Genomic DNA, 57,671 nt, shown 5'->3' on the forward strand with positions numbered 1-57,671 from the left:
TGAATACTGATTACACTCCCCATTTGTTTTAGCAAAAAGCTTACGAATGGTGACTGTGAATTGACTGTGCTCTTATTGGTTTTCACTTTAAAAAGTAAAATCAAACAGCTCAAGGCTGTACCAATTCGAATTGGTCACTCAGTTCATTGAAATCAATGTGATTCCTAAGAATCAATTTGATACTCATCAACGAGTGCCCACACATATTGATAGGTTTAAATTGTTAAAGAGCTTTGCTTATCGAAACTTTCTTTTTACAAAGAAACCCTTGAAAGCGGACGTGAATTCTAGCGATTTAATCTTAAGTGTCAAACACTTTTTAAAAATTAATTTCTTCGAACTTTCCGTCTTACTGACTACTGCTGAAGCCTTGTGGCGTCTGCCGTGTCAGTGAGCCGGCATTATAGAGATCATCGAAAACATGGCAACCCCTTTTTTGATAAAAATTTAAAAAACTTGTTTAAGTGTTTACTTTTACGTCAAAAGGCTCTTTCATCGCTCAAATCTCATACAATAATAGGTATATTCCTCAAAACTTTGTGATTAAATCTCTCGAAAAGGATTCTATATCTAACTCTATACCCCATTTTTTACTCAACTCTACGATGTTATCTAGAGAGTGTTTCACCGTCGTTATGGTCAATGTGTTGTTATCTAGGTCGTATACTTGTTTTTGTGTGGTGTAATAGAAGTACAGAATGACCAACGCATCTTGGTCACCTTGCTCAGCCTTCGGTTGAATTCGTTTTAGCTTTCTATAGATTTGATTGTGGATTTGTTTAAGGTTCCACACGTACACCGCTTCCTTGAAGTATTCATGTCCCTTTACCCGACTCGCAATAAAAGTATTTAGCGCTACAGACAAGATCACTCCAAGCGCGTTTAAATGGAAATTGCCCGTTGATTCACCAGCAATTGAATTTGTTGTGCCAAATAAGTCAATCAGTATGGTGCCGAATACGATAGCAAACACTGCAAGTGATCCAACTAAACCAACCAACAACAGGTTCATCTTCTTTCTATATTCTTCTTTATCTATTTTCTGTAACTTCATCGACTACTTCCTTCTGCAAGCCAACTAATAATTTGCGCATACTATTTATGTAAACAATCGGTCGCTTCAACCTTTACCATCTTGTAATGTGGTCATTCTCTATTTAATACGTTGAGTTCTTGAAGTTAGCGCTATAAGCAACTCTATTTGACTTCATTAATAGAAAAGAGTTACATACCGCCACAATTTTGGTTATTCATCAATTCATGTTGCTAAAGCTCGTTTCGCTTTATCACATACTGACAAGGTACATTCTATGCGTTCATTTGTATTACGCGCTCGCGCAGCCCCTACGGAGAGTAAACTTATCTTAGAAGGCGTTGGACAAGATGCTCATACTGAGATTCTGGCTCATACTTTGATGAACACGATCTTCGTTGCCCAGTCTCACCGCGAGAATGTCACCGTACACCTTGTATTAGAAAGTACTAAAGACTTTTCACGTACAATTACATTCGATTCTAATGAGATCACTAATATTGGTGGTTTCCATGAGTCGGCGTTGTTGTCAGCGGTAGTAAGAGCGGTTGACGCTTCTCAAGGTATGACTAAAGAACAGACGCGTCAGGTTGAACCGGGCATCACTGTTCGCACTATGAGTTTTGAAAAGCTGGTTAAAGAACTGGCTGAAGACCACCAGCTGTACATGATGGATAAAAAAGGTGACTTTATCCGTGATGCAGAGGTTGCTGAAAACCCATGTTTCCTTTTGACTGATCACATCCCTATGCCAAAGAAAAGCTACAACAGCTTAAAGCGCCTAGGAACAGAGAAAATCAGCTTAGGCCCAAACATGCTATTCGCTTCTCAGTGTGTTGTGTTAATCAACAACGAATTGGATATCCGCGGTTTCTAAACTCAATAAGACGAAATCCAATTAACAAAGCCCGGTTGTTTGCCGGGCTTTTAGTTTTTCCGATGTATATAACACCTTCATTTAATGTGTCGCAAGCTCGCCCCTCACATGAGATCTCGCATCAACGTCTCGTATTGCTCCGATGCTAAGACGACTAGATGATTGAGTTCTTTCGCATCGTCTTCAGCTAACACAATTGTAATAAAATGCACGGCATAACCTACACCGCAAAGAATCGACTGTTTTGACAAGCAAAGACCGAATCGGACAGCAAAGAGAGCATCGCTTGGGTATTCTAATGTATCGTTTTCAATTCCCCGGTATTACTAACAATTACGGGGATGCAATTAATCGACACCACTGCAATGTGTTAACAACTAATGCTTTCGCGACATAAGGCACCTCATCTGCACTGCCTAACTCTGTTTGATATTGCGCTGTTGCTTTCCTTTAAAAACCCAAAAGAGCTCAACAATGTGAGCTCTTTTTATTGGCTATATTTTTGTATCAATGGTGTTATCTAAGATTAACCAAAGGTGAAAGTGTATAGGTAACCTGCACCAATCGCCATACTGAGAATTACGAATAGGAAGGCCGCAATCATCTGATTTTTGAAGATAGACTTAAGCAGAATAACTTCTGTCAAGCTTGCGCCGGCACTACCAATGATTAATGCCATTACTGAACCTAAAACCATACCTTTTTGTACTAATGCAGCACTTAGTGGAATCACAGCTTCAGCACGAATGTACAGTGGAATACCAATTACAGCTGCGATTGGAATCGCGTACCACTTACCTTCACCTGCATATTCAGCAATTAAGTCAGTTGGAATGAAGCCATAGATGAATGAACCAATTGCGATACCCATCATCAAGTAAGGGAATACTTGTTTTAAGTCTTTCCAAGTTGAGAACCAGATTCTTACCCAGCGGCTAGGTTCTTTCTTCTCAACCACTGTCGCTGTACCCTCAGCCGAGCAGCATGATACTTCTACTTTCGGTTCTTCTTTCTTCGTTCCACAGCATGCGCTCTCTTTTACCATTACTGGTGCAGGTTCACCACATGCACTTGTACCACATGAAGATTTCGCTTTTGCTGGTTCTGCTTTCTTAGGAACAGAGTCACCACAACTACTACCGCAGCTTGAAGATGAACCTGTTGATTCATACGCTTCTGCTTTTACGTAACGCTCAAAGCCTAGTTTTTCCAGTGTGTAACCTGCTACTACGGATACCGTCATTGCGACTAAGAAGTAGAACGTTGCCACTTGCCAGCCAAAGGTAATCACGAACAAACCAATGATCACTGGGTTCAATAGTGGACTACCAAATAGGAACACCATCATTGGACCAAAACCCGCTCGTGCACGCAGCAAACCTTTTAGGAAAGGAATCGTCGAACATGAACAGAAAGGCGTAATCGCACCGAGTAGTGCAGCAATCACATAGCCCTTACCGTTACGTGAGCTCAAGATAGATTGAATCTTCTAGGGCGCAAGGAACTCTTAAAGAATCCCAACGATGTAACTGATCGCCAAGAAAAGGATGATGAGTTCTGCTGCTAAGAAAACGAACATATCCAGTGCGTCTTTTAGCATTGTTAACATTTCATTGCTCATGATTAACTCCAAATAGGATTGAAGGTCGAACTCTATGAGGAAAGTGCCGGACCTTTAATTTCGAACATTCTCGAATTATAGAAATAAAAAGTTGTAGATCAAGTATTATTTCGATAGAAATCGAATTAAAATCACAATCGAGCATACTTTCAATAACTTACGTATTCACTGTTTTTAGATTTGAATTTGACCTTTATTTCGATTATTATCGAAATTAAATATTGAGGAGTTAATATGAACTTAGAAGTCGTAGCAAAAGCACTTAAAGAGCTAGGCCACCCAATTCGCCTTAGTATCTATAAGAGTGTTGTAAAAGCTGGCTACCAAGGCATTGCGGTTGGCGGCCTACAAGAAGAACTCGGTATCCCCGGTTCTACTTTGTCTCACCACATATCAAGCCTTGCATCAGCAGGCCTCATCAGCCAAAGACGTGAAGGCAGGACTCTCTTTTGTGTTGCAGAGTATGAATGTCTAGAAGGGGTTATTGGTTTCTTACAAGACGAGTGTTGCGTAAATGAAAAATGCAAATAGCACATCTTTAAACCTTGAGCTGGTGTGGGCTGAGTATCAGTAGACATTAAAAGCATTCCTCCACTCTAAAGTCAGTAATACCGTCGATGTTGAAGATTTGCTGCAAGAGATCTTAATTAAGACTTTTCAGAACCTGCACAAAGTTCAAGATTCAAGATTCAAGATTCAAGATTCAAGATTCAAGCAGTGTTAAGTCGTGGCTATTTCAATTAGCCAATAACACAATTATCGACTTCTACCGGAAACATGCTCGCCAACAACGTGATAGCAAAATTGATGCGGACGATTTGTGATTTGCAGATTTAGACCGCAACGAAGAGTTCAAACAGAAGTTGTCTTTATGCATTGACCCCTTCATCCAAGCGTTGCCTGAGCAGAGTGCCTCGCTATTGCTTGCCGTTGATATCAAGGGTCAGAGCCAGAAAGCGCCAGCAGAAGAACAAAACGTCAGTTATTCGATCATTAAATCTCGCGTTCAGAAAAGCCGTGGCGATCTTAAGAATCTATTTGAACAGTGCTACAACTTGCCGCTAGACAAACAAGGTAATGCGATTGATTGCGAGCTCCAACCGGTATCCGGTTGTGGCAACTGCTAAGCGTTAAATGACTATTTTCATAGAACAAAGCCAGCTATTGATGCTGGCTTTGTTGTTTTCTATTGCTTGTAATATAGGCTTAGACGCAAGTTCGCTAAGCCGCTTCCGCTTTGACAACCGGTTGGTAGCGCCCAGGTTTATGATTCATCGCGAGAATCAGGTTGGTGACTACTGCACCCAATACAGACAAGAGTATTAGTGGTGCATCAACGATAAACAGTGAAAGCACCACAATGGTACAGTCCAATGCCATCTGAACCTTGCCTGCTCGAATCCCAAAACGTTCTTGTAAGAACAACGCCAGAATATTAAAACCACCCAAGCTCATCTTGTGACGGAAAATCACCAACATACCAGTGCCAATTAATCCGCCGCCAAGTAATGCTGCATACAGTGCATGAATCTCGGCGATCTGAATCACGTGATATAAGTGATCCACTGCGAACGAAACTATCGAAACTGCAATAAAAGTATTGATTGTGAAACGCCACCCCATACGAGCGACGGATAAAATATAGAAAGGTAAGTTTAATGCGAAGAACACTTGGCCAAAGCTTAAGTCTGTTACTTTGGTGATGAAGATTGCTAGACCAGCGGTGCCTCCGGTTAGCAAGCCGACTTGATTGAAAAAAATAACGCCAAGTGAAACCAGTGCGCTACCTAAGATCAGTGCCAGCAAGTTTTCGCGAAAGTTATGATCTTTATCCATGTGAATGACTCTCCCTGAATCTTTTAACATCGCGTTTCAGTCATGTTGAAACGATTTACGCCCAAATTTACGATGTTTAACAGATAAGTCGAGCGAGCGGACAATCTTATACGGTAATTAGTTTGTATATTAGTTTTTACATTTTTGTGAAATATCTCGTTAAAGCATATAGTTATAGACACGATACTAAGTATCCATATTGAATTTCTGGCTTCTCCCTTGGAATCGGTGAGTACCGAGTTTTCCCATTTTCTAGTCACATTTCGTTCTCAGAGCAACAATGTATAAATATATGCATGAAACGCATAGAGTAAATCACAAATAGTCACTTGATACATACCCTACCCATCATTATGATGCGCGACTTCTTACAACATCGAGCGCACGTAAACACCTTATGTTTTCACAATCTCTTTTTGCTCAACTTGCCAGAATGACGTTATTCCTCGTCATTAGTTTGGTTATTGTGCATCACAGTCAGCCACTGATTGATCTTTTGGCTCAGCACGCCGTGAGTAGTGGATGCCACCAGCAATCAGGACACGAGCATCACCATCATATGACTGAACATAACATATCTGCGCAAGAACACTCACATCACCACCATTAATTTAAGAGTATTAGAATGAGCATTTTCCGTTTTCCTTTACTGGTATGGCTTGGGATCGGCACACTTATTATCAGTCTAGGGATCAGACAATCGTTCGGCATTTTCATGATGCCAATTTCAGAGCATTTCGGCACCGGTCGTGAGTTTTTCAGCTTCGCTATTGCTCTACAAAACCTATTGTTCGGTGTGTTCCAACCTTTTGTTGGCATGGCTGCAGACAAATGGGGAGCAAGGCGCATCATTTTTGCTGGCGCATGTGCTTACGGTTTGGGTTTACTTCTTACCTCAATTTCTACCGAATCGAGCATGCTTTACGTTTCGCTAGGCGCACTGGTTGGCCTTGGACTAAGTGCAACAAGCTATGTGATCGTATTAGGTGCAGTAGCGAAAGTAGTACCGGCAGAACATGCCGCTAAAGCATTTGGTTTAACTACGGCTGCAGGTTCATTTGGTATGTTTGCTGTGATTCCAGGCGCGCAATACATGTTGAACGAATTTGATTGGCAGAGTGCGATGCAAGTGTTTGCTGTGCTGTGCTGCGTGATGATCTCATTTGCTCTTTTCATGCGAGCGCCAAAAGCCGCAACGAGTAAACAAACGCGAGTGGAAGACAATCAAACATTGAAAGAAGCGCTGTCAGAAGCCTTTTCTCACAAAGGTTACTGGTTAATTCATGCAGGCTTCTTCGTGTGTGGCTTCCACGTGATGTTTATTGCAACGCATTTACCAAGTTATCTAGCTGACAAAAACTTACCAGCGAGCAGCGCAGCAATGGCACTGGCTTACGTCGGTATCTTCAACATCTTCGGTTCTTATTTCTGGGGGGTGATGGGCGACAAGTGCAGCAAGCGTCATGTGATGTCCGCACTTTACTTAGTTCGAACTGTGGTTATCGGTGCGTTTGTGACTCTGCCAGTAACAGAATCGACCGCAGCGATCTTCGGTGCTGCAATTGGCTTCTGTTGGCTTGGTACGGTTCCACTGACTTCAGGTTTAGTTCGTCAGATCTTTGGAGCTCGTTACCTATCGACTCTGTACGGTTTGGTGTTCTTCACTCACCAAGTAGGTAGCTTCTTAGGTGCTTGGGTTGGCGGTCGTATTTACGATTATTACGGATCTTACGAACCAATCTGGTGGTCGACGGTGGTATTGGCATTTGCCGCAGCGCTTATCCATTTACCAATCAATGACAAACCAATTGAGCGTCTGAAATTGGCAATGGCTTAACTTTTAATACTGACTCCACCAATCAGTAACAGCGATAAGCAATCCAATGAGAGAGTGGTTATTGAATGGACTAGTTCCTGAGATATCCGCTCTCTTTTTTATTGGACGCAAAAACTGCATATGTAACTAACGAAACTTGCATAAACCTCACTGAACATTAAGACTATTTCTACCGTTTTAATTTATAGTATCCATTCGCTCCTTTAAAACTTACTCGTAGGCCTATGGAATACCTAAATCAAACTGCCCTTATCGCAATGGCACTCATTTTTGTTGGTTCGTTTGTACAGACCGCTATCGGCTTTGGCTTGGCTGTTGTCGCCGCCCCATTGCTATTTTTGGTCCGCCAGACTATGTCCCTGCGCCTATCTGCCTCATTGCCCTATTTATCTCAATATTTAATGCGTTAAAACACCGCGCAAACATCTCTATTGGCGGACTCAAAGTCGCACTGCTAGGCCGAATCCCTGGCTCATTGGCAGGAGGAGCTTTGTTGGTAATGGTGTCAACGAGCGTATTGTCACTGTGGCTAGGTTTACTGGTAGTGTTTGCTGTGATTGTAAGCCTACTACCATTTAGGTTGGAGCCAACCCCCGCTAAGATGGGGGTTGCAGGATTTTTCTCAGGGTTCTTTGGGACAAGTTCGGGTATTGGGGGACCGCCGATGGCGTTACTGCTTCAACACCAAGATGCTAACCAGCTTCGTGGCAACCTTTCTGCTTTCTTTGTGTTTAGCTCAATCATCTCATTAGTCGTGCAGATCCCGATAGGCTTCTTTACGCTCCACCATTTGATCATCACAATACCTTTGTTGCCCGCTGCTTGGTTAGGCTACAAAGTGGCTATGATGACCACTCAAACGATTTCGAAAGAGAAGATACGCATCGCTTCTTTACTGCTATGTTCTATCAGTGGCTTGACGGCTATTTGGCAAGGCTTAGCTGGCTAACTTCAAGCGGCATCCTAAATAAACACCACCAGCACCGAACTATTGAGAAGGCGCTCTATGACATACGATGAATTCAATGCATTTTGCGAGTCACAAGCTGCTACTAGCTATGTCATGCAATGGAACAATTCCCACGTTTGGAAAGTGGGTGGTAAAGTTTTTGCGATTGGAGGTTGGGGACCGAACGACGAGCCTACATTTATCTTTAAGGCATCTGATCAGAATTTCGATTTTCTCAAAGAAGAGCCTGGGTATAAACCCGCCCCCTACTTTGCTTCGCGTGGAATGAGGTGGATTCAGCTGTTTGAGAGCACACCAGAAAGGGATGACGAGTTAAGATACTACCTCACGGAGTCTCACCGAATCGTCTCTTTGGGACTAACCAAAAAGAAACAAGCAGAACTCGGGCTCAATCAATAGCCAGAGATTCCGCTTGTTAAGCGAAAGCCAAATTGCTTTTGGGGAACTAACTTGTTTTCAAGAAATTATTTGCTTTTAAAAACTTAGTTGCTTTAAACAAAGAAGCTCTTCTTGAATGGTTAAGCTGTTCTGAGGAACTTAGGCAACAAAGGTTCTATTTTTTGCGTTGGCACCAGTGGTACTAATAGGTAAGTTAAGCCCGCAAAAGCGATAGATGCCGCTAAGTCTTCAGGACGATGCATACCAAGCCAAACGCGGCTATACGCTACACCACCAGCCCAAGCTAGCATGCCGCCTACAAGGTAAAAACGCTTCGCTTCTAAGAACAACCCTCCAAAGAATGCTAAGCAAACACCCACGAAAATCATGTGTCCAGACGGGAATGAATAGTCTGTTTCGCCAAGCCAATGACGTGTTCGCCATTCGCTGACCTTATCTTCTACTGACTTAATTGCCACGTTCTTTTCTTCTAGTGGCAGTTCATAAAACAACTCCGGCATATCAACCACTTCTTGGATAACTAAGTACTCAGTATATGGACGTGGACTCTCCGTTGATGATTTAAGAAATGTCTTCGCAGCAAAACTTAACACCAATAAAACACCGAGCTGCAAACAAAGGCTCACTAACTTTGCTTTTGAGAACTTTAATGTCAGCACCAATAAAGAGAGAACCGCGAGTGTGATTAGGAACCCTTGATTACCCGCTGAATAAGTCACGAATGTCATCACAGCACCATAAAAAGGCAATACGGCACTCCCAAGGTCGAAATGAGATCCAAAGATCAAAAAGGGAGCGAGAGAATACAAGCTTAAAACGAGAAGCAATAAGCCTTTGGATTTGTAAGAGAACAGAGATGTCATGGCTAAGATCTTTTGGATAAAGTGGTCGGATGCTATCGCAGCTTAGCACCGCCAATATCAATTTTTTGTAAAAACGCTTAGTAAGACGTCGTAGCGCAATAAACTTCGTTTATTCGAGTCGCTTTATTATTGGTTACGTGAAACACCGCACCGCAACCCATCAGCAGCAACACCCTTATTTCACATTCCAATAGCAAATGACGGGAACCAAGCTAGCCCGTAATAAAGCACCCTGCCTGCGTTCTGCTGATAAAGTGAACACTTACCGATTTAAAAGCGATGAATCTAAAAAACTTTGCTGTGAGTCCTTTAAATCCAGTATTGAAAGGATTAACATCTGGTCTGCTTTCATAGCAAAACAAATTATTAATTTTTATTCTCAGGGCGGGGCGAAATTCCCCACCGGCGGTATGTCCTTAGCAAAATCTAAAGATAAGCCCGCGAGCGCTCGATTCGTCGAGGTCAGCAGATCTGGTGAGATGCCAGAGCCGACGGTTATAGTCCGGATGAGAGAGAATGGAAACACACTCGTTTAAGTTGGAAAGGCGTATCTGTTTATTGGGCTCATGCCTCCAACTTAGGCGTGTGCATTTCGTTTTGGATAAAACCATGATGAACTGACTTGTAATGAGTTGGCTTTGTTGTGTTCGTTGAGATCCCTCATACAGCCCTGATTCTGGTGATATTTTAGGAGTTTAACCATGAATCAGTCTTCACTACTTGCCGAATTTGGCGAACCAATCACTCGCGTTGAAAACGCACTGCAAGCTCTGCGCGAAGGTCGTGGCGTACTTTTACTTGACGATGAAGATCGTGAGAACGAAGGCGACATCATCTACTCAGTAGAACACCTAACTAATGCTCAAATGGCACTTATGATCCGTGAATGCAGCGGCATCGTGTGTCTTTGTCTAACTGATGATCAAGCTAACCAACTTGACCTTCCACCTATGGTTGTTGATAACAACAGCGCAAACCAAACTGCGTTTACTGTGACTATTGAAGCAAAAGTTGGCGTTACGACAGGTGTTTCTGCCGCTGACCGTGTTACTACGATCAAAACAGCTGCAAACCCGACAGCGAAACCTACTGACCTTGCTCGCCCTGGTCACGTATTCCCATTACGCGCTCGCAAAGGTGGCGTACTTGCTCGCCGCGGTCACACAGAAGGTACTGTGGACCTAATGCAAATGGCAGGTCTTCAACCAGCAGGTGTATTGTGTGAAGTCACCAACCCAGATGGCACAATGGCAAAAGCGCCAGAGATCGTTGCTTTCGGTAAACTACACAACATGCCAGTACTGACCATCGAAGATATGGTGATGTACCGCAACGAGTTCGACCTGAAGCTTGCATAAGGCTTAGTGCTTAATGGCTCGCTTTGTAAGTCATTGAGCGCCGGATAAATATCGAAAGGCCTCATTCTTTAATGCTGTTTCTAGTGAACGGAATTAAAGGGTGAGGCCTTTTCAATTTCCTTATGGCGACAAAGTTCAGCTCTGAAATCCAACATACGTTCCACTTTCGATGGATTACCTCTCAAAAAAACCTGCAAAATATGAGAAACATTCACTCGAATGGTGAAGTCATGCACCAATTTTGATCATTCAAAACCGCAGATAACCATAACCCATTGAAATATATAAACTATCAATTCTGGCACAGCATCTGCACTACCACTAAATAGGTATTCAGATATTGGGAGTTGAATATGTTTGTCGTTATTTCAGTGGGTTTATCCATAGCAGTGCTTGCCACTCTGTTCTATTTCTCCATAAAAAGACAGACAGCGCTATCGCACAGGTTTGAGACCTTAGTTCTACTCAGAGAGCTGCTGTTACTGTCACGAAAACACCGTGCAGCCACGCATTACGCTCTGGCTTGTAAATTATCTAGTAACTCAATTCGCAGAGTAGATGAGATATACGACAACATACTTGAAGTGTCTGAGCTGCTTCAATCGCACGTCTCATTTGATAGCCGACCTATGTATCGCATCTACCACCTCAAGCTCACCGCCATGCACAGTGATTGGCAAAACCGAAGCTTAGTTCGCAACCAATCGATTCACGGTAAAACCATTCGCCACTGCATGTTCTTAATGGATGAGGTGATGATCGTATGGTTAATTCAATCTGAGCGTGAAGACATGAGCCGTGAGTATCATATGAACTGGCAGCAAATCTTAGATTGTATGGATGTTCTCACCAAACTTCGTTTATGTATCCCAGAAATTACAGTTACTGATAGCGAAAAACCGGAAGAATATTTGAGATTTAAGTTCTACGCGTCTCAGATGCATCGAAAGCTTAACCAACTATCGATAATTTGCCCTATCAGCACTGGCTCACCCATTTTTTCGCGAGCAATGCAATCGCTCGCGAAGATCTCTTCGAGCAGTGAACTAATTCAGCCTGCAGATAGCATGTATGAACTAACCAGTGATATATCCCGTGCAGTTTCGCAAGTCTATGATCAGGTGCTGTCTGAAATAGCCAAAAGTTTGTATCAGCCTTTACCAGACATCAATGGAAATAAATTAAATACTCGATTATCCGAACATGGATATGTATAACGACTTCGTGAGAGGAGAGCGTGCTAGAACTCTAGATTATTGAGTTCAAATCCGATATCACCATTAATATCGGATTTTTGTATTTATGGACTTTTAAACTTCTATTTCTTTATAACATTGCCTATAAAGTTTCAAACATCTCCAGACTTGATATCGCAAGACCAAGCTTCTCCTGAAAAATCAATGAACTGGCAAACAACCGGCAGCTGATAGATGCGAGATACAGCGATTACGCTATCGCGATGATTGATGAACTCGAAGCCGGTAAGTTCCCACGCCAACGCATTGGAGTCGCATACTAATGCTCAAATGTGCACCGAGTAAGCTCAATAAGCACTAGAGTCTAAAAAGCCGCTGACTGTTGGTAAGCGGCTTTATGTTTCGCTTGTCGAGATAATCATCATATCAGTGGCAAGTGACCCGTTTTCACTAAAATGACCGTCTCTTCTTCCACATAAGGGAAATGCTCACTCATGTGAGGGCTGCGCATCCAAGTATGCTTCGGGTACACACCATGTTCATCTTTAAAGGTGCCCGACAACACAAAGATCTCTTCACCACCAAAGTGACGGTGTGGCTGAAAGCGCTCACCGGCAGGCCACTTCACTAAAGCGACATGTTCATGCTCAAACTCATGCAGTGGCAACACCTGTAACCCGCCAATTCCCGGTAGCCATTCCGTTTCTAGTGTGTTGATTCGAACTTGAGTTAAATCTCTGTCATCAAACTGGTTTAGCTTAACTAAGATCGTGCACCCCTCTTTGCTCGATGGAGAGTACGCACTGCCAGGAGGGTTACGAATATAAGTACCAGCTGGGAAGTCGCCAGTTTCATCTGAGAACACACCATCTAATACGAAGATCTCCTCACCTTGCGGATACGGATGCTCAGAAAACGAAGATTTAGGATCGTATTTCACCACGCTAGTCGTGTGACCCGATTCTTTCTCTTCTCTTTCTAGAGGCTTACGCCACACTCCTTTGGCCGGGCTTGTATCCCAATCTAGTTTCTCGGTTTCGATAACCAGTCTCTTTGAAAAGTCCATGTTGAACATTATGACGACCTTACTCTAAGTATGGTTTAAATTATTATTGTGTTACTGATGTCTATTCTTCGCGAGTAATGAGCGATGGGGAGGCTTTGCTGTTAGCTGCTAATCGTTAATTGCTGACAAAGCATTCCCCATATTAAAAGCTCGGCTTGATTAATTACGGCCCGCGATCACACCACCATCAACATCCCAGATTGCACCCGTTACCCAATCGGCACCGTCAGACAATAGGAAAGAGATGCTGTTTGCGATGTCTTTCGGTTGACCCACTCGACCAATAGGATGAAAATCATTGAAGCCTTCTAGCGCTTGGTCGATTTCTTCTGGCTTAATGAATGATTCGTAGATCGGCGTTTTAACGACAGCTGGAGAAACCGCATTAACACGAATATTGTGGTTCGCAAGCTCCATCGCCATGTGCTGCGTTAAAGCGTGTAGACCTGCCTTTGCCATTGAATACGCAGAAGATGGCGTCGCTTTAATAGCTTGTTTCGCCCACATAGAGCCTACATTCACCACGTTACCGCCACCGTTTTTGATCATCAACTTGCTAACAGCTTGAGTGATGAAGAAAGTCGCTTTATTGAGCTGCATGTATTGCTCATAATCCGACTCTTGATGCTCGACAAACGCTTTAGGGTTAAAGTAGCCGGCCGCATTAACAAGGTAACCAATACCCTCTTCAATAGACTCTAAATACGCTATAAGATTCGCTACACTCGCATCATCATAAAGATTAGCTTGCCATCCCGTCGCGTGGCCTAACGACTGAAGTTCTGATACTGCTTTATCTAACTTGGTTGGGTTATTGCCGACAACCAACACATGGATATTTTGAGCGACTAACTGCTTCGCTGTTTCAAAGCCCATACCACTTGTGCCACCGATTACGACTGCAATACCCTTTTTAGTGAAGTTCATTTTGTTATCTCCTAAGTTATGTGAACGTGGTAATCTTAGGCTTTGAAATAACACTATGAATAGTAAGTACAAATCGGTTAGGTAGGTACTTATTGGTACATCTTTATGAAAAATCAGGAAAACTTTTTTTCAAGAAAATCAGCACCAGAGCGTTCAGCTCGCATGGTAGAGACCATCTACGGCTGTAAATGGTCGCTCACGGTTTACCAACTGCTGGCAAATGGCATCAATCGTCCCGGTGAAATGGTCCGCACGGTCGAAGGGTTATCGACCAAGGTCTTAAATGAGTGTTTAAAGCGAAATGTAGAGTTCGGGATTCTAGATAAGCAAATGTTCAACGAACTGCCACCAAGAGTTGAGTACCAGGTCACTCCATTTGGTGAGAAGTTCTTACTGATTCTGGATCAGCTAGAAAGCCTACAAAACGAAATTGACGAAATGCAAGTTCAAGCCAGCCCAACTGTTGTCAAAAACGGAAGACAAAAGAAGGAAGACGGCAGACATACTTAGCTCACTGGCATTTGTTCAAAGTGACTTTTCACAAAATCAATAAAGGTTCTAATACGGCTTGGTTGATAGCGGTCTCGGTGGTAGATCGCTGAAAAGTCCACTTTAGGTACCACCCAGTCATCAAACACCTGCACTAATTGCCCATCGTTCAGTTCTTGTAAACAATAGATAGTCGGTACACGAATAATCCCGTTACCCGACTTCGCGCCTTGTACTAGCACTCGACCATTTTTGCATTGCAACCTTCCAGTCACATGTACATCGAGCGTTTTCTTGGTGTCATCGAGCGCTTGAAAACTCCATTTACGCACCGAACCGGTTAAGCAGTCATGATGGATCAACTCTTTAGGGTGATTAGGCTTTCCTTTACGAGCAAAATATTCAGGGCTCGCGAGCGTTCCCATCTCTATATCCAATAACTTCCTTGCAATAAAGCCCGCGTCTTCAAGGCTTCCCATACGAAAAGCGATATCGAAAGCGTCTTCAATCAAGTCGACTCGGTTACTACTGAAATCCAGGCTTATGCTGATATCGGGATAGAGCTGCATGAACTCATTGACCAGATCCGCAATAATCACCTCCCCCAAATAACCACCGACACAGTTGACTTTGATGTCACCGCGTACTTCTTCGACATCGTCGACGGCAGCAATCAGCGCTTGGTCTATATTATCTAGAGCTTGTTCACATCTCGTGTACAGATCTTGCCCTGCATGGGTCAGCCTCAGGGTTCGAGTGGTGCGAATAAACAATGTCACGCCCATCTGCTTTTCTAGGCTACTCACCTGACGTGATACATGGGAACGTGACACATCGAGCTCCTCAGCGGCTTTAGTAAAGTTACCCAATCGAGCAATAAGCACGAAGGAACGAATATCAGACAGGTTAATTTGATTGAGCATAGCCGCCAACTTACTTGTGAAATTAAAAGAGATGAAGCAATAAGGTGAACACCCTCATTGTTGCACCACAGCAACAGTGTTTCAAGTAAGGCACTATATATCAACAATTCTATTTTCCTTAATATACCTCAATCGCAACGAAGCAAGGCAACAAGCACTTGATTCAAATGCACTTAAACAATACGTCGTAGCCAACCGACACAATAAAAGTACAGAGGAAATAAAATGAAAAAACTAATCGTAGTTACAGGTGCAAGCTCTGGTATTGGTGAAGCAATCGCTCGTTGTCTTAGCGATGAAGGTCATCCTCTGCTACTTCTAGCTCGTCGTATTGACCGCCTTGAAGCGCTAAACCTACCAAACTCTCTAGCAGTAAAAGTAGATGTGACTGACCAAGCATCATTCGAAGCTGCGATTGCACAAGGTGAAGAGAAATTCGGCCCTGTTGATGCGCTAATCAACAACGCTGGCGCAATGCTTCTGGGCCAAATTGATACACAAGACGCATCTGAGTGGAAACGTATGTTCGATGTGAACGTGCTTGGCCTTCTTAACGGCATGCAAGCAGTTCTTGCGCCAATGAAAGAGCGTAACAGCGGCACAATCATTAACATCAGCTCAATTGCGGGTAAGAAAACATTCCCTAACCACGCAGCTTACTGTGGTACTAAGTTTGCTGTACACGCTATCTCTGAAAACGTACGTGAAGAAGTAGCTGCAGCTAACGTTCGTGTAACAACAATTGCACCAGGTGCGGTAGAAACTGAACTTCTTTCTAACACAACATCTCAAGAGATTAAAGATGGTTACGGTGAGTGGAAAGAGCAAATGGGTGGCGTACTAGCAGCTGACGACATTGCTCGCGCAGTATCATTCGCTTACCAGCAACCACAAAACGTATGTATCCGTGAAATCGCTCTAGCACCAACTAAGCAAGAGCCGTAAGCTTCACGCGATAACAAACATCACGTCATCATTGACGTTGAATAAAGAAGGGACCTGTAACTAGACATAGATCGAAGGTCCCTCTATGTTTGCTGCTTGTTCTCTGAAAACACGTTTTTGTATCTCTATCAGAACTGCTCTATACCCTGTCTCTACCATTGCATTTCGCTTGATACAAACAGTCGTCGACTTCAAAACAATCATTGACATCATCAAATGCCTCGATAACTCTCTGCCCCAACTTCTTAGCGAACAAGAACAACTCCTTGTATTCATCAGCATTTAACTCTTCAAGATGAGAAACGTGACTTCTACTGAGAATAAGTAAGTGACCTTCCGTAATCGGATGTATGTCAAGTACAGCTCTCAAACTGTTAGACTTCGCAATGAGAAAATGAGCAGATTGGTCACAATTAATCTGACAAAAAATACATGATTGAGTAGCGTTAAAAACTTTATTCAATACTCGGCTTACCTCATGTATCAACTCCAATTCTCCGGTATAATTGAGGCTAAAAGTATTAACGCACTCCCATTTCGATAACTCTTTAAGTTGTTCTTCAGAAAATATTTCGAATTTTTCAGTAAGGCTAACACTTAAAACATCTGGAGATTGCCACCATGAGCCATCTTCAATATTTTGTAGTCAATTAAAAAAACTAAAGCATAGTTGTGCTTGTTCACAGACAACTTAGATAAATTGTCTGTCCTTCTTAATAACTGTGGCATTGTTAGTTCCGTCTAATTTAGATTATTTATGCGCTTGCAGAAACTCGTTTAGAATAAGCGGAGCTAGAAGACTTATCTTTCTCTGTTAATTTACTTTCAATGATGACCTCATAAGACAGGTTCAAGTTGAGTAGATGCTCATAGCGTTGTTCAATTTGGTCCCTTTTGAGCTTCAAAGTAGGTGTTAGCAGTCCATTCTCAATACTCCAAGGCTGTTCAACAACAATCAGGTGATCGAGCCTTTCATGAGCCTCAAGCTCGCTGTTCACTTTCCTCAAGGTAGCTTTCAGTTCTTTTCGTACATGGGCTGCGGTACTAGGAGTCCCTTCACCTAAAACAATTAATGCAATCGGCTGTTTTCGACCAATCCCCATAACACATACTTGCTCAATATCTGGATTCCTACCTAAACTACTTTCGATGGGTACAGGTGAAACGTATTTTCCTTTACTCGTCTTAAACTGTTCTTTTACTCGTCCAATAATTCGCCATGAACCATCAGCATAAAGCTCCGCTTTATCACCCGTCTTAAACCAGCCCTCTTCAAAAGCGGCTTTGGTCGCTTCCTCATTTGCGTAATATCCCGAAAATACGGCATCCCCTTTGACCAGAACTTCACCTTCTTCAGACAACTTCATTTCTACACACGGTTGAGGCGTTCCAATTGTTCCAAGGTGTTCGAAATCAAAAGGGACATTACTGCACGATAGTCCTGACGTTTCTGTCATCCCCCAACCTTCGCCGATACTGATACCGATCTTGTGGAACCACAGGAGCACTTCTGGGGAAATAGGTGCACTACCAGATCCAAATAAAACCGTGTCTTGAAGTCCTAAGTTTTCACGTATTTTACGCGCAACAATTTGGCCAATAAACGGGATGTTAAGTAGCAGCTGTAAACGATTATTAGGCATCTTAGCTAAGATCTTAGACTGGAACTTGGTCCATAATCTTGGTACGGAAAGGAAAGCCGTTGGACGAGCATATTTAACATCTTCAATAAAGGTATCAATTGATTCAGTAAAGAATACTTCAGCGGGATTATAAATCGATGGAAGTTCTACTACACAACGCTCAGTGATATGAGCCAATGGCAGATAAGACACAACGCGAGTTTCCCCTGGTTGGAAAAATATCTCACTGCCAGATGTCGCTGACGACGCAACATTTAAATAACTGAGTTGAACTCCCTTTGCTAAACCAGTACTTCCAGAGGTGTAGATGATCGAAAACGTATCGTTAAGACTGGGGGCGTTAATTTTTTCAAGTGGTGTTAACATAGACAACCAAGCATGCCAATCAAGCTTACAGTCGATTTTAGCACTAGGCATTGCTATGGTAACTAACGATTCAGGTAAAGCTTTGCTGAGCTCTTTAGAATCATCAAGTTTGCCAATGAACATCGCTTTAACGCCACTATGTTCCAATACGTACCTTATGTTGTCTGAACTTGCTGTAGGGTAAATCGGGACACTAACCAAACCAGCCATCATTATCGCTAAGTCACATATGTACCACTCTGCCGAATTTTTAGCGATGATCGAGACTTTGTCCCCTTCGATGAGCCCACAATCGAGCAAACCTTTTGCGACTTTCCGAGCTGTAATATCTGCCTCAAGCCACGTATAGGTATGCCAATTACGATCAACAGGTTGATGAAGCCACACTTTGTCAGGGTGCTTTTTAACATTAGCTTTCAACTGTTCTAACGGCGTACAGTAAGTTGTCATAGTTTAACTTTCCTTAGTTATTAACCGGTTTCAGACCTTAAATTCAACAACGCTACAGCACTTCGATAAATTTAAGCTCCCAAAAAAGATGTAAATTCAACCACCACCTGATCAGACCACATTAATATTGATGAATATTTGAGCAATAAATATTCATCATGTAGTTATTAAATTGAGATATGAAACTGCAACACTTAGCCCCACAAGTGACAATTTTGTAAATTAGCAAGATCGTTTACAAAATAGTGAGATAACTTCGGAGTACATGTGTTGCACGAATATATTACTGTTAATTCAACAACAGTAAGCGCTAGAGGAAATTTTGATACCATTAATCGAACATGGCTGAAGAGACGTTACTATGCTAAACCTTCCCAAAATGAAGGTATGAAAATTTTCATCAAAACGTTTGCTCTTTTCTGATTGTTGTTCAGCGGCTAAACCCTACAACTTACTATCGTTTATTCTAGTTTCAGCAAACCATCAATAAACTAAAAGCGCCACTACTTACCCTGTAGTGGCGCTCTTTTTTTGATTCAATCTAATTGCTAGCAATAAGCGAGGTTAGAAATCAACGCGATAAACTGATGTGCTGCCGCTTACTTCGTTGCCAACTGCAATAAAGTGGTTCCCCGAACGAGTAAAATGCTTGATTGATTCTGGACCTAAGTCACCGGCTTTCGAGTTGTAAGTATCGTTGTCACAATCGCCGTCTTCATCAACCTTAGTGCACACTGGCTGAGTAAAATCACGATTATTGAGATAGCTGATGAAGCTTGCGTTCTTAGGCTGAGTTACATCGTAAACCATGATGCCACCTTGGCGTTCAAGGCCGATAAAGGCATAGTGCTTACCGTTAATCTCAGCCACTTCGATAGCTTCAGGTTCCACCCCTTTATCATCGCTACGATCGTCACCACTCTGATTGTTATCATTGGTGCTGTTGAAGTTTGCAGGATCTTGCTCAAGAACGATTCGAGCAAAGTCATCACCACTATCAAACACTAATTCGCCTGAGTCATTCCAGATAGAGAAAGAGCGGCTACCGAATGCTTGAACCTTTTGGTCAGCAGCAAGCGTGCCTTGTGGCTTGATCACTTTAAGACGTGCAAGTTGCTTATTGTCTTTCAATGCACCTGCCAATGGGTGGTTAGCATCAACATCTAACTTTTTGCCACGGACTTCATCGACATAAGCGATACAAAAGTCCTTCTCTGTCGTGTAGTTTTCGGTGCCTTGAAATTCATCTCCATCCCACTCAAAGCCTTTATCATCACACACTTTTTGCGTTGTCTTAATGCCATACTCGCGGCCGTCACCTTCGTTCGCCGTCACGATGTAGGTATTGCCATCGACACTATAACTAGTGATGCTGTCTGGCATGTAAAGCCCTTCTAACATCGCGTAGCTTTGTAGGTTGCCGATATTTTTGTCTTTCTTCGACGCATCCAATTGCGCGCTATCCCAAGGTTTACCGCCTAAACCAAGAATCGCATCCACCTCTGCAGTTGCGACATCAATCGCTGCTAGTGCATTGTTTTCTTGTAGGGCAACGTAGAGCTTACCGTTATCAGCAAACGTTAGATATTCAGGCTCTAGGTCTTGAGCAACGGTCGCATTAGGAGCTGAGATACGAACCTTGTCGGTGAGTTCTTTGTAACGAGGCTGACCTTGGTTGAATGCTTTGAAATCAATCTGAGTGACCTTCGCTTGCATCAACCCATTCGCTAAATCCACTAATGTCACCGAGCCTTCAGGGTCAATGGTGTAATCCGAGTTCGGCTCACCTTCATTTGCTGAAGCGATGTAACGACCGTCTTTAGAAAAGCTCACCATGTCTGGCAGTGCGCCCGTCGTGTACGTGGTAATGAGTTCTAAAGAATCTGAGCGATACAGAGCAATAATGCCATTTTGTTGTTTGTCGGCATTTTCAATCGCAACAGCAACTAGTCCTTGATATGTCGAGACGCTATTTGCAGCACCGATATTGATACCAGAAGCTAACGCGGCAGATTGAAGATCAATAGAGCCTTCCGAGTTTGGCGAGCTATCGGCATTCATCGATAGCACGTCAACTTTCTTTGCTTGAGCATTTACGACATACAATTTATCGGTACATGAATCGTAGCTGACAATTTCTGCTGCGGAAGTTGCGAAAGGAGCGTCGGCAATAGAACTACCAACCAAAGTAAGCCCGGTAACCTCAGCATCGCTTGCAACTGGCAGTTGGCTGGATTGGCATTGGAGGCTCAAAGCATCAAGTGGAGTTTGAGAGAGTGTACCAGCCGTAGATGATGTTGACTGAGAACACCCAGCGAGAGCAGAACTCATTGCGATAGGTAGTAATAAAGTCAGCTTATTGATTTTGCGATTCATATATCCTCCATAATTTGAACCGCGATTTTATGAGGTGGTTATGACAGCTATCTTTCTGTTTTGTTAATAATAGATGACGACAATAGGTCTAATTTACCCATGACAACAAGGCGTTACAGTGACTAATTCATTAACAATAAAAAAGGCGCACAAGCTGGCCAGTGCTTGAGCGCCTTAGTAAACGGAATCGTAGGTTAGAAGTTGTAACCGCCACCGATCATGAATACCCATGGATCGATATCGACGTCAGTTTTAAATGTATCTGTCGCAGTCTTATATGTTGCCGTTGTTCCAATATCTGCGTACCAAACCGATGCATTTAGAAACCAGTCTTCATTGATCATATAGTCCATACCAATGTTTGCAGCTAGACCCCAAGAGTCATCTAAAGACACATCTGTTAGACCAGCGTTTTTGCCGTTAGCATTCAAATCTTCATCAAAGAATACGGTGTAGTTAAGGCCAGCACCTACGTATGGGCGGAAGTCACTGTTAGCTTCACCGAAGTAGTATTGAACCATGAGCGTTGGTGGAAGGTGTTTAGTATCAGCAATTTTACCTAAACCGTTAACAGAAATGCTGTGAGAAAATGGGCTTGCTGCCAACACTTCAAAGCTGATGTTGTCAGTGAACATATAGCCGAAAGTCAGACCAAGTTGGGTATCAGAATCAACTGAGAATTCTAGGTCAGGGTTATTAAGTACAGCGTCGCTGCTGTCGTTCGGAGATACTGTTGCTGCACCTGCACGGATGATGAAATCACCTTCTTTATGAGCAAGAACATTCGTTGACATAAGAGCCGCAATAACCGCAATACTACATACTGTTTTTTTCATTATTATTTCCTTTGAGGGCCTCATTTTATTGGTGAATGAGTAATCATTTCTTATTTTGCGTGCAAGTTATCACAGAGTAACCTTACTTTATTGATGGAAATCAATTTGTGAAAGGTTATGGCTATTTATGTGAAATTATATCGTTCCGAACACTTTATTCCTTCATTTTATTGACAGTTTTACAATGCAACCTTGCCATGCACCATTCCGTTTAATCAAAATTCATCGACTTGTTTTAACTAGTCTGAATCAAAATAGAGCAAGCTGATATCTCATACGCATCAATTTGGTGCAGTCCCGGAAAACTCACTGCCGCCTTGTTTAATATTCAATGAGTTACACTTGGCTCAGTGCTTGCAAGTCTATGTTCATAATCATAAATACATGAGGTTCTGACTATGCAAGACACTCTAACAATCGTTCTGGCCGGCGGTGTTGGCTCTCGACTTTCTCCCCTCACTGATAACCGTGCAAAGCCTGCGGTGCCTTTTGGTGGCAAATATCGAATCATTGATTTCACGCTCGCGAACTGCCTGCACTCTGGGCTTCGCCAAATTCTGGTACTGACTCAGTACAAGTCTCACTCTTTACAGAAACACTTACGTGATGGTTGGTCGGTGCTTAACCCCGAGCTCGGCGAATACATCACTAATGTTCCCCCACAGATGCGCACCGGTGACAGCTGGTATAGCGGTACAGCCGATGCGATTTATCAAAACTTATATTTGCTGTCGCGTAGTGAAGCCAAACATGTAGTGGTCTTATCCGGCGACCATATCTATCGCATGGATTACGCCCCAATGCTCAAGCAACATAAACAGAATGAACCTGACTTAACGGTAGCCTGCATGGAGGTGTCGATAGATGAGGCCAAAGAGTTTGGTGTGATGGAAATAGAAGAGTCTCTGCAAATCAATAACTTTACCGAAAAACCGCGTTACCCCGCGAGCGTACCCGGTAGACCAACGCGAAGTATGGCTTCTATGGGGATTTACATCTTCGATAAAAAAGTACTGACACAAGCATTATTAGCAGACGCTGAAGATCCAGATTCGAGCCATGATTTTGGTAAAGACATCATTCCTAAGCTAGTCAAGAAAAACAGTGTTTACGCCTATAAATTTGGCGACGAAGAGGGGCGCGTAACCCAGGATGCTTATTGGAGAGACGTGGGTACCATCGACTCTTATTACCAATCGAACATGGACTTGTTAAAGCCAACTTCGCCAATCGATTTATACCAACCGGATTGGGCAATTCGTACCTACGAACCGCAACTACCACCAGCACGCACCATTGCTTCGGTAGAGGGAAATCAAGGGATATTCATTAACTCGATGATTGCTAATGGTGTCGTGATAGAGGGAGGCTCTGCACAAAACTCTATCTTCTTCCCGAAGGTAAAAGTGAGCAACGCGGCAATCGTGATTGATAGTATCTTGTTTGAAGATGTTGAGATTGGACGAAACTGCCACATTCAAAACTGCATCATAGATAAGAATGTAAGAGTACCAGATGGAACCCAAATTGGTCTTGATAGCCTTGCTGACGCCAAGCGTTTCCACATTTCGAAACAAGGTGTCATCGTCGTACCCTCCTCTTATCAGTTTGAAGAGTGATGCTCTATCTCGGGTAACTTCACCTCAAACGAAAAAGGCAGCGATTTCGCTGCCATTATATTTGTTTGGGTTGTTTCAAGCAAAGCTCGTCCGTCTAAAGCCCGAGTCTTAGAATGGACCTAACTCTATCATTTGAGCAATCACGACTGAAATCAGAGCGCCTACCGACCAGAATAAAAATAATGGTAAGAAGAAACGAACCCACTTGCCATAAGGTACTTTGGCAATCGCCAGTACCGCCAGCAAACCACCGTTGGTTGGATAAATGTAATTCGAGATACCGTCACCCAATTGAGACGCCAACGCCGCAACTTGACGAGTCACTTCACCAATGTCTGCCAGTGGAATGATAATTGGCATGGTGATCACAGCTTGACCACTCCCCGACGGGATAAACAGGTTAATCGCCACTTGTGAGAAGTAGATACCCGCCGCAGCAACAAGCTTAGAACTTCCTGAAATGATCTGCGCCAGATAGTAGATGATCGAGTCGACAATCTTCGCGTCTTCCATAATGGTCAACACCGAACGCGCAAAGAAGATAATCAATACAGCGACCAATACATCGCTGACACCTTTGGTCCAATATTCACAAATCTTGTTAGGAGACAATCCCGCCACTAATCCCGGAATGATCGCCATTGCCACAAACGCACCTGCAATCTCCGTAAAGCCAAAGCTCATCGTCAAGGTACCGAAGATCATATACGCAAACACGCCCAAGAACGCGATACCCGCTAGCTTCCCACGTAGAGTTAGAGCCTTCGCTTCAACATTTGATTCGTAATGGTAGCCAGTGCCATACAACAAGCCTTTGGTTGGATCTTGTTTTACTTTTCTTGCGTAATTCAACACATACCAAGCGCCAGTCAGCAGCATAAACATACCGACAATAAAACGATACCACATGCCTGAATACAAAGGCAGTTCAGCGATAGTATGAGCAATACCCGTGAAAAATGGGTTCGCCAACGCCGCAGCAAAACCCGCACAACTTGCCAATAGAACAACGCCTAAAGCTGTGATTGCATCGTATCCAAGCTTGATACAGATCGGGATCATCAACGAGATGAAAATAACATCTAATTCACGCATACCAGTGAAGGTCACATTGAAGAAGATCGCCGTCATGATCACTGGCGCGATCACATACAAGCCTTGTTTCTTAAGCTTAGTGGTGAGCGCAACAACCGATGCGTCTAGCAGACCCATGTGTTTGATGATACCGAAAGCACCACCAACAAATACCACAACACCCATCACGCCAGAAGCGGATTTGAAGCCTTTAAAAAATGATTCGAAAAAAGAGGCTAATGTTGTTGGGTTACTTGCTAATAGTGTATAGCTGTCTGGGTCGATCACCGTGCGGCCATTCATAACCACTCGTTCAAACTCGCCAGCAGGGATAAAGTAGGTTGCGATTGCTGCAACGATTACCATGATGACCAAAGAGAGAAATGGGTGGTTTACTTCTTTCTCTGTCGAAGCTGTATTACCAGCTGGAGATGTAGGTACGGATGTAGATACCGTAGACGTCATATAGACTCCTTACTTGTCAGCAACCAAGCAATACTTGGCGCCAGGGGGATTTTTGGAAAAACGAAACCCTTCACGCAGAACGTAGTTCGCGCTAACTAGGCTGTTTCTAAAAGGCCTTTGATAGATGGTGCTCTCAAATGTACATAGTGAAGTAGTGAGAACTACTCTCTTTGCGTCCGAGCAAAATGCAGATGTTCAGCCAAATTAGGCTAAACTGAATGAGGTCATTACAAGCAGATAAACAGAAAAGTCTGTTTTGGTAATGCGTTTTTTATCAATTACAAAGACAAGTGGTGCATACTAGCATAACGAGCGGTAAAATGTCACAAAAGTGTGAGTTGAGTCATATTTTTATGGAGAAATAAAAAAGCGCCCTGCAAACCAGAGCGCTTTTGGGAAATGGAATCAAACTACTTAGGTTCTAGCTCGTAGTTCTCTTGCATCTCATGAGGGGCAATACCGTACTCATAATCCGCTAAGTAACCGTCCTTATAAATATTCATCCCTTTTTCATCCCAGCTCACTTTAATCAAGGCTGTTTTGCCATCTTCACTGCCCATAAGCTCAAGTATTTCAGCGTCAATCTTAATGGCCTTGATTGTTTTAATTCGCGTAAATGGCTTGAACTCAGTGGTCGAAGTTGGCAGTAAACCATAGCTACTGATCCATGTCTCTTTTGGCATCAACCATTGGTTGAGAACATCATCAACAATCGCCTTAGGCATGCTTGCAATAACCACATCATCCGTCATCACGTTGTTAGTTTCTAAGCTGTAACCACCCTTTCCGTCAGAAACGTAGGTTAGGAAATCAGTGCCGATTTCAGATTCAGCAGGCAAGCGCGCTAGAGTCACTCACTTTTTAACATACAGCTCTGCAGTTTCAAATTGCTGCATAATCTCTGGAATTTTCTGAAACTCAACAGGTGCAGCAAAAGCATTTAAAGCAAAAGAAAGTGAAGCTGCAACAGCAGCAAATTTAACAGGCATTTTCATGGTAACGAATCCAAATTTCACGAAGTTGTTATGGTATCCCGTACTAACAAATACCTCAATAAACTACCGAAGCCCTTATTTTTAATTGTGATATGGAGTGACGAATTCATAAATAGCTAGTGCGTTACTCCGATCTGTCGGAGCTTTAAAGCAAATTTCAATATGGAGTGGGCCATTGAGTGTCTATAAATTAAAATCTAGTGGTAACTTATTTATCAAAAACGAAAGAAGCTAGCCAAGTAACAAGTTCGGAATTATAAAACCGATGAAGAGATATTCACTAGAGTGGCGCTCATAATTAGAGCAAATTATCAAGGATGGAATATTTTTTAACATGTCTCGAAAACACGAAACATAATATGCGATCAGTTATTTGGACTTTCAAGGGAGTAAGTAGAGATTATTTGATAACACTGAAGTCAATCACACATGTGTACTTTCTCTATTGGTTAATCTATCCGATGTTTGCTACGTTTAAATGACACAGTCATTGGAAAGGTATGATTTATGAAAATAAACATTCAAACACATCACGTATCAATTAACGACGACTCACGTAAAGACATCGAAGGTAAATTCGAAAAGATATCTAACCATTTTCCATCACTGATCAGCTGCGACATCATCATTACCAAAGAACATGGTCAACATCAGGTTGAAGTGTTCACCAACTACGAAGGTGTACGTGTAACAGCAAAAGCGACAGATGACGTTATGTACCCAGCAATTTCATCAGCTATCAAAAAGCTAGAAACTGGCCTAAGCAACCGTAAAGGACAATTGAAAGCAGATCTACACGAGAAACCAACAAGTACCAAGCCTGAAATCGCTTCGGATATCATCCAAGAGATGAAACTGGTATAACTCCTCAAGTAGTCAAAGCTTACCGATAAAAAAGCTTATTGAGAATTTCAAAGCCAGCACATGTTGCTGGCTTTTTCGATCTTGAGAGTCACTAAGTCACTCTTGTTACCAAATCGCTTTTCCAGTTCAGTCCATATCACCTGTCCCCGTTAGCTATGACAATCATCAGTAGTCTTTGGTAAAGTAGCCTTAGATAACCTACACCAAACGGAATATTTGTTATGAAGAGAGTCGCGTTGATCCTTTTCCTAGCCACTCAATTAATGGTTTGTACAGAAGTTGGCAGTGAAGCTTGGTGTAAAAATATGAAAGAGAAGCCAAAAGGCGACTGGACAGCGAACGAAGCGGGTGACTTTGCTAAACACTGCATTTTCTAAGCGCCCACTCTCCACTAAATGCAGTACACTCTGCATAAAAAAACGACCACTAGGTAGACCGAATTACCTAGGGTCGTTTGAGCTTTAAAATGCTAGATAGACAAGCTCTCAACTTTCACACGAATTACATGCCATAATAAACATAGTGAAGACAACACATCGGTTAGATGAGTTTGTTGCGGATGTGGATAACCACCGCTTCTGCAACGATAACCACCGCAAAAATACTCACTAATACCATCGATACTTTTTGCCATTCAAAAAGGTTTTGCGCATCGTTAAGCACCACGCCAATACCGCCAGCTCCCACCAAACCCAATACCGCGGATTCACGAACGTTGATGTCCCAACGGAATAACACGATTGAGTAGAAAGCTGGCATCACTTGTGGCCAATACCCTTTCAACAAGATACTCATCCACGAAGCACCCGTTGCGCGTAAAGCTTCAATAGGCCCCATGTTCACTTCGGCAATGGCTTCCGCTAACAGCTTCCCTACAAAGCCGATACTGCGAATTGCAATTGCCATAATGCCGGCGAGAACACCGGGGCCAAACAGTGCGATAAACAGTAATGCCCATACCAGTGAGTTCACCGATCGTGAAGACACAAGGAAAAATTGAGCAAACCAGTTCAACGCTTTATTGGGAGTAATGTTTGGTGCATTTAACAACGCCAAAGGAATCGCGAACACCAAAGTAAACAGCGTACCCAAGGTCGCGATGTGCAGCGTTTCAATCATCGCGGCATGGATCGTTTGTGGGTAAAAAGCGTAATCCATTGGCACCATACGCTGAAACATATCAGCGAACTGAGCTGGCGCGTCATAAAGAAATTCAGGAATCACTTCCACCGTCTGCCAAGACCAAACAATGGCACACACTAGGCTAAGGTAGACGGCGAATCGAGCCACACGTTCATTAGGTGTAAAACGCTGCCACTCTCTATCGATAGATGCAGTTGTCATTAGAAGATTCTCCTAACAATGTTGGAAAGGAATTCACCGACAAGAATCAGTGCGATAATGGTGAGTAAGATAGCGGCAACGAAGTCGTAGTCGAAACGTTGGAATGCAGAGAAAAGTGTGCCGCCAAGGCCGCCCGCCCCCACGATACCCACCATAGTCGAGTTACGCAGATTAGAATCTAACTGATAGCTTGCAAAGCCAATAAATCGCGTGAAAACCTGCGGCATCACGGCATACAGAATGACACTAACAAAGCTAGCGCCTGTCGCTTTAATTGCTTCAACCGGTTTAAAAGAGATCTCTTCAATCGCTTCAGCGAAAAGCTTAGCGATGAAGCCTATCGACGCAAACACCAAGGTCAAGATGCCAGCTAGCGCCCCAAAGCCTACCGCTTTTACAAATAAGATGGCGATGATCACTGGATGAAAAGAGCGACATAAAGCGATAAAAGCACGGACCGGTGTTGAAACGATCGCTGGCATCATATTTCTTGCAGCAAGTAGACCAAGAAATAATGAAATCACAATGCCAAAGAAACTCGAAATAATCGCTATCTGCAAGCTCTCTGCTAGACCACTCAATAGCAAACTAGTACGCGAAAAGTCAGGCGGGAACATTCGTGATAGTAATCGTTCACTTTCACTAAAGCCGACTATCAAACGATCAAACGTCAACCCTAATGTCGAAAAGCTGTAGAACAAATAAGCGATAACACCAGCGATGATCGCACGGTTCGTCCACGACGCTTTAAACGGGTTTTCACGGTTAGCTTGCGAAAGACTTGGCGACGAACTTGGGTTTAATCCAGCCATGACTCACCCCCGTAGATAATTTTTAGATCTTCCTCTGAAATGCCTTCTGGGCTGCCATCGTAATGCACCTTGCCATTACACATACCAATGATACGTTTAGCATAACGCTTGGCTAGGTTCACATCGTGGATATTCACCAACACCGGTATGTTTTTCTGTTCGGCAAAGGTTTCCATCAACTCCATGATCTCAACCGCGGTTTTCGGGTCAAGTGATGAGGTAGGTTCATCAGCAAGAAGAATATAAGGGTCTTGCATTACTGCACGAGCAATACCAACACGCTGCCTTTGGCCGCCAGATAAGCTGTCGGCACGTTGGTTTGCAAAGTCTTGCAGACCAACAAATTCCAGTAACTCAAACGCTTTTGCTAAGTCTTGTGCTGAGTAGTTACGGCGCCACGCATTCCAAGCGGTCATGTAACCTAATCGCCCACTCAACACGTTTTCGATAACCGTTAAACGCTCTACCAAATTGTACTCTTGAAAGACCATTCCGATATGACGGCGCTGTTTACGAAGTGCTTGGCCTTTTAGTTGAGTCAGGTCGGTACCATCAAAAATGATCTCCCCTTGGCTAGGGTCATTAAGACGGTTAATACAACGTAGAAGCGTACTTTTACCCGTACCTGACGGTCCGATAATCGCGATGATACCTGGCTCGTCAATATCAATATTAATGCCTCTCAGGATTGGCTTGCCTGCCACATATTCATGAAATAGGTTGTTAATCTTTATTCCGTCATAGCTTGCTACGGCCATACTGCATTTCCTTGTACGAATTTTAGAATGATCTATGCCCTACCCGCGAGGGCATAGATATTGATACCAATCGTAGTAAATAACTGGTCTTGGTTGAGGTAAGTGTTCTTAGAACTAAGTGTTAACCGTTGTTTGCTTGTTTCGCTAACTCAGCAGCTTTTTTCTTTGCGCGTTTAGCAGCGTCTTTTTCAGCCAGTTTTTTCAAACCTGCTTTGGTGTAAGCCGTGCCTGTTGCATGAGCGATATCACGAATTACGCCCCACTCTTCCTTATAGCTAATTGGCGAGAAACGGTCGGCACCTTTGAATGATGCACTCATCTCTGGTGTGAATCGGTAACTAAAGAAAGCTTCGTTGATCTTCTCAACTAACTCTGGTTTTAGGTTGTATGCGTAACCGAAAGCAGATGTTGGGAAACGTGGGCTACGGTAGATGATCTTAAGCTCAGAATCATCAACACGGCCTGCTGCCACCATGCGATCGTACACATCAGATGCCACAGGTGCTGCATCATAGTCTCCGTTATAAACACCTAGGATAGATTGGTCATGCTTACCTGAGTAAAGTACTTTGTAGTCTTCATCTGGCACTAAGCCTTTTGCTGGGAATAAGGCTCGAGGAGCTAGGTTGCCAGAGTTTGATGATGCAGAAGTGTGTGCAACCTTTTTACCTTTCAGATCAGCCATAGTGTTGATACCGCTATCTTTACGCACAATGGTGATCAGATTGTAGCCTTGGAAACCAGACTCATCGCCTTTTACTGCAATTGGAACGTAACCCGCTAGGTTAACCGCGTAGCCAGTTGGACCCGTAGAGAAACCAGCTACGTGCAAACGACCAGAACGCATCGCTTCTACTTGTGCAGAGTTCGAGTGCACCGTGTAGTAAATCACTCGCTTACCTGTAATTTTACTTAGGTGAGCTTGGAAGTCGGCAAACGCATCTTTGTATAGCGCAGGGTCTTCTACTGGTGTATAGGTGAACACAAGCGTACTTGGGTCATTCCACTCATCTGGATTTTTTGGTGAATCTGCCACCAAATCTTGGTTTTCATCACAGTATCGATCGTCTAACACACCACGGCTAGAGCAGTCGCTTGCCATAGCCATTGAAGGAAGTAGTAATGAGCTAGCGATTAACAGTCCTTTAACACTGATTTTCATATTCAAACCTTACTTTTACTTATTGTTGAAAGTCGCCTTTACTATTGCAGCCTTTGTGCCAAATTTTTATTTATTTAAATTCAATAACTTAATGAAACATTCAAATTCAACAATCTATTTTGAGTCATTCATGTCCAGCCCAAAAGCTTACATTTGGGTCATTTATGTCCCATCAATTTTAACGGTAAAAAAAGAGCCCGAAGGCTCTTTAGTTCACTACTTTTTCTCTTATTATTCTTCAATAAGCCAGATAGCTTAGGCGTCGCTGTCCATGCAGTTTGCGTAGTAAGTTACCGTTGCAGGCCAATCACTGAATACACCCATCACACCTACATCTTGTGCCAACACGTCGAGCATTTTCATCATGTCGCCATCATTGTTGATGCCATCTTTCACGCTCTTGTAATACCAACCACCGCCTTGCGCTAGTGGGCCTGAACGTTCCAGAGTCCATGCAATAATCTCGAGGTCTGCACCTTTAGCGAGCTTAGCGTAATTAGACGTAACCAGTTCATTATTCTCATCTAGATCAACCAGAGCAAACAGAGGTGGCGCAATAATGTTGACACCTGCATCTTGCAGCTCTTTCATGTTCTCAACAGACGCAACAAAGTCCGCTTGCTTGTAAACACGGTCATCCAGATAAACGGCTTGTTTTCCGAATTTTGGTGCTGCTTTGATCCAGTACTTCACATCATCTAGATTGAACGATTGCAAGTAAGTCTCTGAAGGTGCAAAGCCCGCTTCTTTTAGTTCATCCACTAGCTTTTGCGCGTACATCTCTTGGCTGAAGCCATTGAAAGGCATCTCAACCGCTGCCGATTTCAATTCAGGAGTAACTTTTACACCGTGCTCTTTAAAAAGCGCCGCACTTTCTGCGTGTGTCATCAGCGTCCCACTCTGGCTGTAAAGATCGGTTCTCCAACCCGGAGTACCGTTCATGTACTCTTCGACAGTGGTTGCTTTCGGGTTCGCCCCATCCATTTTACCTTTTAACGTCTTAAACTCTGCTAGCGTGAAATCGGTAGTACGACACTCAACCTGAGCATCTTCACCTGTCGCAGGGTTCGCAGGTTTAAATGGAACTGAACACTTCTTAGCAAGCTCTGGGTGAGCCAATACGTCGGTTGTGGTGTGCAGGTCACTTTGAGAATGTCGACACACCAATTCCTTATCTTTAGTGAAAGTAACATCACACTCTACGACACCGGCTCCCATCTGAATCGCCGCTAAGTAAGATTCTTTGGTGTGCTCAGGAAACTGCATTGCAGCTCCGCGATGCCCAATTGAAAAATCACTGCGATGAAAAGGCCCTTCGCTACAACTGAGCAGCTTGGTTTTCAAAGGGCTCTCGTCCATATTGTTGACTAAAAAGAGGGGACGAGGTCCTAGGTTTGCTGACTCTGTCGCCGCCCATGTTGTCATTGAGCTAACGCCGAGTATCAGAGCAATCGAACCTTTCAGTATTTGCTTCATGTTTGTATCTCCTTGCAACAAGCCATTATTTTTCTAATTTCCTTAATCCGGTCATTTCTATTTTCCTGAGATGACCTCATGTGGGCTGATGCCACAATGTTGGGATTGCACGGTTTGTGCCAAATATTAAAAATCTTTTATTACAATCACTTGAAACGGTTAATCATTCGACTAAATGATAAATGGGTCATTGTTGTCTTGTGCTTTTTCTTCCGCTTTGTCTTTTGGTTTAGGTTTGCTCTTTGCTCCTCAAGAACCAAGTTAATGAGTTAGGCTTTAAAGCTCTCTTTATCCAACTGGTGTTTCTTCATTTTTCGATAAAGCGTTTTTCGTGGTAGATTCAGCTTACTTGATACCTCATTGATATTTCCCGAGCTCTCTATCAAGGCTTCGGTTAATACGTTTCTCTCGTACAGCTCCATCTGCTTTTCAAAGGCGAAATCTTCCCCAGTCGATTCACAAATTGGCGATTGCAGATCAAAGCCATCACCGACAATACCAAGTACAAATCGGTCGGCAACATTACGTAACTCACGCACATTTCCTGGCCATTCATGTCGGCACAACTGCTGTATCTGTTCGGGATAAATCGTCGATGGACGCGTCTTGTACTTGTGGCTCGCTTGTATAACAAAATGGCGGAACAACACCTGAATGTCCTCTTTGCGTTGGCGCAGTGCCGGAAGGTTTAAACTCGCAATATTTAGGCGATAGAAGAGGTCGGCTCTGAATTCACCAGATTCACTGAGGCCTACGAGGTCAACTTTACTCGCGGCAACCACCACAATATCGACAGGTATCAATTCATTACCGCCAACACGCTCGATCACCCGCTCTTGAATTACGCGTAGCAACTTAATCTGCACTGAAATCGGCATGCTTTCAATTTCATCGAGGAAAAGAGTGCCGCCATTGGCTTGTTCTATTTTTCCGATGCGTTTCTTATTGGCACTGGTAAACGAGCCCGCTTCATGACCAAACAGCTCACTCTCAATAATACTCTCTGTCATGCCACCACAGTTTATTGCGACAAACGGCTTTGCCTTACGACGACTAAACTGATGTAAGGCGCGAGCAATCACCTCTTTGCCCGTTCCAGTTTCGCCGTTAATGATGGTGTCGACGCCAGTATGAGAGAGCGCAAGCACTTGCTTACGTATGGTGTCCATCGCTTTGGATTGGCCGATAACCACAGATTCAATCGGTAATTCTGTATCCCGTTCGTCGTCTAACGTTGCAGGGCTGTTGTGCTGACACTGTGCCAACGCCAGGTCGAGCTTTTCTACCAACTCACTGGTATTGAGGGGTTTCTCCAGAAAGTCGAACGCACCCAACTTCATCGCCTCTATCGCCATAGGAATATCACCATGCCCGCTCATCATTAATACCGGAACATTGGCTGCGCGATGTTGGATTGAGCTCAGCAACGTAAGCCCGTCGACTTGTGGCATTCGCACATCACACAGCACCACCGACTGACTATTTGCTTTGAGGGACTTTAGACCAAGGTTTGGGTCGGTAAAGCTCGTGACACGAAAACCCTCGAGTTCCAACATTTCGCTCACCGCTTCAACAACGTCTTTTTCATCGTCTATAAGAACTATGTGTTTTTCTGAAGTCATGCGTTTATGCCTTTTGGTAGAGTGACGATAAAGGTGGTGCCTTGGTGTTCAACCGATTCGACGTGAATCGAGCCGCTAAAGTCTTTAATTATGTTGTATGCGATAGACAAACCGAGCCCGAGCCCTTTGCCAGTTGTCTTGCGGGTATAAAATGGATCAAACAGGTAAGGAATATCTTCTTCGTGGATCCCTAATCCATTGTCTTTAACTGATATCTGAATGGTGTTCAGGTGCTCTTGAGTGGAGATGTTGAGCTGAGGCAGATCTCTATGTTCAACGGCATCCAAAGCATTGCTGATCAAATTCACCAACACCTGTTCCAAACGAATGCTGTTGGCTCGCACCAATTGGCCACTTTGTGGCGAATACTGAATTGACACCACACTCTGCCGCGTTTCAAAGAGATCGATCGCATCACCAATCACCTTATCTAATTTGACGTTATCTATTTTGCCATCGCTCTTACGCGAGAATGCCTTCAAGTGACGTGTAATCGCAGCCACCTTATCTAATAAGATCTCGATCTTTTTCAGGTTCTCTTCTGCTCTGTCTGGCCTCTCTTGTCTTAACCAAAGTTGCGCGCTTCGAACGTGACTGTTCACGGCCGTTAATGGTTGGTTGATCTCGTGAGTAATACCAACACTTAGCTGCCCCAACGCAGCCAGTTTTCCAGCTTGGATGAGCTCATCCTGAGTAACACGCAGCTTGGCCTCGGCTAAGGTGCGTTCTTCCACCTCAGCCTCCAATTTGCGGTTAGTTTGCTTGACGACTTTGGCCGTAGTTTGAAAGACCTTTAGGTATTTGGCCATTTGCGTCACTTCATCTTTGCCACGAATGGCCACTTCAGTATCTAAATGACCAGTCGAAATCGCGAACATGTTGTCTTTAAGCTGCAATAGCCTTTCTAAAATACTCTTGCGCACATAGAACCATGAGATAGCCGCAGCAGCTAACACACTAAAAAGAGAAAGAAAAAGTGATAAACGTTGGTTGGATTGCAAAGAGTGTTGAGCCTGCTGAATCGACTGATCAATATTGTGGTTCACTTGACTGGTGTTCCGTTCGATTTGTACCGTTAACTGATTCAAATGTTCACGGCTGTTTTGTAAGAAATACTGCTCCTGATAGAGATGATCGAGCGCCTTGTTTTTAAGCCCGTACAAGCTGCTATCACTTGAAGCTAGGTTGTAAATTACGGCGAGCTGATGATCCAGTTCTGGAAAGGCACTTCTTAAATCGCCACTTACCCAAAGCTGCCACCACTCTTCTCCAACTTGCTCGAGTCGTAAGCTAGTGTAATCCAGCTCATTAAAACTGGAATCGTTATACAGTTTTTCTACCAAGCCTAATTGGTAGTACAGCAGGGACTTTAATTGCGTGAATTGAACCTGCTCTTTAGCTGAATCAGGCAAGCTATCGAGTGAATCACTGGCTTGCTGTAATAGCGGGTAAAAGCCTTCTAGTAGATTCCGAAGTTCTTGGTTGAGCTGTTCAGATTCAATCTCGCTTTGGTACAACAGACTGAGGCTATTGTTAACTTGAGCGATAAGATCTTTAAAATAGGAGTGATAATCCGGAAATTGCACCATAACGCTATTCATGACTGAAATAGCGCCTTCAATTTTTAGCATCGCTTGTTTACGCTCTAAATTGGATTCCGCGTCACTGAGTTGAGATGAGGTTGTGATAATGATACGCACCATGTCATTTAAGCGAGCTGCGTTATCTAAAGCGGGGATTTCACTCTCTTTTAGCTCAACAAGGCGTTGATTTAGTTTGTCAAAAGTGAAACTGGAGACTACCGAGAGGAAGATGGTGGTCATCGATAACATGGCTAACGCCAACACCAAACGCAGCTCTATGCCTTTCCAACCAAACCACTTACGACGAGGAATCTTGATCGGAAATGGACGTTCAAAACGGTCCTTGTTATCTATCACCTCTGAGACACGACTACTCACTCGCCCCACCTTCTCCTTATCAAATCACCAACATTAAAGGTCAATGATTCAATCCGTTAGGTGGTTAGCCCAACTTAAAGCCATTTCAATAGTTTTAGTGAAACTATGAAAATAAGAGCAATCATTAACATTTCACATAAAACACTATAACAAATATTTTATAAACCCTAGACTGTCTGTTTTGAGAGAGAAGAAAGTGACGTCACCGACAGAAACGTGATTACTCTATCAATACAAAAAATCGCATAGGCTTTCATCTATGCGAGTTCATCTGTATCACGTCAATTTAATGCTTGAGACTCAACGAGTTAAAGAATGATCATTCCACCTCGATAAGTCAGTGCTGGCGGCACGTCTTGACCAAGTAATACAGGTCCATCAAGATCGACAATGTCAGATTGCGCGGCGATTGGCAACGCTGAACGCATTGCCAATGAAGTGCCAAGCATACAGCCCGACATAAGAGTAAAACCAAGTCTTTGCGCTTCTTCGGCAAGTGCTAACGCTTCTGTCAGACCACCGGTTTTATCAAGCTTGATGTTAACCACTTCATACTTGCCCAATAGCGACGAAAGCTGCGACGTGGTGTGGCAACTTTCATCAGCGCACAATGGGATTGGATGCTTGATGTGTGCTAGTGAAGCATCATGCTGTTGCGGCAGAGGCTGTTCTATCATCGCGATATCAAACTCAGCCAATTGATTAAACAGCTCCTCGAGATTAAGCCCTGTCCATGCTTCATTGGCATCAAGTACCATTTTGACTCCAGGCGCGGCACTTCGGACAGCACTCACTCGCTCTACCACTTGCTCACCATCTAGCTTCACTTTTAAGAGTTTTGCACCATTAGCCACATAATCACGAGCTTGTGTTGCCATCGCTTCTGGTGTGCCAATCGAAACCGTCATTGCCGTAACTATTTGAGCGGGTAACTCAAACATACTATTTGGAAATGCCTGCTCGTTTTTCTGCGCTTCAAAATCCCAAAGCGCACAATCGACAGCATTACGAGCAGCTCCCTCAGTCAATAAAGACTGAAGATAATCTCTTAATTCAGCCGGCTCAGTCATACCACGTTCAAAGGCCGTTTCAAGAAAGCTCGCGGCTTGTTGAATTTGCGCCAATACAGATTCGGATGACTCACCATAACGTGGGTAAGGAGTACACTCACCCTGCATTTGTTTACCATTGTGCTCAATGTAAACGCGAACAACATGACACTCTGTTCGGCTACCTCGAGAGATGCGAAAAGGCGTTTGCATCGCGATAGTAATTGGTTCTGCTGTAATCTTCATAATTTCACTCGGTTAATGTTCGCTTTAACAAATGGAAACGTAGAAATGATTAAATCGTTAAAGTGAATGTCGCAAATGATCAGTGATAGGTTGTACACCAAATCGCACTGGATCCGTCACTGGCACTTGATAGGTCTCGGTCCATTCTTGACACAATATTTCAGCCTCTTCAATGCTAATCGCCGATGTATTAAGGCATATCCCCACTAGCTTCACGTCTGGATTTGTTAATCGCGCGGCTTGTAAATTCGCATCAATAGTTTGCTCTATTGTCGGCAATTTGGCATGCGGTAGATTGCGAATATATGGTCGCCCTACTTCATGACATAGCAATAAAGCATCAGCTTGCGCACCATGTAATAAACCCAAACTCACTCCTGCAAAAGAGGGATTGAACAAAGAGCCCTGCCCTTCAATGATGTCCCATTCGTGGTCAGTAAAACCTGGGCTAATCGCTTCAACCGCACCAGAAATGAAATCTGCCACCACTGCATCAATCGAAATACCGCTGCCTTCAATCAAAATACCAGTTTGCCCTGTCGCTTTGAATTGAGCAGATATTCCCGCTTCTTTAAGCGATTTTTCTATCGCCAATGCAGAAAACATCTTGCCAACCGAGCAATCGGTTCCGACAGTGAGCAGGCGCTTCCCTTGGCGAGGCTTGCCATTACCAACGTTTAGAACACCATCAAAATGGCGCACATCATGAAGCTTAGTCAATCCTCGCTGCTGCATGTCAACAAGCGGTGAAAATTCCCTCAATCGCTGGTGCATGCCCGATGCAATCTCAAATCCCATTTCTGCAGCTGCCAGTATGGTTGGTTGCCATGACTCCGGGATCACGCCACCCGAATTGGCTGTACCAATGACGAGCGTTTTCGCTCCCTGCGCTTGTGCCTCTTGCAAGGTCATATCCGGCAAACTAAGAGAAACTGTCTCTGCTGTTAAACGTAATTGACCGAGGCAGATTTCAGGGCGCCATTGGTGAATACCACGAGCGGTTTTTGCAGCCAATGGGTCTGTAACATCCCCAAGAAAAAGAAGGTAAGGTTGAGCAATAGACATGAGCATTCCTAGTTAATAAGTCCTTGTATGGATTTACTTTAATTAAGAAATTTAGCCCTGCCGAATACGAATTCATGGCGCACCTATAACATGATGTTATAAGTTGTAAACTGAGCGAAAAATAGGGTGATAGATAAAGTTAATCGTTCCCTAACAAGAACCCTTCAGTACTGCAATGAATTTCTTGGCAACAATCGACTGCGGCGTGTGCTCGGCATACAAAGTCGATACTGAGAATGGAATCTCAGGCTGCAGCGACAACACACAAACAGCATCCTCATTTTGGTACTGTTCTGCCGTCCACGGATCGACAATCGCAAAACCTGCTTGATGCTTAACCAGCTCCGCCGCAGCGCTGTATCCGCGTACCGATATCGGATGTTGATAATGCTCATCACGTGCAGTCAAGCTTTGATGGACCAGCAAACCCAGTGGATCACGATTATCGAGCCCGATGATTGGCAACGGATAATTGATTAAGTCATCAAGGGTTAAGCATGCTAGTAGATGCTCAACGGTGTTAGATGGAACCAGAACCTGAAGGGATTTGGTTAATAGCGTTTCTGACAATATCGCAGGCGGTGCTTCATCTCCAAATGCGATAGCAATATCGAGTTCATGCTTTAACAACCCTGAACACAATTCGTCGCGATTGGCTGTCAGTAATTCAAAAGAGAGCTCTTGCTCGCGAGACATTTGGGCGATCACTGGTGTTAATAATTTAGTCGCCAATATTGGTGGTGCACCAATACGTAAATGCTGATGGCCTTGCTTCACTTTGTTAGTTAAAGAACGGAATTGCCCCAGTTGTTGGTAGACCTTCTCCGCTTCTGGCAACAAAGTTTTCGCTTCAACTGTTGGCACCAGTCTGCCTTTAACACGCTCAAATAAGCCAAACCCAAGCTGTTGCTCGGTGTGCCCTAAAATACGTGTCACGTTTGGCTGAGATACATGCAAACTTCGTGCAGCTCCAGATACGGTTCCGGTCTGCATAATGGCGTAAAAGACTTCCAGTTGTCTTAGGTTCAAATCGGTGTCCTTGTGATTGGCGAGCGCAAATAAGCCATTAGACTAACATATAGATTGCTATTAGAAGCTGACATAAACGAAGGTTACATAGCCTCCTCGTTGGATGTGTTGGTCATGTAATTCATTGGTGTCATGCCTGTTTTCTGACGAAAGAAATGAATAAATGCACTGTCACTGGAGAACTCCAACCTATCGGCGACATCCGATATGCGCATACCACTCGACAGCAATTCAATCGCACCCAACAAGCGCCACTGCTGACGCCAACTTTGATATGGCATCCCGGTTTCTTTATTAAAGATCCGAGTGATCGTCTTTTCGCTCGCTCCAACAACCTCACTCAATTGTGCCAACGACGGTGCCATAAAATCTTTGTTATCAATATCAGATAACCAAGATTTGAGACGGTGGTCTTGAGGTAACGGCAATGACAAGTACACCTCTTGCGAGTCGTTCAACTCTTCGATAAACAAATTCAACGTATTAATTTGCTCATTATTCGGCTTATCAAATGCCCAAAATGCCATTCGTTCTATCAAGACTCTCATTAACGCAGTGATATCGAAAATCATCACACCTCTAGGCAAGCGCTCTGACAAGGATTGATCAAAGTACAGTGAGCGATATTGGGTAATGTTAGTCATCTGAGCATCATGTTGGACGCCTTTCGGGATCCATGCAGCCCTCATTGGGGGCAAGACATACTTCACATCTTCCAATGTGATAGTCATGCATCCGTGCTTCGAAAACATTAACTGGTCTTTGTCATGAAAATGTATGCCGGAAGCGTGATTAGAAACCTCAGCAGCAATACCAACGACTAACCCGTTATGGTCGTCTGCACAAAAGTCATCTTGTTCTGAAATCAACGCCATTGAGCAACCCGTCCTTATTTCGATATTTTATGTCCAAATCTCATTATAAGACATTAGCACATAATGCCTAGAATAGTACCTGTTCTGTTACCCCCCTGATTAAAAGGTTCAGGAAATAACTAAATCATTACGATGTTAATTAGAGGTATTTAAAAACAAAAAATGAACAAGATAATTGGAAAAATTTCGATCCCATTGGCGGTTGTGTTGCTAATGTTTCCACAAATAGTAGAAACCATGTATAGCCCGGCTCTGACTTCTGTAAAAAACCACTTTGGGGTTAGTAGCAGTGAAGCGGCACAAGCGATGTCTATATTCTTCATTGCTTTTGCATTCGGAGTCGTATTCTGGGGGCGCATGTGTGATGTATTGGGAAGACGAGTCTCTACATTATTTGGGTTAGTCGTATTTATCATTGCAGCACTATTTACCATGTTAGCGCCAACATTCACTTTAATGCTCACGGGCTTTGGCTGCTGTGCTTTTGGTGCTGCTGTTGGTTCTGTTTGCACACAGACTATTATCCGTGATGGTTATCAAGGTAAAGAACTCAGCCACGTCTTCTCGATTGTGGGCACCTCTATTGGTATCAGCCCTGTTGTTGGGATGTTGGCTGGTAGTTGGTTGACGTCTGTGGGTGGCTATAAATGGGTATTCATGGCGATGGTAGTAATTGTGGCTATCTTACTGATTTGGTCACTAGGCAAACTGCCAGAAACAAAGCCTGCAAATACAAAAAGAGACAGCCTAATCTCTGTCGCTATAAAAATGCTTACCGATGTACACATCTGGTACGTAACGTTTATGGTTGGGCTATTTAATATAGCACTATTCTCGTACTACAGTATTGCCCCGTTTATGTTTGAGCAATTAGGGGCAAGTGTGAACTTTTTTGGTAATACCGGTTTTATTCTTGCGATGGGTTCAGTACTCGGTTCTGTCATTAACATGAAGCTAATTCGAATGCATTTAAGTCATGACAAAATTGTAGCGTTTGCGTCTTGCCTATTACTGGTTGCAGGCATGGGTGTGTTTATCATGCAGGAATCCATTTGGTTCTTCATCCCAATGGTATTTGTATCGCTATCATTCGGACTTGCATTACCGAATTTGCTTAGTTGTGCTTTGACTAAGTATCACGACCACCTAGGCAGTGCCGGAGCTCTATTAGGCCTGTTCTATTACTTAATTATTGGCTTGGGCTTACATAGAGCAGCCGAGTTCGCCAACTTAGCATTGACGCTTTTAGCTTGCGCTGTTACCGCTATTATATTGGTTATCATGCACACACTGCATCAGATGAAACACCAATAGCCTCCCCCCTTAAAATAAAAAACCACCTTATTAGGTGGTTTTTTTATTACGGACATAAGTTATCAAATACAAAGGTAACTCAAATGACAACATTACTTTATATCGTGTTATCTATTGCGACCATCTTATTCATATTTGTCATCGTCAAATATATTTTAAACCTGTTTACTTTCGACTTTAGCGATATTGAGTTTTAAAAATATCTAACAACGAGCGTCAGACTAGCACTTCTCTTTGATAACTAGATGGTTGCGATTATCACGGCTTTTCTTAATCAACTCGTTGCTCTCGTCCATTTCATCTGACTTAGCAAGGCGATCATAAAGCAGCACATTCACGGTTGCAGCCAAGTTCATGCACCCAACCGTTGGCACGTACAACACGTGATCTGCTCTATCAGCAACATCTTGAGTAATAGAGCCATCTTCTGGGCCGAAAATGTAAATCGCATTTTCTGGGTGTTTAAAACGTGGCAGTGGCGTAGCACCTTCCGCAAGTTCCACACAAACGATTTTGGTTTCAGGGGCAAGGTTATCTAAAAACGACTCAACGCCCGTCAACGGAATAGTACGCGTAGCACTCTTGGTATCAGTGTGAAATTTAGCGGCTTTTTCGTAGCGTTGCCCTGTGTATTTAACTTCGTCGACCTGATAACAACCAGCCGCACGCATGACAGCACCTACGTTTGTCGGGCTTTTAGGGTTAGTTAAACCAATAGTCACATGACTTTTGTTCATGAATCTTTCTCACTTAACGAATAGACATAGCAGGGTTCTACAAAGCGTCGCATTTTAACAAAGCAACGTCGAATTCAAAAGCATCGAAACAAAAGGCCCGAACCAAAAGGACTTTCTCAACATCAAGCCTGATTGGAACAAATGTCACAACAAACATCTAACAGCCATCATATTTATAAAACAAAATAGCTCTGGGGTAACAATTCATCAATAAGCTCATTTACAAATAGCAACTGCATTCATATTGTGTTTTAAATTGCACAAGACGATCAAACAGGAAGTAGACATGACCCTAACCATCAAAAAACGTCTTTATATTCTCTCTTTCATTCCTCTGCTACTGATGGCCATCGGAATGATAAGCGTAACATATATGAAGAGTGCAGCGCTGACCGCGCAACAAGTCGAATCCACACGTAGCAAAATGATGGCCATGAAAGAAAAGGAACTTAAAGCTTATCTACAGATGGCCCAGTCTTCTATCAGCCCGCTCTTAGAACGAGGCGCAACATTAGAAGAGGCCTTACCAACCTTAAGAACACTTGAGTATGGCGAGTCGGGCTATATATTTGGTTACGACTCTAAAGGAGTGAGAATATTCGCAGGGCAAAACACCGATGGTATTGGAAAAAATTATTATGACCTGCAAGATAAAAAAGGCCATTATCTCATTCGTGATCTTATTAAGAACTCAAAGCTTGGCAAATTCACTACCTACTATTTTCCAAAACTTGGCCAGTCGGAAGCACTACCAAAACTCAGCTACTCAGTATTTATTCCGCAATGGGACTTGATGCTTGGCACTGGCTTTTACACAGACGACATTGATGCAGTCATCGCCGAGATGAAAGAGAGTTCAAACGTTGCACTACAAGGCTCACTCACCGCGATTACACTTTTTTGTGGTTTAATCGCTCTATTGGTTGCCCTATTCGCCGTTGCTGTAAACCGTACTATTATGAAGCCCATAGAACAGTTCGATCTATCAATTAAGGCTTTCGCAACTGGTGAAGCCGACTTAACAGCTCGAATGGAAACATTAAAAGTACCGGAATTCGCGAAGCTTAGCGAAAACTTCAATGCTTTTGTTACTAACCTGCAAACCATTATTCGCAGTGTAAGCGAGGTAGGTCAACAAGTTGTATCTGAAACATCCAGCATGTCTTCTCGCGCAGCTCAAGTTGATGAACTCGCGACAGGGCAACGGGAAGAAACTGAACAAGTCGCTACCGCTATGACAGAGATGACAACAACGGCTCAGGAGATATCAAGCAACGCTAGCCAAGCGGCGGATTCAGCGAAACTTGCAGAGGGCAATGCCAAAGAAGCTCAGCAAATCGTAAACGCGGCGGCTGATTCAGTAGCTGTTTTAGCTAGTGAGGTATCGGAGGCTAACGCTGTCGTATCTCGTTTAGAAGACGATGTACAGAACATCTCCTCTTCGTTAGCAGTCATTCAAGACATTGCCGAGCAAACCAATCTATTGGCACTGAATGCTGCAATTGAAGCCGCTCGAGCAGGTGAACAAGGCCGTGGGTTTGCAGTAGTCGCCGATGAGGTTCGTAAGCTAGCGAGCCGAACTCAGGAGAGTACAGGCGACATACATAAAATGATTGAGCAGCTAAAAGCCGCTTCAGATGCCGCAGTGAAAGCGATGGATTCAAGTCAGAATAGAAGTACTCAAACCGTCGAAGAGGCGAACGCTGCCGCGGCTGCACTGGCGAAGATCCAAGAATCAATCGATACGATCATGGATATGAACTCGCTTATTGCGACAGCAACCGAACAACAAAATATTGTCGGCCAAGAGATATCTCAGCGTATTGTCGTCATATCAGACCAAAGCTCTCAATCGGCATCGCTAGCCAACCAAAACCGCGCTGGTAGCCAAAACCTCAATAACCGCGCGAATGAGCTTTACCATTTGGTCGACCGTTTCACGGTCTGATGTGAAGCGTTCAATAAAAAGTAACGTTAACAAAAGAGCTTTAGAGTTTAGTTTCTTCAGCTCTTTTTTACGTCTATGAACAGACTGTTCAAAACTAATCTAATTGCTCAGAAAGAAAATCCACCAGCAGGCGAACTTTGGAAGATAAGTTTCGGTTTTGAGGATATAGCGCCCAGATCCCTTCTTTATCGTCTCGATAATCAGAAAGCACCTCAACTAACTCTCCAGAGTCTAGATCTTCACTCACATAATATTCTGGTAACTGTACCAAACCTATGCTTTGCTTCGCTGCATCTAATAAAGCCAAGCCACTATTACACTTGATACGTCCATTAACGCGAACTGAGCGAGGACGACCATTTTCCTTAAAACGCCAGTGCTCAAAGCCACCAACTAAACACTGATGATTACTCAGCTCAGAGAGCGTATGTGGTTCACCGTAACGTTCAATGTACTCCGGGCTTGCGCATACGTAGAGCTGTCGTTGAGAAAGCTTCTTTGCCACCAGGCTAGAATCTTCTAGTCGACCAAGACGGATCGCGACATCGACACCAGAGTCGATTAAGTCGAGCTTTTGGTTGGTCAGCATTAACTCTAATTCTACTTGCGGGTGAAGCTTTAAAAATTGGTGAAGTATTGGGGCTAGTTGACGCTCACCATAGGTGACCGGTGCTGTCACTTTTAGCAATCCTTTCGGGGTCGATTGCATTTGTGTTACCGCCAGTTCCGCAATTTCTAAGCCCTCGACCAGCAACTTACACTGCTGATAATAGAGCTGCCCTGCTTCTGTTAGCGAAACCTTTCGAGTCGTTCGGTTAAGCAGTTTCACCGCGAGACGTTCCTCGAGGTTTGCTACTCTGCGACTTATTTGAGCGACCGATGTAGCAAGCTTCTGCGCAGCACCAGTAAAACTCTCACGCTCTGCGACTGCAACAAACTCACTTACCCCTTCCCAATTGGCCATGCCTTTACCTTGTACTGAACTACGGATACCAATGCAGTGTATTGAAGTTACCGATCTCTGTCACCTTAATCAGCAGACTTTACCAATAAATATCAGTTACCTTTGGTGTCAGACTTTTTCAAGCGGCTTTGTTTTAGGTTCAAATATCGACTAATTTTGAATTATTTTTGTCGAATCCTCTCAAATAGTGGAGAAGTATCAGAAATAACACCATAATATACGGCTCTAAAATAAGTAGGTAAGAACATGAAAATTTGTGGTGTTGAAATCAAAGGTAACGATGCAGTCATCTGTCTTCTTTCTCTGTCAGATGGTGTATTTAACATCCCTGATTGCCGAGTTTCTAAGGTTTCTATCAGTGACGCTAACGACACACAGAATATGAAAGACTTTCAATTCTCTTTTGCAAAGTTAATGGAAGATTACCAAGTAGAAAAAGTAGTGATTCGCCAACGCCAAACTAAAGGCAAATTTGCTGGCGGTGGCTTCGGCTTCAAGCTAGAGGCTGCGATCCAACTGATCGACGGTCTAAACGTTGAAGTTGTTTCTCCGGCAGACATCAAAGAGAGCCTAAAGCGCAACCCTCTAATGATGAAGTTCAAAGAGACGGGTCTTAAGCAGTACCAAGAAGCACCGTTTACAACGGCTTACGCTTGCTTGATGAAGCGCTAATCCAAAGCCGCTAGAAAGTTATTGATAGAGTAAGAGCCTGAGTATTCAGGCTCTTTTTGTTTTTAACGGTTTAAAGCCGCTGGTCTTCGGAACCTAATCAATTCGGGCTTCTTCACTACCAGATAAACCGCAGTGGCTGACAGCGCAAAGCCCATTGCACCATAGACATCGAATGACTCGCCGAAGATAAGCCACGCTTGAATTGCGGTCGTCGGTGGGACGAGATAAAACACTGATGCCACATTTGAAGACGCCCCATTCTCCACCATGTAAAGCAACAACAGTATTGCGACACAAGATAGAACGACCACCAGCCAAATCAGCGTTAACGTGAATTCTAGCGTCCAGTTCACCTGCATGGTTTCGTAACGCATAGCGAAAGGCAGGAACAACGCTGTCGAGGCCATGTACTGCACCATTGCACCGCCTACCATGTCTGTCCCCTTACAGAAACGCTTTTGATATAAAGTGCCGCACGTAATACCTACCAATGAGACTAAACATAACAGTGTCGCCAGGCCTTTTTGGTCATCTGATTGCCATGCAATATTCCCCATTAACACTAAACTAATACCCGCAAAACCGAGTGCCAAGCCAAGCCATTGCGCAAAGTTAAAACGCTGTGAGGTGCAGCTGACCATGATCAGCGCGGTAAGAATAGGTTGTAGACCCACCAATAAAGAACTCAACCCAGCAGGCATACCCATATCAATCGCCAAATAGGTCCCGCCTAGGTAAAAACCGTGAATCAAAATACCGACCAAACAAGCATGAAAAAATGCTCGACCACGAGGAATACGACGCTTAAGAATGGCAATCAAAACCAAGAACAGCCCTACGTTAGCTATCATCCTAAGTGACAATAATGTTGCGGGCTCAGCGTATTCCACACCAAGACGTGCGCCCACAAAACCTGACGACCACAATATTACAAACACGAACGGAATCATTTTAATAAGCATTACAAACCTCTGGTCAACTCTTCATCAATGCTGTTACCTTAGTTGGGTACAGATAACTAATAAAGATACAGATATAACACTTTAAATGGTTACAGATTGATAATTATGGAACGGGAGAACAGCGTGGAAACAGAAGTCAGCGGCAATAAATACCTTGCCACCGAGCAACACATTAAAGCTCAAATTGACAAAGGGCTCTTTCACCCTGACGATCGCTTACCCTCAATCCGACAACTAAGCGAGCAACTGGGTGTGAGCAAAAACACCGTGATTCGAGCCTACCAAGAACTCGAAGCAACAGGTTGGGTGTATTCCGTTCCCAAGTCGGGTTATCGCGTCAAAGTTCCGAATACAACGAGTTGGGATGCGCCAAGCCAACCTCAAAAAGTTGATCTGTTATCTGTCACTAAATCTGTGCTCTCCCGTCCAAGTGGGCGTTTAAAGTTACAATCAGGCTCTGCTCACCCAAACATTAACACCCCCGCCATTCGTAGCCTGTACGCTGAAATTGGTCGCCACAGCCGCTTGCAGACTCAACTTCCCGGCTATTATCAACTCCCCCCTGGCGACGAACAATTAGTAAAACAATTGTTAAAGATCACCCATGATCTTGGTGTGCCTTCGGGATCGAAAGAAATTGCGATTACTCACGGCGCGCAGCAAGCGATCAGTTTAGCGCTGCGTGCGTTAACCAAACCTGGCGATATCGTTGTGGTTGAATCTCCCTGTTACTTTGGCAACTTGCTACTGCTGGAATCATTGAGTCTACAAGCGCTTGAAATCCCAAGCAGTGTGAGCCACGGAATCGATATTCAAGCACTACAAAATGCCTTAAATCAATGGGAAGTGAAAACACTGCTGCTGACACCAAACTTTACTAACCCAACTGGGTCGAGAATGCCTCTGGCGAATCGAAAAGCACTATTGGAGATAACTGGCTCTTTGCCGATTATTGAAGATGATGTATTCGGAAGCTTGGCGTTTGATGCTCCACTTGCGAGCTTGAAAGAACTGGATGACAAAGACCGAGTGATCTACGTGAACTCTCTATCCAAAACTTTAGACTCTCGCCTACGTTTGGGCTGGTTGCTTTCTGGTCGCTATCAACCTTTAATCGAAAAGTACCTACTGTGTGACAACATGGGCAGCTCTAACCTGATGCAGTCAGCCGTCGGCCAGTTTCTGACCACAGGAAAGTATCGCAGTCATTTATCTAAGATGAAACGACTCTATCAAACTAACCAAAAGCAGTTTCAAAGTCTTTTGATTCAAGCATTAGATAGTTACCCACATCTTGTTGGCCGCTACCACCTTTCCAAACCTGAAGGGGCATTTATAAACTGGATAACGCTCCCCGAATCACTCGACAGTTATGCCGTCTACCAAGAATGCTTGAAACACAAAATCGGTATTTTACCTGGTACTATTTTTGGTACACACGATCAATACAAACATTGCCTGCGCTTTACTGTCGCGAACATTGAAGAGAGCAAGGATTGGAAAGAAGGAATCGCAACTCTGGCGAAAATTATCGCGAAGCATGTGCGTTAACTGCACATAAGAGTACCTCTCACCGATATAAGAAAAGCTCCTCTCATTTTGGTAGCAAAGATAAACTATGAAGTTGTAGTCAGGTCAACAGCATTTTAGAACAGCAGCAATTTGAGACAGGGCAACCAAATACAAATCAATCGCCGTTGGACACAAAAGAACCAGCGCAAAACTACAAAACAGCAAACGATACATAACCCCCTCACATAATTGGTGTGAGGATAATAAGAGCGAAGTGCCCAACTACCGAGTGGCTTCTACGACAACGGTTCTTTCCATTTACGACAAACCATCAAGATATGAATAAAGTGACAGTAGTGGATTAATAAAAAAGCAAGTATCTGAGTCGATTTTAGGGAAATAACAATTCGACCTAACTTGCCAAAGCTAGACAATTATTAAGTGGTGATAAATTTGTAAAGGTTATAAAAACGATAAAAACAATCACCACCCAAATGCCTTAAGGTAAAATTCATATACACAACAAATTTCAGCTTAATTATTTTAGAAAAATTCAAAAATAATTAGAAAATAAGCCCTAACTTTACTGAGTAATTTGTTAGGCTTGGCAACAAATATTTACAATCCAACTAAAAGTTAATTGGATACTTAGAGGTTGCTTTTTTGAATATGAAATTATTCGGCAGTTCTTTGATTCTTTCAGGAACTGCATTAGGGGCTGGCATGCTTGCTATTCCCATGGTGTTGGCTCAATTTGGATTCATGATCAGCTCAGTGCTGATGCTACTCATCTTTATCGGCACCACATACTCAGCTCTCCTATTAGCAGAAGCGTGTACCAAAACCAAAGATAACAGTGGCATGAGCAGTGTTGCTTACCTCACTCTGGGCAGCAAAGGAAAACACTTTATCAATGCACTCTTTTACCTGCTGCTAGTATGCATGTTGATCGCTTATATCCTGGGTGTCGGAGACATCATCCATAAGCTTTTACTCGATGTTGGTGTAGATGTGTCTACCTCTGCAGCTTACACAGCTTTTAGCCTATTAACGGGTGTGATTGTTGTGGCAGGCAAGTCTTACATCGACAAACTGAATCGTGGCTTATTCATCTTGATGGTGGTGATGCTGTTTATTGTTATTGCCTCTCTGTTTAGCAATATTCGCCTTGATTACCTGACTCAAACTAGCCAATACACGGCGAATGACGTGGTGCAATACAGCGCGGTTATCTTTACCAGCTTTGCATCTATGGTGGTGATCCCGTCATTGGTTATCTACAACCGTGAAGCGACTCAAAAGCAGATCCGCAATATGATTCTATTGGGCTCTGTGATCCCTCTAGTCTGCTACCTCACTTGGCTGTTCGCGATTATCGGAAACCTTGGTACAGACGCGATCAGTCAGTTCCACAACATCTCAGAGCTCATCTCTGCGTTTAGTGGTCAATCGTCTTGGCTAAAAGTCGTGATTGCACTGTTTTCTGCGCTTGCTTTGGTGACCTCTTTCCTTGGTGTATCCATGGCGCTATTCGACCAAAACAAAGATGCGGTGACTAATAACAAGTTCATGGCTTACGCTTTGACCTTTGTGTTGCCTTTGATATTAGCTGAGCTGTTCGCTAGCCAATTCGTCAGCATGTTGGACTATGCTGGCATGGTGTTGGTGTTCCTCGCGATTTGGGGCCCTCTCGCAATGGTAGTTAAGGTTCGCAGACCTGACTTCCCTCACCTACAAACCGAGGGCAGCTACACTGTAGCAGGCGGCGACACTGCACTTGTTGCTACCTTTGGCTATGGTGCGTTAATTTTCGTGTCTTGGTTTATGGGTTAGAGTTTTAGGGCTAGCCCAAACGTCTTTAATAAAAAAGCCCGTGAATCCTGTGATTCACGGGCTTTTTAAGTTTTATTTATGCAGCTTCGTTTGGGCGTCTTCGAACTAGCTCTTAAACGTACTCGCTATCTCTTTCAATGAAGCCGCGAGTTCAGCTTGCTCTTTGGCGGTTGCTGCAATTTGAGTTGCGCCTGTGGTCGACTCCGTCGATTTCTGCTCTACTGCCATCACGTTTTGCGCGATCTTTTGAGTCACAACGGCTTGCTCTTCCGTTGCTGTGGCGATCTGTTCGGTCATGCTAAATATCTCGCTCACCGATGCAGAGATACCTTGTAAGGTGTGCTCAACCTCTTTTGAATCCTCAACTGCTTTAAACGACATCTTCTGACTGTTATCAATAACATTGAACGCCGTCTGCACATCATACTGTAGCGAGCTGATAAAGCCTTCAATTTCCGCTGTTGATTGCTGGGTACGTTGCGCCAGAGTACGAACTTCATCGGCAACTACCGCAAATCCACGACCTTGATCACCCGCTCGGGCTGCTTCAATTGCCGCGTTCAATGCCAGTAGATTAGTTTGCTCTGCTACCGACTTAATCACATCAATCACGCTATTAATGTTATTGCTACTCTCGTGTAGATGCGTGATCTTTTCCGCTAGGTCATTAATTTCGGATGCCAGCTTTTCTATAGAGCGGTAAGAGCTTTGAACCGTACTCAAACCTTCTTGAGACTGCTCATCGACCAATTTAGCAGAGCTTGCTGTCTGCTGAGTGTTAGCCGCCACCTCATTTACCGTTGCTGATAACTCTTCTGTTGCCGTCGAAACTAAACCGATTTGATCTTGTTGTTGAACCAAGGTGTTCGTGTTGTAGTAACAAGTTTGCGAGGTTTCTTCAGCAGCTAAAGCTAAGGTCAGACTCGATTGAGACAGATTGTCGATAACATTCGAAAACTTTTCTAACGTTTCGTTCAGTGCCGAAGATATCTGTCCAAGCTCGCTGTTACCTACGTACTTAGCACGAACCGTTAGATCATTGTCATTACGCACTTTAGACAACATCACCATCAGATCTTTTACTCTCATCGTTAGGTCGCTGATCGCCTTAAAGCTCACGAAGGTCGCAAATAAGGAGACCAAAGCAAACAGACCGATACACATCATCATCGCAGACTGCGCCTCTGACATCTTTTTCTCAGTCAACGCAATCAATGAGTCTGCTAACTGATTCTCGGTTTTCTTCAACTGAACAATACGGCCTGTCGCTTGAGCGAACCAATACACAGGGTCGACATCAAAACCACTCATCTTAGATTCCGCCAAACTGCGAAGTTTCTCTACCTCTGCCACTGAACGATCATTCAATTTCTGCTCTAAGAAGCGAACATTGTCTGGGGAACTCAACACCTCAAAGTTTGAGAAGTAGGTATTTTGCTCTGTTACCAAAGAGATGAATTTCACGAGCATACCTGGGCCAAACTCGTTTTTGGAAAAGGTATTATTCAGCACAGCACGCTCAATACCCGCACGCTCTTTTCCTTGCAAAAAGTTGTAATAAGCGATGGTTTCCGTAGTGATGGTGGCATCAGAGCTTAGCTCTGCGATTAACGCCGAGACACTCAATAATTTTGCGTTTAGTTTTGTGTAATAGCCCAAAGCTTCAGAAAGTGGTATCGACTGAGAATCAACTCGGTTACGAATAGAAGTAATTTGGTTAAGACTTTGGCTAATTTCATTGTTCAGGCGAGTAAACTGCGCTAAATCAATCGCTGCAGACTGCCAATATTCGTTTCTCTGAGCACGTCTATTATCCGCACTGGTTCTTTGGGATTGAAGTTCACTAACAAACTTAGTGCCCTTCGACCCGATAAAACCTGCCGTCATACCACGTTCTTTTTGTAGCTCATGCACAAGTTCGCTGTACATAACCGACAAACGAGTCAGTTGGTTTAATGACGACATTTCGCTGGTCGTTTCTACGCTTTTAGAAATGGTAGAAGCACTCAGCCATAGAAACCCTAAGATCGGTAAAATAAGCAAAGCGATGATTTTTTGCTTAAAAGACATATCGGTTAATTTCATTGTTATTTCCTGGCAGCTGACGAATCTTTATCTGTTATGTAATTAGACACACTTCAAAAGTGGTGCGCCTTTACTAATTAGTTAATCAATTAACGTGCCATGTTATCGGCAATCGATGACGCTAGCATTTAACCTTACAAAACCCATTGGTTTATTTATAAATCTTTTAGCTATGCAACCTTACCGAACACAAAAACCGTGCAACAACACATTTACGACACAAGTGACTGAAAAATAGTGCTTGTTATTAATAGTAAAGAGGTAGGTAAACACTAAACCTCGGCTGAATACTCACTACATATTGAGCAGCAACTATGTATAATGCCGCTCCGAAAAGTTAACAATTCAATCAACTAAAAAGCATAACCTGAGGTATTTATGGACTGTCCAGCTTGCGAAGAACACATTGGATGGGAGTGGGTAGAAGAGGAAGCCATCGAGCCCAATGAAGAGTTCGACTGCCCTGAATGTGAAGCAACTCTGATGTACACCATCGATGAAGGCACTTATTACGGTGCACAACATAAAACCGTCGAAGTCGTCGACGACTAGCCTTAATTAGACTCGTTATTAAGCTGGGAAAAATGGTCACTTAAATGATGTTTTCCCACGCATGGCGCAATGGCATCACCTTCCATTACGCTCAAGAAAAACTCTGCAGGTCCAACTCGACTTTCCGGTAGCCGCCTTATCACGCACAAAGCCAATGTCCTCACCCAGTCGGGAACATAAGTAATTTGCGCTGTTTTACCCTGAGACTGAAAAGCAAGCTCTGCTATTTGTGTTGCACTGAGGATATCTGGACCACCCACATCCAATTCTGTTTCGTCATTAGGTAACGAGGCCAAGATAAATTCGGATAGATCTACGCCATGAATTGCATTCAAACGAACAGCCCCTGAACCAAAAAGGTGCACCCTTCCCGCCTTAGCCATATTGTAGAACTCTTCGATGTCGGCAAAAAATCCATTCGGACGAATCACACAAGGCGCTAATTGTACTGATGCCAATAATCGCTGTGCAAAGCGCTCTTTTGCTTCAAGTAAGCGAACGTTTTTAATCACGTTCGCCCTAAATGCCGATACATAAACAAACTTCTTAACCCCTGCTCGCTCCGCTTCTTCCAGCAGGTTTAGGTTGGCTTGATAGTCGACATCCATATAACTCAGCCCCTCTTTCTGACGTGTGATACCAACACAAGAGATGACGACATCAATCTCATCACAGCACCCTTTTAGACTCTCGGAAGCGGTCACTTGTGCGATCTGAATTTGAGAATCGTTCAAGCCGAGAGCCTTCAATTTGTCCGCACTGCGGGCCTGCGCTTTGAAATCAGCATCGCGCGCTTGGAGCGCTTCGATAAGATGACGACCTAAGTACCCTGTCGCCCCAGCCACTAGAATTCGGCTTTTAGGTTCATTCGTTACGTTCACTGGTAGATAACCTCATTTATTAAAAAGCCTCATTGATTAAACAGCTTCGTTTTCCGGACGGTAAGGTTCTTCTCGTAGAATATGACTGATTAATAACTTCAAATAAAACACAGGTAAAAACCATTCTAAGCCGACAGGTGACTCCACAACATAAAGCGATAAGATCAAGCTCAGTATATACAGAATCAAAGCAACTGGACGTTGTAAATAGAGTGCGGTTTTCAATACAAAGATACACGCCAACATCATGTAACCACCGGTCACTGCTACCCAAATCAGATTCAAATCCAAAAACAGCCAACTGAATAGCGTTAATTGAATGAAGTGAATGGCGATAAAGGTCATGTGTTGCTTAAAGCCTTCCCCTTCTCTGTGAAACCAGCGCTTGGCACTTGATGTCGCGTTGGTGATCACACCACCCAACATGTCGATGGTTAACAGAACTGCCGCTAGGTATTGTCCCCAAGACCAGCCCAACTCAGCATAACTGGCATATGCAGCGATCAGCGCCCCCGCAATCAACGGTATGTACAGTTGCAGGTTCTTCTCTGCGGATGTCGCCCCCGGACCAATAAATCTATCTAGCCCACCTAAGAAGCCCGCTCTGAATGGGGGCAGGTTCCAATCAATTCTCATAGTTACCTCGAATAATAGTCGTTTAACTTTTATTTAGAACATTTGGTCTTTTTAAATTAGATCGAAGTTTAACCACTGTAAAGAATTATTTTGACCACTTGGACTAATTTAAACTAAGATGGCACTGATCAGCTACATTAAACTATTGCTTCAGTAGCCTAAATTGACTGAACCTTAAACTATTGAACTCCGAGGAAGACTCATGCCAAAGATCGTCGATCATGACCAAAGACGCGAAGAGATCGCACTGAAAGCCGCTGGTGTATTTTTGGAGTTTGGTTATAAAGAACTCGGAATGAGACAACTGTGCTCACACCTCAACATGAGCAAAAGCGCGGTTTATCACTACTACAAAAGTAAAGATGAACTATTCAAGGCTGCGACCGAAGCCATTGTTCGACACGATGGTGGTAATCTCGCCGACTTGCCCCTTGCTGTTGATGCTACAGCCGGGCAAAAGATTGAAAACTTCCTCCATATCTTTCAAGCGATAGAGTCACGCTACTTCCAAGAGATGAAGTTGGTCTTTGATTACATTGATGTAATTGGTCAAGAAGCCGTAGCTGAAGATGCCAGCATCGAGATCGCCAACAATAAGTATCAACAGCTGCTCGCCCAATACATCGATGCCGAGAATGCGGTCGAGTTGTACAGCATCCTCATCGGCCTACTGACCCACCAAACCCTGTGTGGTGGAAAGCTTGAACCTGAGTATGTGCGTTCCGTGGCAAGTAAATACTTAAACTAGCCAGTCTTTCGAAAAGTAAGGGTATAGCCAAACAGTATCAAAGGTTTACTCGCTTTAAGCTAGTCGAATAAGGTTGCTTGTAGTCAAGCTAAACCAAACACACCTTTACCGGAACGAACGTACAGCATAAAATTTTGAACATATGTTCAGATTAATGAAGCAGACGTTATGTCCAAGACCGCGAAGTTCGATAGACAAGAAACAGTAGATAAGGCAACGAACCTTTATTGGGAAAAGGACTTCACGCGACTTTTATACATAACCTGCAATATGTGCTTGGTCTTCCTCCGGGTAGCGTCTACGCGACGTTTGGCAGCAAAGAGGGTCTGTTTAAAGAGACGCTTGCTCGCTATACCGAACTCGGCATTTTCAACCTTAACCGCTTTCGCAACGAAACAGACTCACCAATCAAAGCGCTTGAAAGCTTCGTAAAACGTGCAGTTGTTGAATCTAAACAAATTTACTTAACTCAATGGTTGAAGACGTATTTAAGTATCATCCTTTTAAAATGCTGAACTCAGACATATCAACAAAAAGATTCCACTGTTAGCTAAGGGCTAAATCGGAGTCTTTTTAGTTTTGAGCTAGTTAACTTTGTAGCCAATTAACTCTATAGTTTAAGGGTTATACCTTTCTCATGATCAGCGCCTGCGCATTGAAGAGCTGATGCGAACCACCACGATAAACTTTTCCTATGTCGACGTTCCTTAAAGGCCCCTTTTTCAGGCGACCCAGTTTGTCGCCAATAATTACACTTTCATGCTAAATTCGAAGTACCCCCCTAAATTCGCGACATATCTCTACCTTTCCAGCTGTCCAATGTGTCGTGAATTCGGTAGCCGAGTTCCATTTTCATGTTCTCTACCTGTTCGAAAGTTGAGCCAAACTGACCTCCAGCCAACAAGCCATCATCCCTTTTGGCGAAACTATAACCAGTCGATGCGCCACCGAAAACTGCCCATTTTGAGTCGAAGTTATAAACATAATCATAAGAGCCAGTCGTAGTTGTTTAGTCTGACTTCATACTATGCGCCACTCCTAACCGCCAACGATACCTATCATCGATCAACGCATGATAGCCGACCGCAGGCGTAAACTCCGACTCATTCTAAGCGGTGTAACCATCGAGTACACCTAAACTCACAAAGTGTTCAACGTCATCACTCACCGTAAACGCTTCACTCACCACGAATCCTGACAATATCACAGCAGGGACCACAAAGTACTTCACTCTTCCTCCAAAATATAAAACATCATTCAATTAAAGATTGCAGTAGCAGCTTCTGAAGGAAAGTAAAATGAGAAGTAAAAGAGACCAACAGGGCCAATAGCTTATGCAACAACTCAGAACGCGAGAGACTCTAAGGCCTCAAGCAAGCTAATTTCAGAGCTATGCAACTTTGGGAACAGAGCATCAATAATTGGTAAGTTAGGTTGATAAACAGGCAAACACAGGTGTCTATCAACCAAAATGACCATCTAGTCGAGAATGATGTGAGGAAGGTAACGAGACATATCTTGAGTCACTAGGGAGCTGTCTTCTCGGATTGAGATTCCAGCGGGCTCATCATTAATCAACCAACTACCAACCAAGGTATAGTTATCACCAAACTTTGGTAATGGATGAAAAGCCTGAATGATATGTCCTTCTTCACCGTAAGGGCCGTCGGTATCAAGAACAAGCTCTTGATCTCTTACAACTTGAATATTGGCACCTTCCCGTGAAAATAGAGGCTTAATTACATGATCTTTGAGCTCGGAATTTTTCAGTTGTTTCAGTTTAGGATCATCTGAAAAATACGCAGCTAGTAAGTTCGGATGGTTAGGAAATTTCTCCCATAACAAAGGAAGAATTGCCTTGTTAGATAGCACTGACTTCCACATAGGCTCTAGCCAATTCACTTTGGCCGTCTCCAAGTGCTCGGCGTAATCCTCTTGGAACATGAATTCCCAAGGGTAAAGCTTAAACATCCATCGAATCAGGTTATCTTGAGTGTCGGTAAACTCTCCATCTCGCGTTACGCCTATGTCTTCAATATGAACAAACTTCGTTTTCAACCCTGCTTCAATCGCACAGTCTTGCATGTACTGAACCGTGCCACGATCTTCTTCAGTATCTTTACAGCATGAAAAGTGCAATGTCTGACCGGGTTGTAAACGCGCTAACTCTTGGAATCTCGCCATCATTAACTCTTGAAGCAAGTTAAATTGATCAGAATCACGCCTTAGCTTTCCTGAGTTCACCAAATCTTCAAGCCAAAACCATTGCCAGAATCCCGTTTCAAACAGCGATGTAGGTGTATCGGCGTTGTTTTCATAAAACTTGGCAGGACCACGTCCATCATAAGCAAGATCGATACGAGAATAGAGAGAAGGCTCCCTACGCTTCCACGAATCCAA

55 protein-coding genes and 1 riboswitch (1 of these 56 running past the window's edge) are annotated in these 57,671 nt (G+C 43.5%); of the genes, 21 read left to right on the forward strand and 34 right to left on the reverse strand.

Annotation, left to right across the window (positions count from 1 at the left end):
* Positions 1 to 529 precede the first annotated feature (529 nt).
* The gene (locus ACTRWI_RS05130) at positions 530 to 1,054 is read right to left on the reverse strand and encodes a DUF3087 family protein (protein ID WP_499129741.1); all 525 of its coding nucleotides are present in this window, start codon (positions 1,052 to 1,054) and stop codon (positions 530 to 532) included.
* A 256-nt stretch (positions 1,055 to 1,310) separates the two neighbouring features.
* Here ACTRWI_RS05130 and trmY point away from each other — a divergent pair, with 256 nt between their 5' ends.
* Positions 1,311 to 1,910: a tRNA (pseudouridine(54)-N(1))-methyltransferase TrmY gene (gene trmY / locus ACTRWI_RS05135; protein WP_499129742.1), complete on the forward strand. Its 600-nt coding sequence runs from the start codon at positions 1,311 to 1,313 to the stop codon at positions 1,908 to 1,910.
* 526 nt (positions 1,911 to 2,436) lie between these two features.
* Here the strand turns inward: trmY and ACTRWI_RS05140 are convergent.
* Positions 2,437 to 3,384 (reverse strand): permease, encoded by a 948-nt coding sequence (locus ACTRWI_RS05140; RefSeq protein WP_499129743.1) that lies wholly within the window; start codon positions 3,382 to 3,384, stop codon positions 2,437 to 2,439.
* A gap of 381 nt (positions 3,385 to 3,765) precedes the next feature.
* Here ACTRWI_RS05140 and ACTRWI_RS05145 point away from each other — a divergent pair, with 381 nt between their 5' ends.
* Positions 3,766 to 4,062 (forward strand): ArsR/SmtB family transcription factor, encoded by a 297-nt coding sequence (locus ACTRWI_RS05145; RefSeq protein ID WP_499129744.1) that lies wholly within the window; start codon positions 3,766 to 3,768, stop codon positions 4,060 to 4,062.
* 332 nt (positions 4,063 to 4,394) lie between these two features.
* Positions 4,395 to 4,658, forward strand: a complete 264-nt coding sequence (locus ACTRWI_RS05150) for a hypothetical protein (RefSeq protein WP_499129745.1) — start codon at positions 4,395 to 4,397, stop codon at positions 4,656 to 4,658.
* Between the two features lie 94 nt (positions 4,659 to 4,752).
* On the opposite strand, the gene ACTRWI_RS05155 is transcribed toward ACTRWI_RS05150, so the two are convergent.
* Entirely contained in the window at positions 4,753 to 5,367 is a 615-nt protein-coding gene (locus ACTRWI_RS05155) for a DUF6198 family protein (RefSeq protein ID WP_102424879.1), read from the reverse strand.
* Positions 5,368 to 5,828: 461 nt separating this feature from the next.
* On the reverse strand, positions 5,829 to 5,963 hold the full coding sequence (locus ACTRWI_RS05160; protein ID WP_499129746.1) for a hypothetical protein: 135 nt from the start codon (positions 5,961 to 5,963) through the stop codon (positions 5,829 to 5,831).
* A gap of 29 nt (positions 5,964 to 5,992) precedes the next feature.
* Here ACTRWI_RS05160 and ACTRWI_RS05165 point away from each other — a divergent pair, with 29 nt between their 5' ends.
* The 3 genes from ACTRWI_RS05165 to ACTRWI_RS05175 all read left to right on the forward strand — a co-directional run bounded on the left by ACTRWI_RS05165 (position 5,993) and on the right by ACTRWI_RS05175 (position 8,573).
* Positions 5,993 to 7,204: an MFS transporter gene (locus tag ACTRWI_RS05165; RefSeq protein ID WP_499129747.1), complete on the forward strand. Its 1,212-nt coding sequence runs from the start codon at positions 5,993 to 5,995 to the stop codon at positions 7,202 to 7,204.
* Between the two features lie 388 nt (positions 7,205 to 7,592).
* Positions 7,593 to 8,153, forward strand: a complete 561-nt coding sequence (locus tag ACTRWI_RS05170) for a sulfite exporter TauE/SafE family protein (protein ID WP_499129802.1) — start codon at positions 7,593 to 7,595, stop codon at positions 8,151 to 8,153.
* Between the two features lie 57 nt (positions 8,154 to 8,210).
* A complete protein-coding gene (locus ACTRWI_RS05175; protein WP_499129748.1) occupies positions 8,211 to 8,573 on the forward strand; it encodes an MmcQ/YjbR family DNA-binding protein in 363 nt (120 codons plus the stop codon).
* Positions 8,574 to 8,692: 119 nt separating this feature from the next.
* Here ACTRWI_RS05175 and ACTRWI_RS05180 read toward each other — a convergent pair whose 3' ends face one another.
* Complete coding sequence (locus tag ACTRWI_RS05180) at positions 8,693 to 9,301, reverse strand: phosphatase PAP2 family protein (protein ID WP_499129749.1); 609 nt, start codon at positions 9,299 to 9,301, stop codon at positions 8,693 to 8,695.
* Positions 9,302 to 9,807: 506 nt separating this feature from the next.
* A riboswitch (FMN riboswitch) is annotated at positions 9,808 to 9,958 on the forward strand.
* A gap of 179 nt (positions 9,959 to 10,137) precedes the next feature.
* On the opposite strand from ACTRWI_RS05180, the gene ribB reads away from it, so the two are divergent.
* Both ribB and ACTRWI_RS05190 read left to right on the forward strand, forming a co-directional pair.
* Positions 10,138 to 10,794 carry a 3,4-dihydroxy-2-butanone-4-phosphate synthase gene (gene ribB, locus ACTRWI_RS05185; RefSeq protein WP_063521737.1) on the forward strand — a complete coding sequence of 219 codons (657 nt, stop codon included), beginning with the start codon at positions 10,138 to 10,140 and terminating at the stop codon, positions 10,792 to 10,794.
* 353 nt (positions 10,795 to 11,147) lie between these two features.
* On the forward strand, positions 11,148 to 12,011 hold the full coding sequence (locus tag ACTRWI_RS05190) for a hypothetical protein (protein ID WP_499129750.1): 864 nt from the start codon (positions 11,148 to 11,150) through the stop codon (positions 12,009 to 12,011).
* A gap of 400 nt (positions 12,012 to 12,411) precedes the next feature.
* Here ACTRWI_RS05190 and ACTRWI_RS05195 read toward each other — a convergent pair whose 3' ends face one another.
* Both ACTRWI_RS05195 and ACTRWI_RS05200 read right to left on the reverse strand, forming a co-directional pair.
* Positions 12,412 to 13,065 carry a cupin domain-containing protein gene (locus ACTRWI_RS05195; RefSeq protein ID WP_499129751.1) on the reverse strand — a complete coding sequence of 218 codons (654 nt, stop codon included), beginning with the start codon at positions 13,063 to 13,065 and terminating at the stop codon, positions 12,412 to 12,414.
* A 150-nt stretch (positions 13,066 to 13,215) separates the two neighbouring features.
* The gene (locus ACTRWI_RS05200; RefSeq protein ID WP_499129752.1) at positions 13,216 to 13,983 is read right to left on the reverse strand and encodes an SDR family NAD(P)-dependent oxidoreductase; all 768 of its coding nucleotides are present in this window, start codon (positions 13,981 to 13,983) and stop codon (positions 13,216 to 13,218) included.
* Positions 13,984 to 14,088: 105 nt separating this feature from the next.
* Between ACTRWI_RS05200 and ACTRWI_RS05205 the strand changes: the two genes are divergently transcribed.
* A complete protein-coding gene (locus ACTRWI_RS05205) occupies positions 14,089 to 14,493 on the forward strand; it encodes a winged helix-turn-helix transcriptional regulator (RefSeq protein WP_499129753.1) in 405 nt (134 codons plus the stop codon).
* On the opposite strand, the gene ACTRWI_RS05210 is transcribed toward ACTRWI_RS05205, so the two are convergent.
* A complete protein-coding gene (locus ACTRWI_RS05210; RefSeq protein ID WP_499129754.1) occupies positions 14,490 to 15,395 on the reverse strand; it encodes a LysR family transcriptional regulator in 906 nt (301 codons plus the stop codon). The genes ACTRWI_RS05205 and ACTRWI_RS05210 overlap by 4 nt on opposite strands.
* A 225-nt stretch (positions 15,396 to 15,620) precedes the next feature.
* On the opposite strand from ACTRWI_RS05210, the gene ACTRWI_RS05215 reads away from it, so the two are divergent.
* A complete protein-coding gene (locus ACTRWI_RS05215) occupies positions 15,621 to 16,340 on the forward strand; it encodes an SDR family oxidoreductase (protein WP_499129755.1) in 720 nt (239 codons plus the stop codon).
* A 139-nt stretch (positions 16,341 to 16,479) separates the two neighbouring features.
* Here the strand turns inward: ACTRWI_RS05215 and ACTRWI_RS05220 are convergent, their stop codons facing one another.
* From ACTRWI_RS05220 to ompW, 4 genes are all read right to left on the reverse strand, one after another.
* Positions 16,480 to 16,833: an HIT family protein gene (locus ACTRWI_RS05220; RefSeq protein ID WP_499129756.1), complete on the reverse strand. Its 354-nt coding sequence runs from the start codon at positions 16,831 to 16,833 to the stop codon at positions 16,480 to 16,482.
* A gap of 262 nt (positions 16,834 to 17,095) precedes the next feature.
* A complete protein-coding gene (locus tag ACTRWI_RS05225) occupies positions 17,096 to 18,799 on the reverse strand; it encodes an AMP-binding protein (RefSeq protein WP_499129757.1) in 1,704 nt (567 codons plus the stop codon).
* A gap of 564 nt (positions 18,800 to 19,363) precedes the next feature.
* Entirely contained in the window at positions 19,364 to 21,175 is a 1,812-nt protein-coding gene (locus ACTRWI_RS05230; protein WP_499129758.1) for a choice-of-anchor I family protein, read from the reverse strand.
* 194 nt (positions 21,176 to 21,369) lie between these two features.
* Positions 21,370 to 22,014, reverse strand: coding sequence for an outer membrane protein OmpW (ompW, locus tag ACTRWI_RS05235; protein ID WP_499129803.1), 645 nt, complete (start codon positions 22,012 to 22,014; stop codon positions 21,370 to 21,372).
* A 395-nt stretch (positions 22,015 to 22,409) separates the two neighbouring features.
* Here ompW and glgC point away from each other — a divergent pair, with 395 nt between their 5' ends.
* Positions 22,410 to 23,630 carry a glucose-1-phosphate adenylyltransferase gene (glgC, locus tag ACTRWI_RS05240; protein WP_499129759.1) on the forward strand — a complete coding sequence of 407 codons (1,221 nt, stop codon included), beginning with the start codon at positions 22,410 to 22,412 and terminating at the stop codon, positions 23,628 to 23,630.
* A 108-nt stretch (positions 23,631 to 23,738) separates the two neighbouring features.
* Here glgC and ACTRWI_RS05245 read toward each other — a convergent pair whose 3' ends face one another.
* The 3 genes from ACTRWI_RS05245 to ACTRWI_RS05255 all read right to left on the reverse strand — a co-directional run bounded on the left by ACTRWI_RS05245 (position 23,739) and on the right by ACTRWI_RS05255 (position 26,164).
* Positions 23,739 to 25,169, reverse strand: coding sequence for a YfcC family protein (locus ACTRWI_RS05245; protein WP_499129760.1), 1,431 nt, complete (start codon positions 25,167 to 25,169; stop codon positions 23,739 to 23,741).
* Between the two features lie 410 nt (positions 25,170 to 25,579).
* The gene (locus ACTRWI_RS05250) at positions 25,580 to 26,023 is read right to left on the reverse strand and encodes a hypothetical protein (protein ID WP_499129761.1); all 444 of its coding nucleotides are present in this window, start codon (positions 26,021 to 26,023) and stop codon (positions 25,580 to 25,582) included.
* Positions 26,024 to 26,164: a hypothetical protein gene (locus ACTRWI_RS05255; protein ID WP_499129762.1), complete on the reverse strand. Its 141-nt coding sequence runs from the start codon at positions 26,162 to 26,164 to the stop codon at positions 26,024 to 26,026. It lies immediately after the preceding gene.
* Between the two features lie 507 nt (positions 26,165 to 26,671).
* On the opposite strand from ACTRWI_RS05255, the gene hpf reads away from it, so the two are divergent.
* Complete coding sequence (gene hpf / locus ACTRWI_RS05260) at positions 26,672 to 27,028, forward strand: ribosome hibernation-promoting factor, HPF/YfiA family (RefSeq protein WP_499129763.1); 357 nt, start codon at positions 26,672 to 26,674, stop codon at positions 27,026 to 27,028.
* A 221-nt stretch (positions 27,029 to 27,249) separates the two neighbouring features.
* Entirely contained in the window at positions 27,250 to 27,405 is a 156-nt protein-coding gene (locus tag ACTRWI_RS05265) for a DUF3012 domain-containing protein (RefSeq protein ID WP_499129764.1), read from the forward strand.
* A gap of 163 nt (positions 27,406 to 27,568) precedes the next feature.
* On the opposite strand, the gene phnE (ACTRWI_RS05270) is transcribed toward ACTRWI_RS05265, so the two are convergent.
* The 11 genes from phnE (ACTRWI_RS05270) to ACTRWI_RS05320 form a co-directional block, all read right to left on the reverse strand.
* Positions 27,569 to 28,372, reverse strand: coding sequence for a phosphonate ABC transporter, permease protein PhnE (phnE, locus tag ACTRWI_RS05270; protein ID WP_008216584.1), 804 nt, complete (start codon positions 28,370 to 28,372; stop codon positions 27,569 to 27,571).
* A complete protein-coding gene (phnE, locus tag ACTRWI_RS05275) occupies positions 28,372 to 29,184 on the reverse strand; it encodes a phosphonate ABC transporter, permease protein PhnE (RefSeq protein WP_499129765.1) in 813 nt (270 codons plus the stop codon). The genes phnE (ACTRWI_RS05270) and phnE (ACTRWI_RS05275) overlap by 1 nt, the downstream gene beginning before the upstream one ends.
* Positions 29,172 to 29,942, reverse strand: coding sequence for a phosphonate ABC transporter ATP-binding protein (gene phnC / locus ACTRWI_RS05280; protein WP_499129766.1), 771 nt, complete (start codon positions 29,940 to 29,942; stop codon positions 29,172 to 29,174). The genes phnE (ACTRWI_RS05275) and phnC overlap by 13 nt, the downstream gene beginning before the upstream one ends.
* A gap of 121 nt (positions 29,943 to 30,063) precedes the next feature.
* Positions 30,064 to 31,104, reverse strand: coding sequence for a phosphate/phosphite/phosphonate ABC transporter substrate-binding protein (phnD, locus tag ACTRWI_RS05285; RefSeq protein ID WP_499129767.1), 1,041 nt, complete (start codon positions 31,102 to 31,104; stop codon positions 30,064 to 30,066).
* A gap of 255 nt (positions 31,105 to 31,359) precedes the next feature.
* Complete coding sequence (locus ACTRWI_RS05290; protein WP_499129804.1) at positions 31,360 to 32,529, reverse strand: glycerophosphodiester phosphodiesterase family protein; 1,170 nt, start codon at positions 32,527 to 32,529, stop codon at positions 31,360 to 31,362.
* A 320-nt stretch (positions 32,530 to 32,849) separates the two neighbouring features.
* A complete protein-coding gene (locus tag ACTRWI_RS05295; protein WP_499129768.1) occupies positions 32,850 to 34,202 on the reverse strand; it encodes a sigma-54-dependent transcriptional regulator in 1,353 nt (450 codons plus the stop codon).
* The gene (locus tag ACTRWI_RS05300) at positions 34,199 to 36,163 is read right to left on the reverse strand and encodes an ATP-binding protein (protein ID WP_499129769.1); all 1,965 of its coding nucleotides are present in this window, start codon (positions 36,161 to 36,163) and stop codon (positions 34,199 to 34,201) included. Before ACTRWI_RS05300 ends, ACTRWI_RS05295 begins: the two co-directional genes overlap by 4 nt.
* A 308-nt stretch (positions 36,164 to 36,471) precedes the next feature.
* A complete protein-coding gene (gene dgcA, locus ACTRWI_RS05305; RefSeq protein WP_499129770.1) occupies positions 36,472 to 37,458 on the reverse strand; it encodes an N-acetyl-D-Glu racemase DgcA in 987 nt (328 codons plus the stop codon).
* A 57-nt stretch (positions 37,459 to 37,515) separates the two neighbouring features.
* A complete protein-coding gene (gene dgcN / locus ACTRWI_RS05310) occupies positions 37,516 to 38,523 on the reverse strand; it encodes an N-acetyltransferase DgcN (protein WP_499129771.1) in 1,008 nt (335 codons plus the stop codon).
* A gap of 150 nt (positions 38,524 to 38,673) precedes the next feature.
* A complete protein-coding gene (locus tag ACTRWI_RS05315) occupies positions 38,674 to 39,552 on the reverse strand; it encodes a LysR family transcriptional regulator (RefSeq protein WP_499129772.1) in 879 nt (292 codons plus the stop codon).
* Between the two features lie 83 nt (positions 39,553 to 39,635).
* The gene (locus ACTRWI_RS05320) at positions 39,636 to 40,427 is read right to left on the reverse strand and encodes an AraC family transcriptional regulator (RefSeq protein WP_499129773.1); all 792 of its coding nucleotides are present in this window, start codon (positions 40,425 to 40,427) and stop codon (positions 39,636 to 39,638) included.
* Between the two features lie 162 nt (positions 40,428 to 40,589).
* On the opposite strand from ACTRWI_RS05320, the gene ACTRWI_RS05325 reads away from it, so the two are divergent.
* Entirely contained in the window at positions 40,590 to 41,741 is a 1,152-nt protein-coding gene (locus ACTRWI_RS05325; RefSeq protein ID WP_499129774.1) for an MFS transporter, read from the forward strand.
* A 221-nt stretch (positions 41,742 to 41,962) separates the two neighbouring features.
* Here ACTRWI_RS05325 and ACTRWI_RS05330 read toward each other — a convergent pair whose 3' ends face one another.
* Entirely contained in the window at positions 41,963 to 42,478 is a 516-nt protein-coding gene (locus ACTRWI_RS05330) for an RNA methyltransferase (RefSeq protein ID WP_499129775.1), read from the reverse strand.
* A 286-nt stretch (positions 42,479 to 42,764) separates the two neighbouring features.
* Here ACTRWI_RS05330 and ACTRWI_RS05335 point away from each other — a divergent pair, with 286 nt between their 5' ends.
* Positions 42,765 to 44,426 (forward strand): methyl-accepting chemotaxis protein, encoded by a 1,662-nt coding sequence (locus ACTRWI_RS05335; protein WP_499129776.1) that lies wholly within the window; start codon positions 42,765 to 42,767, stop codon positions 44,424 to 44,426.
* Between the two features lie 94 nt (positions 44,427 to 44,520).
* Here ACTRWI_RS05335 and ACTRWI_RS05340 read toward each other — a convergent pair whose 3' ends face one another.
* Positions 44,521 to 45,390, reverse strand: a complete 870-nt coding sequence (locus tag ACTRWI_RS05340; protein WP_499129777.1) for a LysR family transcriptional regulator — start codon at positions 45,388 to 45,390, stop codon at positions 44,521 to 44,523.
* Between the two features lie 246 nt (positions 45,391 to 45,636).
* On the opposite strand from ACTRWI_RS05340, the gene ACTRWI_RS05345 reads away from it, so the two are divergent.
* Positions 45,637 to 46,062 (forward strand): DUF3010 family protein, encoded by a 426-nt coding sequence (locus ACTRWI_RS05345; RefSeq protein WP_004741147.1) that lies wholly within the window; start codon positions 45,637 to 45,639, stop codon positions 46,060 to 46,062.
* A gap of 62 nt (positions 46,063 to 46,124) precedes the next feature.
* On the opposite strand, the gene ACTRWI_RS05350 is transcribed toward ACTRWI_RS05345, so the two are convergent.
* Complete coding sequence (locus ACTRWI_RS05350; protein ID WP_499129778.1) at positions 46,125 to 47,024, reverse strand: DMT family transporter; 900 nt, start codon at positions 47,022 to 47,024, stop codon at positions 46,125 to 46,127.
* A gap of 123 nt (positions 47,025 to 47,147) precedes the next feature.
* On the opposite strand from ACTRWI_RS05350, the gene ACTRWI_RS05355 reads away from it, so the two are divergent.
* Together ACTRWI_RS05355 and ACTRWI_RS05360 are read left to right on the forward strand one after the other, a co-directional pair.
* Positions 47,148 to 48,575, forward strand: coding sequence for an aminotransferase-like domain-containing protein (locus ACTRWI_RS05355; protein ID WP_499129779.1), 1,428 nt, complete (start codon positions 47,148 to 47,150; stop codon positions 48,573 to 48,575).
* A gap of 630 nt (positions 48,576 to 49,205) precedes the next feature.
* The gene (locus ACTRWI_RS05360; protein WP_499129805.1) at positions 49,206 to 50,369 is read left to right on the forward strand and encodes an amino acid permease; all 1,164 of its coding nucleotides are present in this window, start codon (positions 49,206 to 49,208) and stop codon (positions 50,367 to 50,369) included.
* A gap of 105 nt (positions 50,370 to 50,474) precedes the next feature.
* Here the strand turns inward: ACTRWI_RS05360 and ACTRWI_RS05365 are convergent, their stop codons facing one another.
* Entirely contained in the window at positions 50,475 to 52,454 is a 1,980-nt protein-coding gene (locus ACTRWI_RS05365; protein WP_499129780.1) for a methyl-accepting chemotaxis protein, read from the reverse strand.
* Between the two features lie 378 nt (positions 52,455 to 52,832).
* Between ACTRWI_RS05365 and ACTRWI_RS05370 the strand changes: the two genes are divergently transcribed.
* Complete coding sequence (locus ACTRWI_RS05370; protein WP_186728027.1) at positions 52,833 to 53,006, forward strand: hypothetical protein; 174 nt, start codon at positions 52,833 to 52,835, stop codon at positions 53,004 to 53,006.
* Positions 53,007 to 53,008: 2 nt separating this feature from the next.
* On the opposite strand, the gene ACTRWI_RS05375 is transcribed toward ACTRWI_RS05370, so the two are convergent.
* Both ACTRWI_RS05375 and ACTRWI_RS05380 read right to left on the reverse strand, forming a co-directional pair.
* A complete protein-coding gene (locus tag ACTRWI_RS05375; RefSeq protein WP_499129781.1) occupies positions 53,009 to 53,887 on the reverse strand; it encodes an SDR family oxidoreductase in 879 nt (292 codons plus the stop codon).
* A 36-nt stretch (positions 53,888 to 53,923) separates the two neighbouring features.
* Entirely contained in the window at positions 53,924 to 54,523 is a 600-nt protein-coding gene (locus tag ACTRWI_RS05380) for a hypothetical protein (RefSeq protein WP_499129782.1), read from the reverse strand.
* Between the two features lie 202 nt (positions 54,524 to 54,725).
* Here ACTRWI_RS05380 and ACTRWI_RS05385 point away from each other — a divergent pair, with 202 nt between their 5' ends.
* Together ACTRWI_RS05385 and ACTRWI_RS05390 are read left to right on the forward strand one after the other, a co-directional pair.
* Positions 54,726 to 55,271, forward strand: a complete 546-nt coding sequence (locus ACTRWI_RS05385) for a TetR/AcrR family transcriptional regulator (protein ID WP_499129783.1) — start codon at positions 54,726 to 54,728, stop codon at positions 55,269 to 55,271.
* Between the two features lie 227 nt (positions 55,272 to 55,498).
* Positions 55,499 to 55,786, forward strand: coding sequence for a TetR/AcrR family transcriptional regulator (locus ACTRWI_RS05390; protein WP_499129784.1), 288 nt, complete (start codon positions 55,499 to 55,501; stop codon positions 55,784 to 55,786).
* A gap of 593 nt (positions 55,787 to 56,379) precedes the next feature.
* On the opposite strand, the gene ACTRWI_RS05395 is transcribed toward ACTRWI_RS05390, so the two are convergent.
* Together ACTRWI_RS05395 and ACTRWI_RS05400 are read right to left on the reverse strand one after the other, a co-directional pair.
* On the reverse strand, positions 56,380 to 56,502 hold the full coding sequence (locus tag ACTRWI_RS05395; RefSeq protein ID WP_499129785.1) for a hypothetical protein: 123 nt from the start codon (positions 56,500 to 56,502) through the stop codon (positions 56,380 to 56,382).
* Positions 56,503 to 56,750: 248 nt separating this feature from the next.
* Positions 56,751 to 57,671, reverse strand: the 3' portion of a protein-coding gene (locus ACTRWI_RS05400; RefSeq protein ID WP_499129786.1) for a glutathionylspermidine synthase family protein. The gene runs 261 nt beyond the window's last position; the window shows 921 of its 1,182 coding nt (coding positions 262–1,182); the start codon falls outside the window, past its right edge; it ends in the stop codon at positions 56,751 to 56,753.

The organism is Pseudoalteromonas sp. G5_S1_14_S5, from assembly GCF_054968605.1.

Coding starts and splice junctions, on each gene's coding strand:
- ACTRWI_RS05340 (WP_499129777.1), bottom strand. CDS start 45,390: ATGGCCAATTGGGAAGGGGTAAGTGAGTTTGTTGCAGTCGCAGAGCGT.
- ACTRWI_RS05380 (WP_499129782.1), bottom strand. CDS start 54,523: ATGAGAATTGATTGGAACCTGCCCCCATTCAGAGCGGGCTTCTTAGGT.
- phnE (WP_499129765.1), bottom strand. CDS start 29,184: ATGGCTGGATTAAACCCAAGTTCGTCGCCAAGTCTTTCGCAAGCTAAC.
- ACTRWI_RS05215 (WP_499129755.1), top strand. CDS start 15,621: ATGAAAAAACTAATCGTAGTTACAGGTGCAAGCTCTGGTATTGGTGAA.
- phnD (WP_499129767.1), bottom strand. CDS start 31,104: ATGAAAATCAGTGTTAAAGGACTGTTAATCGCTAGCTCATTACTACTT.
- ACTRWI_RS05365 (WP_499129780.1), bottom strand. CDS start 52,454: ATGAAATTAACCGATATGTCTTTTAAGCAAAAAATCATCGCTTTGCTT.
- trmY (WP_499129742.1), top strand. CDS start 1,311: ATGCGTTCATTTGTATTACGCGCTCGCGCAGCCCCTACGGAGAGTAAA.
- ACTRWI_RS05155 (WP_102424879.1), bottom strand. CDS start 5,367: ATGGATAAAGATCATAACTTTCGCGAAAACTTGCTGGCACTGATCTTA.
- ACTRWI_RS05265 (WP_499129764.1), top strand. CDS start 27,250: ATGAAGAGAGTCGCGTTGATCCTTTTCCTAGCCACTCAATTAATGGTT.
- ACTRWI_RS05225 (WP_499129757.1), bottom strand. CDS start 18,799: ATGACAACTTACTGTACGCCGTTAGAACAGTTGAAAGCTAATGTTAAA.
- ACTRWI_RS05175 (WP_499129748.1), top strand. CDS start 8,211: ATGACATACGATGAATTCAATGCATTTTGCGAGTCACAAGCTGCTACT.
- ACTRWI_RS05145 (WP_499129744.1), top strand. CDS start 3,766: ATGAACTTAGAAGTCGTAGCAAAAGCACTTAAAGAGCTAGGCCACCCA.
- dgcA (WP_499129770.1), bottom strand. CDS start 37,458: ATGAAGATTACAGCAGAACCAATTACTATCGCGATGCAAACGCCTTTT.
- ACTRWI_RS05290 (WP_499129804.1), bottom strand. CDS start 32,529: ATGACAACATGGGCGGCGACAGAGTCAGCAAACCTAGGACCTCGTCCC.
- ACTRWI_RS05210 (WP_499129754.1), bottom strand. CDS start 15,395: ATGCTCAATCAAATTAACCTGTCTGATATTCGTTCCTTCGTGCTTATT.
- ACTRWI_RS05345 (WP_004741147.1), top strand. CDS start 45,637: ATGAAAATTTGTGGTGTTGAAATCAAAGGTAACGATGCAGTCATCTGT.
- ACTRWI_RS05350 (WP_499129778.1), bottom strand. CDS start 47,024: ATGCTTATTAAAATGATTCCGTTCGTGTTTGTAATATTGTGGTCGTCA.
- phnE (WP_008216584.1), bottom strand. CDS start 28,372: ATGACAACTGCATCTATCGATAGAGAGTGGCAGCGTTTTACACCTAAT.
- ACTRWI_RS05130 (WP_499129741.1), bottom strand. CDS start 1,054: ATGAAGTTACAGAAAATAGATAAAGAAGAATATAGAAAGAAGATGAAC.
- ACTRWI_RS05295 (WP_499129768.1), bottom strand. CDS start 34,202: ATGACTTCAGAAAAACACATAGTTCTTATAGACGATGAAAAAGACGTT.
- ACTRWI_RS05255 (WP_499129762.1), bottom strand. CDS start 26,164: ATGAAAATGCCTGTTAAATTTGCTGCTGTTGCAGCTTCACTTTCTTTT.
- glgC (WP_499129759.1), top strand. CDS start 22,410: ATGCAAGACACTCTAACAATCGTTCTGGCCGGCGGTGTTGGCTCTCGA.
- ACTRWI_RS05180 (WP_499129749.1), bottom strand. CDS start 9,301: ATGACATTCGTGACTTATTCAGCGGGTAATCAAGGGTTCCTAATCACA.
- ACTRWI_RS05165 (WP_499129747.1), top strand. CDS start 5,993: ATGAGCATTTTCCGTTTTCCTTTACTGGTATGGCTTGGGATCGGCACA.
- ACTRWI_RS05195 (WP_499129751.1), bottom strand. CDS start 13,065: ATGTTCAACATGGACTTTTCAAAGAGACTGGTTATCGAAACCGAGAAA.
- ACTRWI_RS05230 (WP_499129758.1), bottom strand. CDS start 21,175: ATGAATCGCAAAATCAATAAGCTGACTTTATTACTACCTATCGCAATG.
- ACTRWI_RS05330 (WP_499129775.1), bottom strand. CDS start 42,478: ATGAACAAAAGTCATGTGACTATTGGTTTAACTAACCCTAAAAGCCCG.
- ACTRWI_RS05190 (WP_499129750.1), top strand. CDS start 11,148: ATGTTTGTCGTTATTTCAGTGGGTTTATCCATAGCAGTGCTTGCCACT.
- ACTRWI_RS05385 (WP_499129783.1), top strand. CDS start 54,726: ATGCCAAAGATCGTCGATCATGACCAAAGACGCGAAGAGATCGCACTG.
- ACTRWI_RS05205 (WP_499129753.1), top strand. CDS start 14,089: ATGAAAAATCAGGAAAACTTTTTTTCAAGAAAATCAGCACCAGAGCGT.
- ACTRWI_RS05360 (WP_499129805.1), top strand. CDS start 49,206: ATGAAATTATTCGGCAGTTCTTTGATTCTTTCAGGAACTGCATTAGGG.
- ACTRWI_RS05245 (WP_499129760.1), bottom strand. CDS start 25,169: ATGACGTCTACGGTATCTACATCCGTACCTACATCTCCAGCTGGTAAT.
- ACTRWI_RS05370 (WP_186728027.1), top strand. CDS start 52,833: ATGGACTGTCCAGCTTGCGAAGAACACATTGGATGGGAGTGGGTAGAA.
- ACTRWI_RS05325 (WP_499129774.1), top strand. CDS start 40,590: ATGAACAAGATAATTGGAAAAATTTCGATCCCATTGGCGGTTGTGTTG.
- ribB (WP_063521737.1), top strand. CDS start 10,138: ATGAATCAGTCTTCACTACTTGCCGAATTTGGCGAACCAATCACTCGC.
- ACTRWI_RS05200 (WP_499129752.1), bottom strand. CDS start 13,983: ATGAACTTCACTAAAAAGGGTATTGCAGTCGTAATCGGTGGCACAAGT.
- ACTRWI_RS05335 (WP_499129776.1), top strand. CDS start 42,765: ATGACCCTAACCATCAAAAAACGTCTTTATATTCTCTCTTTCATTCCT.
- phnC (WP_499129766.1), bottom strand. CDS start 29,942: ATGGCCGTAGCAAGCTATGACGGAATAAAGATTAACAACCTATTTCAT.
- ACTRWI_RS05320 (WP_499129773.1), bottom strand. CDS start 40,427: ATGGCGTTGATTTCAGAACAAGATGACTTTTGTGCAGACGACCATAAC.
- dgcN (WP_499129771.1), bottom strand. CDS start 38,523: ATGTCTATTGCTCAACCTTACCTTCTTTTTCTTGGGGATGTTACAGAC.
- hpf (WP_499129763.1), top strand. CDS start 26,672: ATGAAAATAAACATTCAAACACATCACGTATCAATTAACGACGACTCA.